At 65.9% G+C, this 57250-nt stretch carries 52 protein-coding genes (1 of these 52 cut by a window edge); 45 read left to right on the forward strand and 7 right to left on the reverse strand.

Features of this window, described 5'->3' with window-relative positions:
- The 7 genes from KVP10_RS00005 to KVP10_RS00035 all read left to right on the forward strand — a co-directional run.
- Positions 1-2600 (forward strand): Ig-like domain-containing protein (locus KVP10_RS00005; protein ID WP_217962395.1); only part of this gene is annotated, 2600 nt, incomplete at its 5' end.
- Between the two features lie 2 nt (positions 2601-2602).
- Complete coding sequence (locus KVP10_RS00010; RefSeq protein ID WP_217962396.1) at positions 2603-4237, forward strand: TolC family protein; 1635 nt, start codon at positions 2603-2605, stop codon at positions 4235-4237.
- A gap of 38 nt (positions 4238-4275) precedes the next feature.
- Positions 4276-5157: an efflux RND transporter periplasmic adaptor subunit gene (locus tag KVP10_RS00015; protein WP_217962397.1), complete on the forward strand. Its 882-nt coding sequence runs from the start codon at positions 4276-4278 to the stop codon at positions 5155-5157.
- The gene (locus KVP10_RS00020) at positions 5154-6530 is read left to right on the forward strand and encodes an efflux RND transporter periplasmic adaptor subunit (RefSeq protein ID WP_217962398.1); all 1377 of its coding nucleotides are present in this window, start codon (positions 5154-5156) and stop codon (positions 6528-6530) included. The genes KVP10_RS00015 and KVP10_RS00020 overlap by 4 nt, the downstream gene beginning before the upstream one ends.
- A complete protein-coding gene (locus KVP10_RS21475; protein WP_217962399.1) occupies positions 6527-8710 on the forward strand; it encodes an HlyD family efflux transporter periplasmic adaptor subunit in 2184 nt (727 codons plus the stop codon). The genes KVP10_RS00020 and KVP10_RS21475 overlap by 4 nt, the downstream gene beginning before the upstream one ends.
- Before the next feature lie 450 nt (positions 8711-9160).
- On the forward strand, positions 9161-9394 hold the full coding sequence (locus KVP10_RS00030; protein ID WP_217962400.1) for a hypothetical protein: 234 nt from the start codon (positions 9161-9163) through the stop codon (positions 9392-9394).
- Positions 9395-9501: 107 nt separating this feature from the next.
- Positions 9502-9795 (forward strand): hypothetical protein, encoded by a 294-nt coding sequence (locus KVP10_RS00035; RefSeq protein ID WP_246600218.1) that lies wholly within the window; start codon positions 9502-9504, stop codon positions 9793-9795.
- A 64-nt stretch (positions 9796-9859) separates the two neighbouring features.
- Here the strand turns inward: KVP10_RS00035 and KVP10_RS00040 are convergent, their stop codons facing one another.
- Entirely contained in the window at positions 9860-10774 is a 915-nt protein-coding gene (locus KVP10_RS00040) for a LysR family transcriptional regulator (protein WP_217962402.1), read from the reverse strand.
- A 141-nt stretch (positions 10775-10915) separates the two neighbouring features.
- Here KVP10_RS00040 and metE point away from each other — a divergent pair, with 141 nt between their 5' ends.
- The 16 genes from metE to KVP10_RS00115 all read left to right on the forward strand — a co-directional run bounded on the left by metE (position 10916) and on the right by KVP10_RS00115 (position 25329).
- Entirely contained in the window at positions 10916-13213 is a 2298-nt protein-coding gene (gene metE, locus KVP10_RS00045) for a 5-methyltetrahydropteroyltriglutamate--homocysteine S-methyltransferase (RefSeq protein WP_217962403.1), read from the forward strand.
- A gap of 288 nt (positions 13214-13501) precedes the next feature.
- Positions 13502-14077 carry a DUF2889 domain-containing protein gene (locus KVP10_RS00050; protein ID WP_217962404.1) on the forward strand — a complete coding sequence of 192 codons (576 nt, stop codon included), beginning with the start codon at positions 13502-13504 and terminating at the stop codon, positions 14075-14077.
- 89 nt (positions 14078-14166) lie between these two features.
- Positions 14167-15327: an ADP-forming succinate--CoA ligase subunit beta gene (sucC, locus tag KVP10_RS00055; RefSeq protein WP_217962405.1), complete on the forward strand. Its 1161-nt coding sequence runs from the start codon at positions 14167-14169 to the stop codon at positions 15325-15327.
- Between the two features lie 22 nt (positions 15328-15349).
- The gene (gene sucD / locus KVP10_RS00060) at positions 15350-16231 is read left to right on the forward strand and encodes a succinate--CoA ligase subunit alpha (RefSeq protein WP_217962406.1); all 882 of its coding nucleotides are present in this window, start codon (positions 15350-15352) and stop codon (positions 16229-16231) included.
- A gap of 629 nt (positions 16232-16860) precedes the next feature.
- Positions 16861-17559 (forward strand): TerC family protein, encoded by a 699-nt coding sequence (locus KVP10_RS00065; RefSeq protein ID WP_217962407.1) that lies wholly within the window; start codon positions 16861-16863, stop codon positions 17557-17559.
- Between the two features lie 109 nt (positions 17560-17668).
- Positions 17669-18388 (forward strand): TerC family protein, encoded by a 720-nt coding sequence (locus KVP10_RS00070; RefSeq protein WP_217962408.1) that lies wholly within the window; start codon positions 17669-17671, stop codon positions 18386-18388.
- Entirely contained in the window at positions 18375-18500 is a 126-nt protein-coding gene (locus KVP10_RS21370; RefSeq protein WP_281421941.1) for a hypothetical protein, read from the forward strand. The genes KVP10_RS00070 and KVP10_RS21370 overlap by 14 nt, the downstream gene beginning before the upstream one ends.
- Before the next feature lie 4 nt (positions 18501-18504).
- Positions 18505-19455 carry a hydroxymethylbilane synthase gene (hemC, locus tag KVP10_RS00075; protein ID WP_217962409.1) on the forward strand — a complete coding sequence of 317 codons (951 nt, stop codon included), beginning with the start codon at positions 18505-18507 and terminating at the stop codon, positions 19453-19455.
- Between the two features lie 135 nt (positions 19456-19590).
- Positions 19591-20409, forward strand: coding sequence for a uroporphyrinogen-III synthase (locus KVP10_RS00080; protein WP_217962410.1), 819 nt, complete (start codon positions 19591-19593; stop codon positions 20407-20409).
- Entirely contained in the window at positions 20406-21668 is a 1263-nt protein-coding gene (locus tag KVP10_RS00085) for a uroporphyrinogen-III C-methyltransferase (protein WP_217962411.1), read from the forward strand. Before KVP10_RS00080 ends, KVP10_RS00085 begins: the two co-directional genes overlap by 4 nt.
- Before the next feature lie 3 nt (positions 21669-21671).
- A complete protein-coding gene (locus KVP10_RS00090) occupies positions 21672-23177 on the forward strand; it encodes a heme biosynthesis HemY N-terminal domain-containing protein (protein WP_217962412.1) in 1506 nt (501 codons plus the stop codon).
- A 37-nt stretch (positions 23178-23214) separates the two neighbouring features.
- Entirely contained in the window at positions 23215-23751 is a 537-nt protein-coding gene (gene ppa, locus KVP10_RS00095) for an inorganic diphosphatase (RefSeq protein ID WP_217962413.1), read from the forward strand.
- Between the two features lie 50 nt (positions 23752-23801).
- Positions 23802-24497, forward strand: a complete 696-nt coding sequence (locus KVP10_RS00100) for a fumarylacetoacetate hydrolase family protein (protein ID WP_217962414.1) — start codon at positions 23802-23804, stop codon at positions 24495-24497.
- 43 nt (positions 24498-24540) lie between these two features.
- Positions 24541-24642: an entericidin A/B family lipoprotein gene (locus KVP10_RS00105; protein WP_376810921.1), complete on the forward strand. Its 102-nt coding sequence runs from the start codon at positions 24541-24543 to the stop codon at positions 24640-24642.
- A gap of 298 nt (positions 24643-24940) precedes the next feature.
- The gene (locus KVP10_RS00110) at positions 24941-25111 is read left to right on the forward strand and encodes a hypothetical protein (protein WP_217962416.1); all 171 of its coding nucleotides are present in this window, start codon (positions 24941-24943) and stop codon (positions 25109-25111) included.
- 8 nt (positions 25112-25119) lie between these two features.
- On the forward strand, positions 25120-25329 hold the full coding sequence (locus KVP10_RS00115) for a hypothetical protein (RefSeq protein ID WP_217962417.1): 210 nt from the start codon (positions 25120-25122) through the stop codon (positions 25327-25329).
- A 114-nt stretch (positions 25330-25443) separates the two neighbouring features.
- Here the strand turns inward: KVP10_RS00115 and KVP10_RS00120 are convergent, their stop codons facing one another.
- Both KVP10_RS00120 and kynU read right to left on the reverse strand, forming a co-directional pair.
- Positions 25444-26760 carry an MFS transporter gene (locus KVP10_RS00120; RefSeq protein ID WP_217962418.1) on the reverse strand — a complete coding sequence of 439 codons (1317 nt, stop codon included), beginning with the start codon at positions 26758-26760 and terminating at the stop codon, positions 25444-25446.
- A gap of 346 nt (positions 26761-27106) precedes the next feature.
- On the reverse strand, positions 27107-28357 hold the full coding sequence (kynU, locus tag KVP10_RS00125) for a kynureninase (RefSeq protein ID WP_217962419.1): 1251 nt from the start codon (positions 28355-28357) through the stop codon (positions 27107-27109).
- 525 nt (positions 28358-28882) lie between these two features.
- Between kynU and KVP10_RS00130 the strand changes: the two genes are divergently transcribed.
- From KVP10_RS00130 to KVP10_RS00175, 10 genes are all read left to right on the forward strand, one after another.
- The gene (locus KVP10_RS00130; RefSeq protein ID WP_217962420.1) at positions 28883-29164 is read left to right on the forward strand and encodes a hypothetical protein; all 282 of its coding nucleotides are present in this window, start codon (positions 28883-28885) and stop codon (positions 29162-29164) included.
- Positions 29161-30621, forward strand: coding sequence for a hypothetical protein (locus tag KVP10_RS00135; protein ID WP_217962421.1), 1461 nt, complete (start codon positions 29161-29163; stop codon positions 30619-30621). Before KVP10_RS00130 ends, KVP10_RS00135 begins: the two co-directional genes overlap by 4 nt.
- Positions 30618-31583, forward strand: coding sequence for a hypothetical protein (locus KVP10_RS00140; RefSeq protein ID WP_217962422.1), 966 nt, complete (start codon positions 30618-30620; stop codon positions 31581-31583). The genes KVP10_RS00135 and KVP10_RS00140 overlap by 4 nt, the downstream gene beginning before the upstream one ends.
- 7 nt (positions 31584-31590) lie before the next feature.
- A complete protein-coding gene (locus KVP10_RS00145) occupies positions 31591-32358 on the forward strand; it encodes a hypothetical protein (protein WP_217962423.1) in 768 nt (255 codons plus the stop codon).
- Positions 32359-32479: 121 nt separating this feature from the next.
- Complete coding sequence (cpaB, locus tag KVP10_RS00150) at positions 32480-33433, forward strand: Flp pilus assembly protein CpaB (protein ID WP_217962424.1); 954 nt, start codon at positions 32480-32482, stop codon at positions 33431-33433.
- A gap of 112 nt (positions 33434-33545) precedes the next feature.
- Complete coding sequence (locus KVP10_RS00155) at positions 33546-35024, forward strand: type II and III secretion system protein family protein (protein ID WP_217962425.1); 1479 nt, start codon at positions 33546-33548, stop codon at positions 35022-35024.
- Between the two features lie 97 nt (positions 35025-35121).
- Positions 35122-36969 (forward strand): TadA family conjugal transfer-associated ATPase, encoded by a 1848-nt coding sequence (locus KVP10_RS00160; RefSeq protein ID WP_425514638.1) that lies wholly within the window; start codon positions 35122-35124, stop codon positions 36967-36969.
- Complete coding sequence (locus KVP10_RS00165; RefSeq protein ID WP_217962427.1) at positions 36966-37811, forward strand: type II secretion system F family protein; 846 nt, start codon at positions 36966-36968, stop codon at positions 37809-37811. Before KVP10_RS00160 ends, KVP10_RS00165 begins: the two co-directional genes overlap by 4 nt.
- 140 nt (positions 37812-37951) lie before the next feature.
- A complete protein-coding gene (locus tag KVP10_RS00170; RefSeq protein WP_217962428.1) occupies positions 37952-38833 on the forward strand; it encodes a type II secretion system F family protein in 882 nt (293 codons plus the stop codon).
- Positions 38830-39180 (forward strand): DUF192 domain-containing protein, encoded by a 351-nt coding sequence (locus KVP10_RS00175; RefSeq protein ID WP_217962429.1) that lies wholly within the window; start codon positions 38830-38832, stop codon positions 39178-39180. Before KVP10_RS00170 ends, KVP10_RS00175 begins: the two co-directional genes overlap by 4 nt.
- Here the strand turns inward: KVP10_RS00175 and KVP10_RS00180 are convergent.
- Complete coding sequence (locus KVP10_RS00180; protein ID WP_217962430.1) at positions 39143-39916, reverse strand: BPSS1780 family membrane protein; 774 nt, start codon at positions 39914-39916, stop codon at positions 39143-39145. The genes KVP10_RS00175 and KVP10_RS00180 overlap by 38 nt on opposite strands.
- A gap of 23 nt (positions 39917-39939) precedes the next feature.
- On the reverse strand, positions 39940-40908 hold the full coding sequence (locus tag KVP10_RS00185; protein WP_217962431.1) for a homoserine kinase: 969 nt from the start codon (positions 40906-40908) through the stop codon (positions 39940-39942).
- A gap of 180 nt (positions 40909-41088) precedes the next feature.
- On the opposite strand from KVP10_RS00185, the gene dusA reads away from it, so the two are divergent.
- Positions 41089-42111, forward strand: coding sequence for a tRNA dihydrouridine(20/20a) synthase DusA (gene dusA, locus KVP10_RS00190; RefSeq protein WP_217963034.1), 1023 nt, complete (start codon positions 41089-41091; stop codon positions 42109-42111).
- 216 nt (positions 42112-42327) lie between these two features.
- On the opposite strand, the gene KVP10_RS00195 is transcribed toward dusA, so the two are convergent.
- Positions 42328-42786 carry a CBS domain-containing protein gene (locus tag KVP10_RS00195; protein ID WP_217962432.1) on the reverse strand — a complete coding sequence of 153 codons (459 nt, stop codon included), beginning with the start codon at positions 42784-42786 and terminating at the stop codon, positions 42328-42330.
- A 475-nt stretch (positions 42787-43261) separates the two neighbouring features.
- Here KVP10_RS00195 and KVP10_RS00200 point away from each other — a divergent pair, with 475 nt between their 5' ends.
- The 3 genes from KVP10_RS00200 to KVP10_RS00210 all read left to right on the forward strand — a co-directional run bounded on the left by KVP10_RS00200 (position 43262) and on the right by KVP10_RS00210 (position 47107).
- The gene (locus KVP10_RS00200; RefSeq protein ID WP_217962433.1) at positions 43262-44284 is read left to right on the forward strand and encodes a Bug family tripartite tricarboxylate transporter substrate binding protein; all 1023 of its coding nucleotides are present in this window, start codon (positions 43262-43264) and stop codon (positions 44282-44284) included.
- 24 nt (positions 44285-44308) lie between these two features.
- Positions 44309-45658, forward strand: a complete 1350-nt coding sequence (locus KVP10_RS00205) for an MmgE/PrpD family protein (protein ID WP_217962434.1) — start codon at positions 44309-44311, stop codon at positions 45656-45658.
- Positions 45659-45730: 72 nt separating this feature from the next.
- A complete protein-coding gene (locus KVP10_RS00210; protein ID WP_217962435.1) occupies positions 45731-47107 on the forward strand; it encodes an MmgE/PrpD family protein in 1377 nt (458 codons plus the stop codon).
- 148 nt (positions 47108-47255) lie between these two features.
- Here the strand turns inward: KVP10_RS00210 and KVP10_RS00215 are convergent, their stop codons facing one another.
- Positions 47256-48659 carry a YihY family inner membrane protein gene (locus KVP10_RS00215; RefSeq protein ID WP_217962436.1) on the reverse strand — a complete coding sequence of 468 codons (1404 nt, stop codon included), beginning with the start codon at positions 48657-48659 and terminating at the stop codon, positions 47256-47258.
- A gap of 150 nt (positions 48660-48809) precedes the next feature.
- On the opposite strand from KVP10_RS00215, the gene KVP10_RS00220 reads away from it, so the two are divergent.
- The 8 genes from KVP10_RS00220 to KVP10_RS00255 all read left to right on the forward strand — a co-directional run.
- Positions 48810-49202 carry a DUF2069 domain-containing protein gene (locus KVP10_RS00220; protein WP_217962437.1) on the forward strand — a complete coding sequence of 131 codons (393 nt, stop codon included), beginning with the start codon at positions 48810-48812 and terminating at the stop codon, positions 49200-49202.
- 17 nt (positions 49203-49219) lie between these two features.
- Entirely contained in the window at positions 49220-50692 is a 1473-nt protein-coding gene (locus KVP10_RS00225; RefSeq protein ID WP_217963035.1) for a protein adenylyltransferase SelO, read from the forward strand.
- Between the two features lie 262 nt (positions 50693-50954).
- Positions 50955-52013, forward strand: a complete 1059-nt coding sequence (gene aroC, locus KVP10_RS00230) for a chorismate synthase (RefSeq protein WP_217962438.1) — start codon at positions 50955-50957, stop codon at positions 52011-52013.
- Between the two features lie 391 nt (positions 52014-52404).
- Positions 52405-53808, forward strand: coding sequence for a 3-isopropylmalate dehydratase large subunit (gene leuC / locus KVP10_RS00235; RefSeq protein WP_217962439.1), 1404 nt, complete (start codon positions 52405-52407; stop codon positions 53806-53808).
- Between the two features lie 152 nt (positions 53809-53960).
- On the forward strand, positions 53961-54617 hold the full coding sequence (gene leuD, locus KVP10_RS00240; protein WP_217962440.1) for a 3-isopropylmalate dehydratase small subunit: 657 nt from the start codon (positions 53961-53963) through the stop codon (positions 54615-54617).
- A gap of 336 nt (positions 54618-54953) precedes the next feature.
- A complete protein-coding gene (gene leuB, locus KVP10_RS00245) occupies positions 54954-56030 on the forward strand; it encodes a 3-isopropylmalate dehydrogenase (RefSeq protein ID WP_217962441.1) in 1077 nt (358 codons plus the stop codon).
- A 60-nt stretch (positions 56031-56090) separates the two neighbouring features.
- Positions 56091-57221, forward strand: coding sequence for an aspartate-semialdehyde dehydrogenase (asd, locus tag KVP10_RS00250; protein ID WP_217962442.1), 1131 nt, complete (start codon positions 56091-56093; stop codon positions 57219-57221).
- A 2-nt stretch (positions 57222-57223) separates the two neighbouring features.
- Positions 57224-57250: the 5' portion of a type IV pilus assembly protein FimV gene (locus KVP10_RS00255; RefSeq protein WP_217962443.1), read on the forward strand. The gene runs 1863 nt beyond the window's last position; only the first 27 of its 1890 coding nucleotides appear in the window; the start codon lies at positions 57224-57226; its stop codon lies off the right edge, out of view.

Genomic DNA, 57250 nt, shown 5'->3' on the forward strand with positions numbered 1-57250 from the left:
ACCTGAGTTCGGACACGGACCTGTCGGCCGACTCCATCGATGGCAAGTTCCATATTGACTACGTGGCCACGACGCATACCTTCACCATCACGGCCATCCCCGCGACGGAGACCGATCCGGGCGTGGCCACGAAGGCGGACTTCGAGTCGCTGCTGCAGGGCGTGCAGTACAACAACCGCAGCGATGATCCGACAGCGGGGAACCGGACGGTGACGGTGACGGTGACCGATGCGGGTGCCGACGAGGCGGGCGGGTCGCCCGAGCAGACGAGTGTGGCCGCGGAGGCGACGATCACGGTGCAGCCGACGAACGACACGCCCAGCATCGACGGCCTGGATGGAGTCAGCGAGCATGCGACCGCGACGGACAAGTACCTGCAGGGCGGTGATCCGGTGGTGATCGACGGCAATGTGTCGCTGGCGGATCCGGAGCTGGGCGCCCGTAACGACTGGAGCGGGGCGACGCTGACGATCAGCCGCCAGGGCGGCGCGTCGAGCGATGACCTGTTCGGTGTGGACGGCTCGTCCGTGCAATTCTCGGGCGGATCGAGCGGCGACCTGATCGTGGACGGCACGACGATCGGTACGTATTCCAACGAGAACGGCACGTTGCAGTTCACCTTCAACAGTGCGGCGACCACGGCGCTGGTGAACGAGGCGGCGCGGTCGATTACGTACAGCAATGCAGTCACGCAGCCGGGTGCACTGGTTAACGATCAGAGCGACTATACAGTGACGCTGGACTGGGTATTGAACGACCAGAACAGCAATACCGATGGCGGCGGCGGCACGGCGGGCGCCGGCCAGGACCAGGGCCGGGGTGGCGAGCTGCAGACGACGCAGTCGATCGAGCTGTACATCAACCGGCGGCCGGTGGCCAGGAACGACAGCTATACGGTGGACCAGGACGCTGGCACGATGTTGTTGGGCGACGCGCGGGACAACGACAGCGACCAGGACAATGACGACCTGCATACTGTGGAAGATCCGATCAGGGGCGACCATGGCGGCTTGTTCGACATCGATACCGACGGCAAGGTGACCTTCGATCCGAATGGCGACTTTGCGGACCTGCACGCGGGCCAGACGCGCGACACGTCGTTCACCTACACGCTCAGCGATGGCCATGGCGGTTTCGATACGGCGACGGTGACGGTGACAGTGACGGGTACCAATGACGCCCCCACAGCCATAGGCAAACTCGACCATGTCGAACAGAACGACAGCACGGTTGTGGACATTCCGACCCAGTTGAAGTTCGCAGACGTGGACAATGGCAATGTCTTCACCTACACCGCCACCGGCCTGCCTCCCGGGCTGTCCATCGACAAGAGCACCGGCGAGATCACCGGCACGCTGGCGCACGATGCCAGCCAGGGCGGCGACCACGGCCTGTACACCGTCGTCGTGACGGCGACCGATGACGGCGGCCTGCCGGTATCGCAGACCTTCACCTTCCAGGTGCTGAATCCGCCTCCCGAGGCGCATCCGGATACCGGCGCGGTGGACGCCGACAGCACGCTGTCGGTGGGCGGCGCGCAAGGCACCATCCATGGCGCCCCGGGCCGCGATACCGACGTCGACGGCGACCCGCTCACGGTAATCGGCGTGCGCACCGGCGCTGCCGGCGACGTACCCTCGGTGGGCACCGCCAATGTCGGCACCGCGCTGGTGGGGCAGTACGGCACGCTGACGCTCAATGCGGACGGCAGCTACACCTATGTGGCCGACCAGCCCGGCGCCAAGGCCTTGAAGGCCCATACGACCGCGGTGGATGTCTTCAGCTACGCCATCAGCGACGGCAACGGCGGCGTGTCCTACAGCACGTTGAGCGTCTCGGTCACGGGCATTGTGCGGGCCCTGCCGCAGCCGCCGGCGCCGCCCGACTACACGCCCATCATCGAAGCCTCGGAGCGGCCCTCCAGCCATTCCGACAAGCTGATCACCGACCCGCCGCACATATGGGAAGACGCCTACCACGAGAACCGCGTCACCAATCTGAGCATGCCCATGCACCCGATCGTGTATGTGGAGGTGACGGTGCAGGCCGAGCAGGACCGGCGCGACAGCGACGATGCCAGCGCCGACGGCGTGGACCTGGACCTGGTACTGCCGATCGAGGCCGAGCTCAGTTCCTGGACGCCGGGCCTGGGCCAGGACCAGACGATATACGTCAGGCACGCGGTGGAGCGGGCCGAGCGCGAGCGCTTGATCCTGCAGGGCAGGGCATTGGGCCGAGACGGGCGCACTTCGTTGTCGGCCGACAACTTGTTGCCGAACCACGGCATTTTCGCCAGCAACAAGGCTTTGCAGTGGCTGGCGCGCTCCGGCCATGACAGGGACGCGCAGCATGGCGCGGACAGCCATGGCCATCAAGCCCAAGGCCATGCCCAAGGCCATGCCCAAGGCCAAGACCCAGGCCAAGACCCAGGCCAGGGCCGCGGCGATGCAGGCCGCACGCGCGGGGCCAGTGCATTTTCCGAGCAACTGCGGCGCATGGGCCGCAACGTTTCGGCCGATAGCGATACCGGGCATTCGGGGCAGCCGGCCCATCCTTTCGTTCGAGTCGCGAAATCCAACCCTTCCATCATTACTGAGTGATCATGCAACGATATTTCAAGATAGGCACGCTTTCCGCCTTGGCCATTGCGCTGACGGGTTGCGCCTCGCTGCAGCCGCAGCCTTTCACCCAGAAAGAAATCAAGGAACGCGTCGCGGCCGACCGGGCCGAGATGTACGCCAACCAGGAACCCGTGGCCGGCCCGATCAGCTTCGACGAAGCGGCGGCGCGGGCCTTGAAGTACAACCTGGACTATCGGCTCAAGCTGATGGAAAACGCCCTGGCCAAGGGGCTGATGGACGTCTCGCGCTGGGATCTGATGCCGCGCCTGCTGGTGGGCGCGGGATACAGCACGCGCAACAACGATTCGGGCGGCAAGTCCATCAACATCCAGACCGGCGAGGAATCGCTGGCGCCTTCCACTTCGGAACAGCGCGACCACACGATGGCCAACTTGAGCCTGTCGTGGAATCTGCTGGATTTCGGCGTCTCGTACTATCGCGCCAAGCAAAAGGCCGACCAGTACCTGATGGCCCAGGAACGCCAGCGCAAGGTCATCCAGAACGTGCTGCAGGACACCCGCAATGCTTATTGGCGCGCGCTGGGCGCGCAGAAACTGATTGCGCGGGTGGACAAGCTGATCGACCGCGTCAACGGCGCCCTGGAACGCTCGCGCAAGGCCGAGAAGCAGGGCCTGCTGCCGCAGCCGGTGGCGCTGGGCTACCAGCGCGCGCTGCTGGACGCGGTGGCGCTGCTGTCGCAGCGCCGCCAGGAACTCGAACTGGCGCGCAGCGAACTGGCCGCCCTGATGACATTGCCGCCGGGCACGCGCTTCACGCTGAAGGACGAGGCCATGCCGCCGCTGCCGCAAGTGCCGCACGACGTATCGCGGCTCGAGGACATTGCCCTGCAGCGCCGCCCCGAACTCATGGAAGAATGGTATCGCAAGCGCGTCACCACCAACGACGTGAAAGCGGCCATGATCCAGGCGCTGCCCGGCGTGCAGCTCGATTTCCTGAACCTGCAATACGACAGCAACAAGTATCTGTACAACAATTCCTGGTCGCAATCGGGCATACAGATATCGTGGAACTTGTTCAGGCTGGCCAGCCTGCCGACCCTGAAGCGCGCCCATGACGCCCAGGCCAAGACCGACGACTACCGCCGCATGGCGCTGAGCATGGCCATCCTGACCCAGGTGCGCATCGGCGTGCAGCGCTATGCGCTGGCCAAGGCCGACCTGAAGCTGGCCCAGGAATCGGCGCGCGTCGACGAGGGCCTGTATCACTATGCCAAGGCCGCCGAGACCAGCCGGGTCGATTCGGGGCTGGAGGTGATCCGCGCGGAAGCTCGCGAGCTGCTGACCGAATACCAGCAATATGCCAGCTATTCCAACGCCCAGTCGGCCTGGGGCCGCCTCTACAACTCCATAGGCCTGGACGTGCTGCCCGACCAGATCGCCAGCCTGGACGTCCATTCCCTGGCTCGCGCCATAGGCAAGACCACGTCCGAATGGGAACACAAGACCTTCTACGCCGAGGCGGAGCAGGGCGGCGCAGCGGCTTCGGTCGGGACTGCCGCGCCTGGCATGCCGGCGGCCGCCGCCGCAACGGCGCCGGCCGCGGCAGCCCGCTCGAACAAGATATCGCTGGCCGCCAAGGCCCCGAGGTTGAATTGATGAATCGCAATTGCAATATGCGCGCGAGGCATGGCCATATGCTGCCGCGCGCCTTGAGCGCGCTGGCGCTGTGCCTTGCCACGGCTTATGCGCAGGCCGCCGCGCCGCTGGGCGACGCAGGCGCCATGCCGAGCCATGCGCCCGTCCGGGCCGCGACGACTGCGGCGGCCGCCCCCGCGCCTGTCGCCATGATAGCGGCGGCCGATGCGGCCCCCGCGCATCCCTATGCGCAAGCGCATTCCATGGCGCAGATGAATCCCGACGTGGTGCGGGCGCTCATCGCCGCCGACCAGGAAACCACGCTGGCCGCTCCCATGGCGGGGCGCATCACCGAGCTGCACATGAGCCTGGGCAGCTCCTTCGCCGCGGGCGACACGCTGCTGGCCTTCGACTGCGCGGAAAGCCTGGCACGGGCCAAGATTGCGCGCGCCGAGCTCAAGGGCGCGCGCGAGAATTACCAGGCCAAGTCGCGCCTGCGCGCCCTCAAGGCAGCGGGCGACGTCGAGGTCAACCTGGCCTCGGCCAGTGTCGACAAGGGCGTGGGCCAGCTCGAGCTGAGCCAGGCCCAGGCCGAGGAATGCGCGGTCAAGGCGCCGTTCGACGGCCGGGTCGCGCGCCTGCACGTCAAGCAATACCAGGGCGTGAACCTGGGCGCGCCGCTGGCCGACATCATCAGCGACGGCCCGCTGAAGCTGCGCATCAATGCGCCTTCGCGCTGGCTCAAGACCCTCAAGCCGGGCATGGCCTTCCAGGTGACGGTGGATGAAACCGGGCGCAGCTATCCGGCCAAGGTCTCGGCCATAGGCGCGCGCGTGGACGCGGCCGCCCAGGCCGTGGAAATCGAAGGCCGTTTCGACGGCAGCTTTCCCGAATTGCTGGCAGGCATGAGCGGAACCGTGCATTTCCCGGAAATTCAATGACCGCAGCCGTAGCAAGCAACGCCGCGTCCATGGCGGCGTTGAACGCAGAAGTACGAAGCCGCTCGGCGCAGACCATCCAGTCCCTGGCCTTCACCATCGTTAACGAAACCTGGCAGGCCATGCCTTATCGCCAGGCGCTGGCTTTTCGCCAGACGGCGCGCGGGATGGACCTGATGGCGGTATCGGGGCTGGCCTCGATTGCCGAGGACACGCCGTTTACGGTCTGGTTCACGCGCCTGATGCGCGTCTTGTGGCGCGAGGCGGGCGAGTCGCTGTACCTGGTGGACCTGCGCCGCATCGAGCAGGAAGGCAGCGCGCCCGAAAGCCTGCCGGGCCTGGTGCCGGACATCATCAGCGGCTGGGACGAGTGGTGGCCGCCCTATATGCTGGTGGTGCCCTTGTTTCGCGACGGGGAGCGCCAGGGCGTGGTCGTATTCATGCTGGAAGAGGCGCCGGCGGGCGCCACGCTGCAGACGATAGGGCGGCTGCAATCGACCTGGTCATATTGCGCCTGGGCGCTGACGCATGCTCGCCGCACGCCGCTCGCGCGCCGGTTGCCGCGCGGCCGCAAGCTGTGGATCGCCGCGGCGCTGGTCGCGGCCGTGCTGGCCGTGCCCACCCGCCAGGCGGCCCTGGCGCCGGCCGAGATCGTGGCGCTGGACGGCCTGGCCGTGGCCGCGCCGCTGGACGGCGTGATCAAGACCTTCTATATCAAGCCCAACCAGCAGGTCAAGGCGGGCCAGCGCTTGTTCTCGCTGGATGACACCACGCTGCGCAACCGGCGCGAAGTTGCCGCGCGGGCGCTGGAAGTCGCCGCCGCCGAGCTGCTGTCGGCGCAGCAGCGCGCCTTCGGCGACGAAAAGGCGCGCAGCGAAGTTGCCGTCCTGCAAGGCCGCATCGCCGAGAAGCGCGCCGAGCTGCAGGCGGTGCAGGACCAGCTCAAGCGCATCGACGTGGTGGCACCGCGCGACGGCATCGCCGTCTTCGGCGACGTCAACGACTGGCAGGGCAAGCCCGTCGCCACGGGCGAACGCATCATGCAACTGGCCGACCCCAAGGATGCAGGCGTGATGTTGTACATGCCGGTGGCCGATGCCATCGCGCTGGACCGCGGCGCTCGCATCCGCATGTTCCTGCAGGTGGCGCCGCTGCATCCCATCGAGGCGCGGTTGACCCAGACCAGCTACCAGGCGGTGCTGTCGCCTGACGGCGTCGCCTCGTATCGCCTGCGCGGCACCATAGACCAGGGCGGCGAACGCCTGGCGCGCATAGGCCTGAAAGGCACCGCCAAGGTATACGGCGAGCGCGTGCCGCTGATCTATTACCTGCTGCGCCGGCCCCTGGCTTCGGCGCGCCAATGGAGCGGGCTGTGACGGCCCATACGCTGGCGCTGCTCGAGCCGCAGGGCTTGCCCTTGCCGGAAGGCCTGCCCGAAGCTCTACCGCAACACGTGGGCCAGGCAGGGCAGGCGCAGCCCCTGCCGGCGCTGCGCGAGGATCTCATGCTGTTTCCCGCGGCGGACAATCGCGACGGCTCGCCGGCGTGGATGATCCACGATCCGGTGGTGAACCGCTTCTACCGCATCGGCTGGCTGGAATTCGAGATGCTGTCGCGCTGGCAGGATTCGGGCGCGGCACTGCTGGCCCAGCTTCATGCCGAGACTCCCATGGCAGCCGACGCGCAATCGCTGGCAGCCCTGTTGCAGTTCCTGGAGCAGAATTTCCTGCTGCGCGCCGCGACGCCGCAGGCCAGCACGAGGCTGGCGTCGTTGGCCGAGAGCCGCAGCCGGCGCGACCTGCGCTGGCTGCTGCATCATTATCTTTATATCCGCATCCCGCTGGTGCGCCCCGACCGCTGGCTGGCCGCGGCGCTGCCCTATGTCAGCTTCATCTACACGCGCGCCTTTGCGGTGCTCATGCTGGTGCTGACCGTCGCCGGGCTGGTGCTGGCGTCGCGCCAGTGGGACGAATTCCTGGTCAGCTTCCAGGACAGCTTCACGCCGTCGGGGGTGCTGGCCTATATGGCGGCGCTGGCCTGCGTCAAGATCATGCACGAGCTGGGCCACGCCTTCACCGCCACCCGCTACGGGGTGCGCGTGGCCCACATGGGGCTGGCGCTGGTGGTGATGTTCCCGATGCTGTACACCGACACGTCCGAGTCCTGGAAACTGACCGATCACCGCAAGCGCCTGGCCATCGTCGCTGCCGGCATGACGACCGAAATCGGCATTGCCGCGCTGTCCACCCTGTGCTGGAGCCTGGTCGACGACGGCGTCCTGCGTTCGGCCTTTTTCTTCCTGGCCACGACTTCCTGGGTCTTGTCGCTGGCCATCAACGCCAGTCCCTTCATGCGGTTCGACGGCTATTTCGTGCTGTCAGACTTGCTGGACATCCCCAACCTGCACATGCGCTGCTTTGCCTATGGCCGGCGCTTCCTGCGCAACCATCTGCTGGGCTGGAACGAGCCCCGGCCGGAAGTGCTGCCGCAGCGCACGGAACGTTTCCTGACGGTGTTCGCCTTCGTGGTCTGGCTGTATCGCCTGACGGTGTTCGCCGGCATCGCGGTCGGCGTCTATCTGTATTTCTTCAAGGCGCTGGGAATATTCCTGTTCTGCGTCGAAATTTCCTGGTTCATACTCTTGCCCATTTATTCCGAACTCCGAATATGGTGGCGCCGGCGCGGCGAGATCGCTTTGCGCAGGCGCCTGGTTGTGCTGGGCCTGCTGCTGGCGGCAGGGGCGTTCGTGTTCGTGCCCCTGCATCACGGCGTGCATGCGCCGGGCTGGATCCGCGCCGGTTCCACCCAATCCCTGTATGCGCCGTTTCCGGCCCGCGTCAGCCACATTCATCCTGCCGGCCCGGTACATGCCGGCGAGGTGCTGCTGACGCTGGAGTCGCCCGATACCCGGGCCAAGCGCGCCCAGGCCGAGGCGGCCGGCGCCACCATCTGGTCGCAGTTGCAGCGCGCCGATGCGCTGGAGCAGGGCACCGCGCAGCGCGGCCTGCTGGGCAGCCGGCTGCGCCAGGAACAGGCCGAGGCGCAGGGCGCCGCCCAGGAGGTCGAGCGCCTGGAACTGGTGGCGCCGTTTTCCGGCACGCTGACCGACCTCGACCCGCTGGTACATGAAGGCGTCTGGGTCGACACCCGCCAGGAACTGGGCATGCTGGTGTCCGGCCACAGCTGGTACGCCGAAGCCTTCGTCGACCAGGACGGCCTGCAGCATGTGCGGATCGGCGATCCGGCCCGCGTATACGTGCCCGACAGCTTCGAGCCCTTGCCGGCGCGGGTGGTCGAGATCGATTCGGCGCGTACCGTAACCTTGCCCAATCCGATGCTGGACGCCGCCCACGGCGGCAGCATCCGCGTCAGCACCGCCGACAACAAGCACGAAGTCGAGCACGCGCTGTACCGGGTGCGCATGAGGCTGGAATCCGCGCCGGGCTCGTGGCGCGCCGAGTCGGCCAAGATCGTGATCGAGGGCGGCCGCTATTCGCTGGGCGCCCACTGGCTGCGCGCCCTGGCCGGCGCCCTGATACGCCAGAGCGGGTTCTAGCGGCCTGTCGCACAAATAAACTTCATATAAGACGCACTTCATAGCCACGGATAGGAGTATTGCCATGGGCGAAGTTGGCGCGGGGCTCGGAGCAACAGATTGGGTTGGAGCTGGTAGCGTGATCTCGGCGTACCGCGCAGGTGGTAGTGGGCGTCGATAATTTCTGTGGTGACGTGCGTGCGGTACGGGAGTGCTTGTAGCGGGTAGTCAATGGGGATTAGATCGCGAGCGGCACCTTGGGCTATATGCTGTCGTATGGCGTGACGATAAGCTTGCCCATATCGGGCCCAACGCCCTAATTGGCGGCGACGCGGCTGTCTATGCGAACTATGCCAGAACTCGTGGTCCGGCGATTCCATGGCCTTGATAGTGTGTGTTTTATATGTCCAATAACGGTACGGTGGGTGCATCGACGGGTTAGAATTGATGCAATGCTCGAGAGCGAATGCCATGCCCGCCAAAGCCATAGTAAAAACTTCCAAAACAGCCGTGCCCAAAGCGGCGAAAAAAACACCGCAACAGCGTACGGCCGTGCGCATCTTGACTATACAAGAGCGTATTGACGACATGCGTGCTTTCGGGCGGGAGCAAAGTAGTTCCAAAGCGGCCGCCTTGTCTTTCCTGCAGCGTGCTGGCATCGTCACGCCGACCGGAAAGCTGGCTAAGCCCTTCCGTGCTGCTTGATGCCTGCCGTTTGGTCTGCCTATGAGTACCAGCCCAGCTTCGTTCTCGGCTTTCATGGCTGCGACGAAAGCGTTGGCGAGAAGATTCTTCGCGGTCGGGAACCTCATTTGAAGCCTTCGGAACAAAAATACGACTGGCTCGGCCATGGCATTTACTTCTGGGAAGGCAACCCCGGCCGCGCGTTGGATTGCGCGGTAATGAATACCCTGCATGCCTATCGGGACTCACGTAAAGAACCGGCTTACGATTCGGTTCGCGGCCCCTTTCTTGAGGGTAATCCGATCTATCCTGTTGCGGGTTTCCGTAGCGAAAACCACATCCAGCTATGCGTGCTTAATACAGAGTGCATCAAGGGCTACTTCCGGCCATTGCGTGCCGAGGTTGGAACTCTCGCTGCATAGTGCCGCACGCCTGTGGCGTCTTTGGAATATGGCGTGGCTCGCGGATATGGTCTGCGTCCCGACCCTAGGCCGCCTTGATGCCGTCGAGCGTCTTGAAGCAGGTTTCGCGCGCCTGGTCCAGGAAGGCGTGGATATAGCTCGCTTGCGCGTCTTCGACGCGCATGGCGGCATGCAGGGTGCGCCAGACGCCGGTCTCGCCCAGGTGGCAGGTGCGCAGCCAGCCCTGGTTCAGGTATTCGGTCAGGGCCCAGTTGGGCAGGGCGGCCACGCCCCGCTGGCTGGCCACCAGTTGCACGATCATCGGAGTGAGTTCGGCCTTGCGGATCGCCGCCGGCTCGACGCCGGCCGGATCCAGGAAAGCCGTATAGACGTCCAGGCGCTGCTTGTCGACGGGGTAGGTGATCAGCACCTGGTCGGCGAGCTGGCGAGGCTCTATATAGGCATACTGCGACAGCGGATTGGCCGACGACACGGCCAGCACCAGTTCATAGCTGAACAAGGGCAGGTACTGCACCGCCTCCATGGGCACGGGGTCGGACGTTATCACCAGGTCCAGATCACCGCGCAGCAGCGCCGGCAGGGGCGCAAACGAGAATGCTGCCGAGAGGTCCAGCGCCACGTCCGGCCAGTTCTGGCGAAAGGCGTCCAGGGCTGGCATCAGCCACTGGAAGCAGGAATGGCAGTCTATGGCCAGGTGCAGCCGCCCGGTGCGTCCCGCCGCCAGGCGCTGCAGCTCGCGTTCCGTAGCCTTGACGCGCGGCAATACCTCGTCGGCCAGGGCGACGATGCGCAGGCCCGCCGTGCTCAGCCGGGCCGGCCGGGTGCGCCGGTTCAGCAGGGGGGTCTTCAGGCGTACTTCCAGGTCGCGCAACTGGTGCGAAAGAGCCGACTGCGTGACGTGCAAGTGCTCGGCGGCCTCTTGCAGGCTGCCGGTATCGCGTATGGCGCTGAGAGTTTCGAGATGGCGGATTTCCAGCATGGCGGGTACGGAAAGAGATGTTATTTGCTTATTTTATATGAATAATTCTCAAGTTATACATGCGTGATTTGATTTTGCTGCGTTGCTTCATAGTGGGACAATAATTAATGTGAATCAGACTAATTGAAGCAGAGATTTAAAATGAGTATTTTTCATAATTTAGGCTTTCCGCGCATCGGCGTCCAGCGCGAACTGAAATGGGCGCAGGAAGCATACTGGGCCGGCCGGCAGGACGCCGCCGCCCTGGCCGAAACCGGCAAAACCTTGCGCGCGCGCCACTGGGCGCTGCAGGCGCAGGCCGGCACGGCCTTCGTGCCCGTGGGCGATTTCGCCTGGTACGACCACATCCTGGAATGGACTACGCTGCTGGGCGCCGTGCCGGCGCGCTTCGGCCAGCCGGACGACCAGTCGGTCAGTCTGGACACGCTATTCAGGATGGCGCGCGGTCGCGCGCCCACCGGCAGGCCGGCCGCCGCTTGCGAAATGACCAAGTGGTTCGACACCAACTACCACTACATCGTGCCCGAGCTGGTGCCCGGGCAGCAATACCGTGTTGCCCGCGAAGACCTGTTCGACCAGACGCGCGAGGCCCTGGAACTGGGCTATCGCCCCAAGGTGGTGATCCCCGGCCCCCTGACCTGGCTGTGGCTGGGCAAGGGCGATGCGTATAACGGCGGCGCGTCCGACGAGGGCAAGCTGCAATTGCTGGAAAACCTCCTGCCCGTTTATGAGCAAGTGCTGCAGCGCCTGCAGGGCCTGGGTGTGGAATGGGTGCAGATCGACGAGCCTGTACTGGTGCTGGACCTGCCCGAGGCATGGCGCCGCGCCTACGCCGGCGTGTACGGCCGGCTGGCCGCGGCCGGCCCCAAGGTGTTGCTGGCTACTTATTTCGGCGCGCTGGGCGACAACCTGGCGGTGCTGCGCGAACTGCCCGTGCACGGCGTGCATATCGATTTGGTGCGTGCCCCGCAACAACTCGAGCCGGTGCTGCGTGTGTTGCGCGCCGACCAAGTGCTGTCCGCGGGCATCGTTAACGGCCGCAACATCTGGCGCACCGACCTGGACGCCGCGCGCGAACTGCTGGCGCCGGTCCAGGCGCAACTGGGCGATCGCCTCTGGCTGGCCCCCTCGTGCTCGCTGCTGCACGTGCCGGTCGATCTCGCCGGCGAAACCGAACTGGACGCCGAACTGAAGAGCTGGCTGTCGTTTGCGACCCAGAAGCTGGACGAACTGCGCTGGCTGGCGGGGTCGCTGGGCGGCGAGCCCAATGCCGACACGCAGGCCGCGCTGGAAAATCAGCGCCGGGCCTTGCAGGAACGCCGCGCTTCGCCGCGCATCCACAATGCCGCGGTACAACAGCGGCTGAAGGGTTCCGACGGCCTGAGCCGCGAGCGCACGCCCTTTGCCCAGCGCATCGTGCGCCAGCAGGATGTGCTGAAGCTGCCGCCGTACCCCACCACCACCATCGGCTCCTTTCCGCAAACCGCCGAGATCCGCGCCCTGCGCCGCGAGTGGAAGGCCGGGACGCTGAGCGACGCGGCCTATGAAAAGGCCATACGCGCCGAGATCGAGCAAGTCGTCCGCTTCCAGGAACGCATAGGCCTGGACGTGCTGGTGCACGGCGAGCCCGAGCGCAACGATATGGTCGAGTACTTCGGCGAGTTGCTGGCTGGCTTCGCCTTCACCCGCAACGGCTGGGTGCAAAGCTACGGCTCGCGCTGCGTCAAGCCGCCGGTCATCTTCGGCGACGTGGCCCGCCCGATCCCCATGACCGTGGCCTGGGCCGCATACGCCCAGTCGCTGACCGGCAAGCCCGTCAAGGGCATGCTGACCGGCCCGGTCACTATCCTGCAGTGGTCTTTCGTGCGCGACGACCAGCCGCGCAGCACGACCTGCCGCCAGCTCGCACTGGCCCTGCGCGACGAAGTGGTCGACCTGGAAACTGCCGGCATCGGCGTCATCCAGATCGACGAACCGGCGTTCCGCGAGGGGCTGCCGCTGCGCCGCGCGGACTGGGCCGAGTACCTGGACTGGGCGGTCGACAGTTTCCGCCTGTCCACGGCCGGCGTGCGCGACGAAACGCAGATTCACACCCATATGTGCTATTCCGAGTTCAACGACATCATCGACTCGATCGCCGCGATGGATGCGGATGTGATCACCATCGAGACCTCGCGCTCGAACATGGAACTGCTGGGCGCTTTCGAGGATTTCCGCTATCCCAACGACATCGGCCCGGGCGTCTATGACATCCACTCGCCGAACGTGCCCAGCGTGGACTGGATGGTGGACCTGATGCACAAGGCTGCGTCGCGGCTGCCCGCCGAGCGCCTCTGGGTGAACCCCGACTGCGGGCTCAAGACCCGGGCCTGGCCGGAAACCGAGGCGGCGCTCGTCGCCATGGTGGACGCCGCGCAGGCGCTGCGCAAGGCCGCCTGAGCAAGCGTGCCGCAGCCGGCCGCCGTGTCGGCCGGCTGCGATCCTCATCGGCATGCGGCCCCGTGGGGCGCGGCATGCCGTTGCGGCTGACGGCATATACGTTATATATGGGCGCGGCATATGCATCTGGTGATATATGCGCTGGATGATATATGCCGCGCCCATTCTGCATTGTGGCCGTCTTCTTGACGTCGCGCCAGCGCCCGGCGCCGCGGCCCTGGCCCCGCAAGGGCGCGAGAGGCTGCGTTATACTTGCAAGGTTTATCGTCCAGCTGTTTAACTTCATACATGCCCCTGCCGCCTTCCAATGTCTCGCGCGAGCCGTTGCATACGCGTTCCATACGTGTAGACTCATACGCCCGGGAAGACGGCCAATGGGATCTCGAAGCCGAACTCATCGACACCAAGGGCTACGATTTCCCGCGGCACAGCGGCGCGATCCACAAGGCCGGTACACCTGTGCACCATATGCATCTGCGCGTCACCATCGACGACCAGTTCACCATCACGGCGGCGGCCGCCGCCTACGATGCGGCACCCTACGATTCCAACTGCAGCGCCATCGCTCCCGACTATGAGGCGCTGGTGGGCATGAATCTGCTGCGCAGTTTCCGGCAAACCGTCAAAGATCGCTTCGCGCGCACTGCGGGCTGCACGCACATGACCGAGCTTTCCTATGTGCTGCCGACGGTGGCGGTGCAGACCATGTCCAATCGCCGGCGCCTGGAAAGGCTGGCCTCGGCCACGCCCAAGAAACCCTTCCAGCTCGACGGCTGTCATGCGCTGCGCACGGACGGCTCGGTCGCCCAAGAGTTCTATCCCCAGTGGTATGTAGCCCCTGGGGCCAGGGAGAAGCACGAATAACCCCGCTCCGGCCCGGCGCGTCATGGTGCCGGCGGCCTTAGGCTAGGCACGGGCATTTTTTTTCATCTTTACGTACTGACAGGTCATAAATGAAAATTCACGAGTATCAAGGCAAGGAACTGCTGAAGAAATTTGGCGTCACCGTGCCGCGCGGTTTTCCTGCATTTTCCGTGGAAGAGGCCGTTGCCGCGGCCGAGAAGCTGGGCGGCCCGGTCTGGGTGGTCAAGGCGCAGATCCACGCCGGTGGCCGGGGCAAGGGCGGCGGCGTGAAGCTGGCGCGCTCCATCGATGAAGTGCGCAAACTGGCTTCCGAGATCCTGGGCATGCAGCTCGTCACGCATCAGACCGGCCCCGAAGGCCAGAAGGTGCGCCGCCTGCTGGTCGAAGAGGGCGCCGACATCAAGAAGGAATACTACGTCGGCATCGTCACCGACCGCGCCTCGCAGCGCGTGTGCGTGATGGCCTCCAGCGAAGGCGGCATGGAAATCGAAGAAGTCGCCGACAAGACGCCCGAGAAGATCCTCAAGGTGTTTGTCGACCCTCTCGTCGGGCTGACCGATGCCGACGCCACCAAGCTGGCCCAGGGCATAGGCGTTCCGGCCGCTTCGGTGGGCAAGGCCGCGGCCGAGTTCCAGAAGCTCTACAAGGCCTATTGGGAAACCGATGCGTCCCTGGCCGAGATCAACCCGCTGATCCTGACCGGCTCGGGCGACATCATTGCGCTGGACGCCAAGTTCAACTTCGATTCGAACGCGCTGTTCCGCCACCCCGAGATCGTGGCTTATCGCGACCTCGACGAAGAAGACCCCGCCGAGATCGAAGCCAGCAAGTACGACCTGGCCTATATCCAGCTCGACGGCAATATCGGCTGCCTGGTCAACGGCGCCGGCCTGGCCATGGCCACCATGGACACCATCAAGCTGTTCGGCGGCGAGCCGGCCAACTTCCTGGACGTGGGCGGCGGCGCGACGGCCGAGAAGGTCACCGAGGCTTTCAAGATCATGCTGGCCAATGACAGCGTCAAGGCGATCCTGGTCAATATCTTCGGCGGCATCATGCGCTGCGACGTGATCGCCGAGGGCGTGATCGCGGCCTGCAAGGCCGTCAACCTGAATGTGCCGCTGGTCGTGCGCATGAAGGGCACCAATGAAGAGCTTGGCAAGAAGATGCTGGCCGATTCGGGCCTGCCCATCATCAGCGCCGACACCATGGCCGAAGCCGCGACCCGCGTCGTGGCCGCCGTGAAGTAAGAATATTGCCGAGGATTTGTAAATGTCGATTCTGATCAACAAAGATACCAAAGTCATCACGCAGGGCATCACCGGCAAGACCGGCCAGTTCCACACTCGCATGTGCCGCGAGTATGCCAACGGCCGCGCGGCTTTCGTGGCCGGCGTGCACCCCAAGAAGGCAGGCGAGAACTTCGAGGGCATTCCTATCTACGCCTCGGTCAAGGACGCCAAGGCCGAGACCGGCGCGACGGTTTCCGTGATCTACGTGCCGCCCGCGGGCGCGGCCGATGCGATCTGGGAAGCGGTCGAGGCCGATCTGGACCTGGTCATCTGCATCACGGAAGGTATTCCCGTGCGCGACATGCTGGTGGTGCGCAATCGCATGCGCGACGAAAATCGCAAGACGCTGCTGCTGGGGCCGAACTGCCCGGGGCTGATTACTCCCGACGAAATCAAGATCGGCATCATGCCGGGGCATATTCACCGCAAGGGCCGCATCGGTGTGGTGAGCCGCTCGGGCACGCTGACCTATGAGGCGGTGGCGCAGGTCACCGAACTCGGGCTGGGCCAGTCCAGCGCGGTGGGCATCGGCGGCGACCCGATCAATGGCTTGAAGCACATCGATATTCTGCAGATGTTCAACGACGATCCGGACACCGACGCGGTGATCATGATCGGCGAGATCGGCGGGCCGGACGAGGTGAATGCGGCGCGCTGGGCCAAGGACAATATGAAGAAGCCGGTGGTGGGCTTTATCGCGGGCGTCACGGCGCCTCCGGGCAAGCGCATGGGCCACGCGGGCGCGCTGATTTCGGGCGGCGCCGATACGGCGGATGCCAAGCTGGAAATCATGGAAGCCTGCGGGATCAAGACTACGCGCAATCCGTCGGAGATGGGGAAGTTGTTGAAGTCGGTGCTGTAGTTGGTGGTATGTGCCGGCCCTGCGGGCCGGCGCTTGCCGGAACGGTCCGTCCTGGTGGCGGGCCGTTTGTTTTTGGGGCGTTCTTTTGAGGGCCTTTGTGCGTCGCAGGTTGCGGTTCTTTAGGCGCGGCCTAGAACGGGGTACCTCCCTCCGGTGCGGTACCCCACGCACCTCCGGGAGGCATCCCGTTCTCTCCGCTGGTTTTGTAGACGGGTGGGGGGTGTGGGGCCTTGGTGCGTCGGAGGCTTGGTTCTTTCGGCCGCGGCCTAGAACGGGGTACCTCCCTCCGGCGCGGTACCCCACGCACCTCCGGGAGGTACCCCGTTCTCTCCGCTGGTTTTGTAGACGGATGGGGGATGCGCGGGGCGGGTTGGTGTTTGTCCGGGATATCGGGGGAAACCCGGTGTTTTGTGGAAAATGAAAGATTGCTTACGTACAACTGACTATAATGCCGGGTGTGCCGCAGTTTGGCCGCCGGCAGGAATGGCTTCGAATCATGCGCCCGAGTCCGATGCGCCCGCAGGGGGACGCAGCGGCCGGGCGGCTTTGTTGGGGGTGTGCCGGGGACGTCGGGGCTTGTCGCCGCTTAGCGTATCTAGGGTGGCACTTATGCATAAAGGGAATGGGGAATGAACGTTGGTTCGATGGAATTCTGGCTCGCACTGCTGGAGATTATTTGGGTAAACATATTGCTGTCGGGGGATAACGCGGTGGTGATTGCGCTGGCGGCGCGTTCTTTGCCGCCGCAGCAGCAACGCACGGCGATCGTTGCCGGTTCGGCCGGGGCTATTGTGTTGCGGATCGTCCTGACGCTGGTGGCGGCCGAGCTGTTGCTGCTGCCGTGGCTGAAGACGGTCGGGGCCTTGCTGCTGGTGTACATAGGGGTCAGCCTGTTGTTGCCCGAGAAGGACGGCGACGGGACGGAAAAACAGTACAACAGCCTCTGGGCGGCGATACGCACCATCCTGGTGGCCGACCTGGTCATGAGCCTGGACAATGTGGTGGCGGTGGCCGCCGCGGCCCATGGCAATGTGCCGCTGCTGATCATCGGCCTGGCCATCAGTATTCCGCTGGTCATTTTCGGCAGCACGCTGCTGCTCAAGGTCATCGAGCGTCTTCCCGTTATTGTGTGGCTGGGTGCTGCGCTGCTGGGTTTCATTGCGGGCGAGATGCTGGTCAGCGATCCGGCCCTGGGCGGCGTGTTCGACGGGTTCGCGGCGTCGCTGCATGCGTCCAGCCACCAGTTGGCCCTGGCTATCGGCCTGGTGGGCGCCTTGCTGGTGCTGGCTATAGGGTGGATTTTTACACATAGAAACAAAACTGAATAGAAACTGAATTAAAATCTGGGGCAGTCGTCACGCCTCGGCGCATGCGGTGCGCCGGGGCGTTTTCGTGTACGGCGCCGATAAAAGGCGCAGATATTTACGGGCATTCCAGATGATCGAGTTTTTCCAGAATTTGCATTGGGCGGCAATTTTCCAGATCGTCATGATCGACATCCTGCTGGGCGGCGACAATGCCGTGGTCATTGCGCTGGCTTGCCGCAAGCTGCAGCCCCGTCAGCGTATGCAGGGCATTTTGTGGGGTACGGCCGGGGCCATCGGCTTGCGCGTGGTGCTGATCGCGTTCGCCCTGGTGCTGCTGGATATTCCCATGCTCAAGGTGGTGGGCGGCCTGCTGCTGGTCTGGATCGGCGTCAAGCTGCTGATCCCCGAGCAGGGCGAGCACGGCAATGTGCAGGCCGGCTCTTCGGTATGGTCGGCGGTGCGCACCATCCTGGTGGCCGACCTGGTCATGAGCCTGGACAACGTTATTGCGATCGCCGGCGCGGCGGAAAATTCCGGCCCGGGGCATCAGCTCGGCTATGTGATATTTGGCCTGCTGGTCAGCGTGCCCATCATCATCTGGGGCAGCACCCTGGTGCTCAAGCTCATAGACCGCTATCCGCTGGTGGTCGCTTTCGGCGCGGCCCTGCTGGGCTGGATTGCCGGCGGCATGGTCGTGTCCGATGTTCTTGTCATAGATCATATCGGCCAGGTTTCGGCTCCGGTTAAAATTGCGGCAGAGGCGGCTGGCGCCATCCTGGTGTTGTTGCTGGGCAAGTGGTGCGCCGGCCGCAAAGTCGCCGCAAAGGAAACCGCCCATGGGTCTGTTTAAATCCTCCGACCGCAAGAAGCACGAGTCGGGTCTGTCGCTGCTGCAAGGCCTGTTGATCCTTGCCATCCTGGGCATAATCGCCACGGTGATCGTGACCAAGCTGGCGGGATGACGCCATGCAGGACAGCGCTCCCGAAAAGCTCATCATTGCCACACGCGCCAGCCGGCTTGCCCTCTGGCAAGCCGAGCACGTGCGCGAGCGCCTGCGGGCGCTGTATCCGTCCTGCCGCGTCGAACTGCTGGAACTGACCACGCGCGGCGACCAGATTCTCGACCGCACGCTGTCCAAGGTGGGCGGCAAGGGCCTGTTCGTCAAAGAACTGGAAACGGCGCTGCTCGACGGGCGGGCCGATCTGGCCGTGCATTCGCTCAAGGACGTGCCGGTCGATCTGCACGAGCCCTTCGAGCTCTCCGTCATCCTCGAGCGCGACGATCCGCGCGATGCCTTCGTGTCGGGCCGCCACGCGGCTCTGGACGATCTGCCTCCGGGGGCCGTGGTCGGCACCTCCAGCTTGCGCCGCGAGGCGCAGTTGCGCCTCGCTTATCCGCAATTGCAGGTACGGCCGCTGCGCGGCAATCTCGATACCCGCTTGGCCAAGCTCGATCGCGGCGACTATGACGCGATCATCCTGGCTGCGGCCGGTCTGAAGCGGCTGGGGCTGGAATCGCGCATCCGCGCGCGCCTGTCGCCGGAACAAAGCCTGCCCGCGGCAGGGCAAGGGGCGCTGGGCATCGAAACGCTGGCCGCGCGCGCCGATCTGCGCGCCTGGCTCTCCCCGCTGGCAAGCGCCGACACCACCGCCTGCGCGCTGGCCGAACGCGCGGTCTCGCGTATGCTGGGCGGCTCGTGCCAGGTGCCGCTGGCGGCCTACGCCGGTATCGAAGACGGCCAGATGCATGTGCGCGCCCTGGTGGCGCATCCCGATGGTTCGGGCGTGATCCGCGCCGAAGCCCGCGGGCCTATGGCATCGGCCGTGCAATTGGGTGAAACAGCGGCCCGCGGGCTGCTCGACAAGGGCGCGGCAGCCATTCTGGCCGCGCTGCAGGACCCGGCGCCGACCGTCTGATGCGGGCGGGTGCATTAGGCGCGGCCAGCGCGTTGTGGCGACCGGGCGCGTGGCCGCGGACGCTACAATCGCTGCGGCGAGGCGCGGCAGCGCGCCTGTCGCTACGCATCTGAGCCGGGGCGGGGCGGCCATCCCATGAATGCTTATGTCGTACTGACGCGCCCGGCCGGCCGCAACGATGCGCTGGCCGGCCTTTGCGCCCGGGCCGGGCTTGACGCCCTGGTGCTGCCGGCGCTCGAAGTCGGGCCCTTGCCTGCGCCTGCGGCGGGCTGGCCGGCGCCCGAAGACCACGATCTGGCGGTATTCGTCAGCGGCGCTGCCGCGCGCTATTACATGGATGCCCTGCGTGCGCTGCGCGGCGAGTTTCGCTGGCCGGCAGGCTGCCGCGCCGCCGCCGTGGGAGCCGCGACTGCGCGGGCGCTGGCCGCCACCGGGGTTCTCGATCTGGCCGATGTCGTGCACCCTGATGCCTCGGGCCCCCAGGATTCCGAAGCCCTGTGGGGGCTATTGCAAGGGCATGCGTGGCGGCGTGCCTTGATATTACGCGGACAGTCCGGGCGGGAATGGCTGGGTGACAGGCTGGAGCAGGCCGGCGCCGAGGTGTTTCGTTGCGCCTTGTACCGGCGTGTCGCGGCTTCCTGGACCGCGGCGCAGGCCGAGGCGCTGCGCGGGCGCCTGGCGGCCGGCGCCGCGCCGATTTGCGTCTTTACCAGCGCCGAAGGCGTGCAGGCCTTCGCCTCGAATATCGCGCGTGCGGGGCTGTCGCGGTTTTGGGAGCGGGCCCGTTATGTGGCCATCCACGAGCGGGTCGCGCAGCAATTGCGCGCCAGCCTGGCACAGGCGAGTGGCACCGCGCCCGATCCAATGGTAAAAATATGCCCACCGGACGACGATGCCGTTTTCGAGGCCGTTTTATCGATCGCCACGCCGCAAGGAATACAATCCTCTCCATGACCGAAAATAGAACCGAGATCAATCCGTCCGGCACTCCGGCCCCCAGCGACAACAAGCCCACCCCCGACAAGAAGCCGGCCGCCGCGCGGCCGGCGGGGTCCGTGCGCAGCGCGGCCCGCACCGGCCTGCGCGTGGCGCTGGCCATCGTGATCATCGTGGCGATCGGGCTGGGCGCCGGCCTCTGGTACCAGCAGCGCGTATTCAAGCGCGTCGGCGCGCAGCTCGAAAGCCGCGTGGCCGATGCTTCCAGCATCGCCAGCCAGGCGCGCGAACAGGCGCAGCAGGCCGTGTCCCTGGCCCAGACGCAGACCCGGCAGCTCGAGGCCTTGCAAGCGTCGCTCGACCAGACGCAGGCCCGCTACCAGAGCCTGGAACAGGCCTTCCAGACGCTGACCGACAGCGGCTCGGAACTGACCCTCATCAACGATGTCGACCATCTGGTCAATATCGCGCACCAGCAGCTCGCGCTGGGCGGCAACGTGGCCAATGCCATCGTCGCGCTGGAAACCGCACAGGCCCAGTTGGCGCGCGCCAACCGGCCGAACCTGGCTTCGCTGCAGCAAACGATCAATGGCGATCTCGACCGCCTGCGCACGGTAGCCACGACAGACGTGCCCATGCTGTCGCACCAGCTCGATACGCTCGAGAGTCTGATCGCCACTGCGCCCTTGCTGGTTCCCGATGCCGCAGCGCCCGGCTTGCCGGCGGCCGACGCGCAGCCGCAGGGCGGGTCTTCCGCGGGCGCCGCGGACACAACATCCGGCGAGCCTGCCGCCGACGTCTGGTGGCGCCGCGCGGCCGACAGCGTCTACACCTGGTCGTCCAGGGCCTGGGCGTCGCTGCGCCACGATTTGGGGCAGTTCATCAGCGTCAGGCGCGCCGCCGATCCGGCTGCGCTGCTGATGTCGCCGGACCAGGCCACCCAGTTGCGCCAGAACCTGCGGCTGCGGGCCATGACCGCGCAGCTTGCCTTGCTTATGCGCCAGCCCGGGGTCTGGAAGACCGAAACCCGTGCGCTGGAACAGGCGCTGGCCACCCGCTACGACGGGCAGGCCGACCAGACCCGGCAGGCGCTCAAGATCGCGCGCGGCCTGGCCGATACCGCCATCGACGTGAAGCTGCCGACGGTGGACAACAGCCTGCAGGCCCTGCAGACCTTGCGCGATGCCCAGGCCAAGCAGGCCGCGAAGCAGTCGCAGCGGGCCGCGGCGCCCGATGGCGCCGCCGCGCAGCCGCAGCCCGGCCATCCGCAGGAATAAGCCATGCGGACCTGGTTCTGGACTTTCCTGGTATTGGCCCTGGCGGTTGGCCTGGCCCTGGCGCTGCACGATCATGGCGGCAATGTACTCATCATCGCCCAGCCCTGGCGCATCGAACTGTCGCTGACGCTGGCGGTATTGCTGGTGCTGGCGGGTTTCTGCGTCGTCTACGTCGCGTTGCGGCTGCTGGCATGGCTGACTTCCGGCCCCGAACGCCTGCGCACCTGGCGCGGCGCGCGCGCGCAGAAGCGCGATCACGACCTGCTCGAGACCGGCTGGGTCAGCCTGCTGGAAGGGCGCTATTCGCAGGCCGAGAAAGACTTCGCCAAGATACTGTCGCAGTCGCGCTCATCCGGGCGCAAGGTGCTGGCGGCGCTGGCGGCGGCGCGCGCGGCGCATCGCATGGGCGAGTTCGGCCGGCGCGACCAGGCGCTGGAACTTGCACGCGAAAACGCCGGCTCCGAACCGCGCCTGAAAGAGGCGGCGGCGACCGTGGCGGCCGAAATGTACCTGGACCAGCGTCGGCCCAAAGAAGCGCTGGCGTTGCTGCAGCCCTTGCAGGACGCCAGCTCGCGCTACTTCCATGCCACTTATCTGCTGCTGCGCGCGCACGCGCAGTTGCACAATTACGATCGCGTCTTCGCGCTGACGCGCCTGCTGCAGCGGCGCGGCGCCATCAACAAGACGGAAGCCCTGGGCTACATCGAAACCTCCGTCGCGGCGCGCCTGCACCAGGAAGGCATGCCGGCCTACAAGGCCATATGGGGCGAACTGAAGTCCGATGAGCGCGTGCTGCCCGAAATCGCGCTGGCCGCCGCCTCCATCCAAGAGGCCGACGGCCATGCCGACGAGGCCTCGCGCATACTCGAAGCGGCCATAGGCGCGAGTTTCGACCCGCGCCTCTTGAGCGCCTATTCGCAGTGCCCGCCTGAACAGGTGGCGCACCGCCTGAGCAAGGCCGAGGTATGGCTCAAGAGCCGGCCCGACGATTCGGCCCTGCTGGCCGCCCTCGGCAATCTGTGCCTGACCGGCCAGCTATGGGGGCAGGGCGAACGCTATCTGCTGCGCAGCATGAAGATCCGCAGCGACGTGCGCATCCACGCGCTGCTGGGCAATTTGTACGACCGCCTCGGCCGCAGCGCAGATGCCATGAAGCACTGGCGCCTGGCCTCGGGCGTGGCCGGCGTGCTGCCGGTATTGCCCGCCAATCGGGCGCTGCCCGCGGCCGACATGCGCGGCGACCCGACCCTGATCGATTTTGCTGCCGTGCCCGACAGCGAGCCGTCGCCCGCGCCGGACGAGATCCCGCAGGCAGCCAGCGCCGCCGGCTATGTGCATCTCGATATCGAGGCCTGGGAAACCCCCAGGATGGAAGAGCCGGCCGCGCCGGCCGAGCCCCCGGCCGCCGGCGAACCGGGCCTGGACGAATATTTCGACAGCGCGCCGATACCGGGCGTGGATTTGTCCCAGACCTCGGATCGGCCTTCCAGAGGCCCGGAACGGCGCTGATTCGTTTTCCTTTTCACACCTAGGTTAAATCACCATCATGAGTCTAGACCGCGTACCCGCCGGCGCCAAGCTGCCGGACGAATTCAACGTCATCATCGAGATCCCCATGAATGCGGCTCCCATCAAATACGAGGTCGACAAGGCTTCGGGGACCCTGTTCGTGGACCGCTTCATGGTGACGGCCATGCACTATCCCTGCAACTACGGCTACATACCCGAAACGATTTCCGACGACGGCGATCCGGTGGATGTGCTGGTGCTGGCGCCGCTGCCCGTGCACAATGGCTCGGTGATACGTTGCCGCCCGGTGGGCATGCTGCAAATGGACGACGAAGCCGGCGGCGACGCCAAGCTGCTGGCCGTGCCGGTCGACAAGCTCTGGCCCGGTTACCGCGACGTTCAGAAACCTGAAGACTTGCCCGAAGTAGAATTGGCTCGCATCCAACACTTTTTCGAACACTATAAAGAGCTGGAAAAAGGCAAATGGGTGAAGGTCAAGGGCTGGGAAGGCCCCGAAGCTGCCCGCAAGGAAATCCTGGCCAGCGCCGCGCGCTACACCCAGGGCGTCAAGTAAGCAAAGCTTATTCATAGACAAGATACTCTACAAAGGAAATCGAGGAAAAAATGGATTACATCGTTCCCGCCCAGCCCCTGGCCGCCATTCCCGTGGTCGGCTCGGCCGCCGTATTTCCCGTGCGCCGCATCTACTGCGTGGGCCGCAACTACGTCGAGCATGCCAAGGAAATGGGTTTCACCGGCCGCGAAGACCCGTTCTTCTTCAACAAGCCCGCCGATGCGCTGATCAATGTGGCCGACGGCCAGACGGGCACCATGCCCTATCCGGCCAAGACCTCCAACCTGCACTACGAGATCGAGCTCGTGGTGGCGCTGGACAAGGGCGGCCGCGACCTGACTCTGGAACAAGCCGCCGAATGCGTCTGGGGCTATGCCATCGGCCTGGACATGACGCGCCGCGACCTGCAATCCGAGGCCAAGAAGCTGGGCCGGCCCTGGGAAGTGGGCAAGGCCTTCGACCAATCGGCTCCTATCGGCCCGCTGCATCCGCGCAGCAAGGTCGGCACGCTGGACAAGGGCGAGATTTCCCTGACCGTCAATGGCGCCACCAAGCAGTCCAGCGACCTGTCCCGCATGATCTGGAACATCGCCGAATCGATCGCTTACTTGTCGGGCTTGTTCGAGCTGAAGGCCGGCGATATCATTTTCACGGGCACGCCTGAAGGGGTGGGTCCGGTCGTCGCGGGCGACACCATGGTCGGCGCCATCGCCGGCCTGGGCGAGCTCAAGGTGGCTGTCAAATAAAACCAAGGAGACGCTGATGCGCAAGGTTCTTCTGTCACTGCTCATGCTCGCCTGCATGGGCCTGGCTGCCTGCTCCAACACGGTAGCCGGCGCCGGCCAGGACATTACCAATGCCGGCCATGCCATCTCCAAGTCGGCCCAGTAGGCCTGCTCGGCGCGAGGCCCGCGTGCCGGGCGCCGCGTTTGCGGCACTGGTGCCTGGGTGAAAGAACCCCTGCCGCAATACGCGGCAGGGGTTCTTTTTTACCGCCGGGCCGCCCCAAGGCAAAAAGCACCCCCTTGGGGGATGAGCCCGGACACAGCACAGCCCCTGCGGGCTGTGCTGTGCCTGGCGAATCCGAGCGGCCTGCAAGGCGCGAGGTGGACAGCAAGCCGAAGGCGCAGCGCGGGGGCCCCTTCTTGCCGCTGTCCGCCGCAAGGCAGGCTTCGGGGCCGGTTTCGGCATGCTGCCCATCGGCACCTTGCGCGTGCGTATCGCCTCGCAGGTTCGGGCGGCGGCTACGGTGCGAGCCCAGGTCGGGTTTTATTTCGTGTTTTTTATTTTCTGTTTTTATTATTTTGTCGCCACGGCCGCCGGCTTGGCAGGCACAATAAAGGCTGTAACCTCAACCTGAAGGAGACGATGATGCGATTCAAAATCCTGCTGCCGCTGTTGGCGGTGATGTGCCTGGGCATGGCCGGTTGCTCCAATACCTTCCGCGGCGCCGGCGAAGACGCGTCCAATGTCGGCCACGTCGTCAAGAAGGGCGCGGCCAGCGCCGACCGCAAGATCCAGGACACTGTCGGCGACGGGCAGCCCGCGCCGGCGCAGACTCCCGCCCACTCGAACTGATACGAAAAAACAAAGGCCGCAAGAGCCGGGGGCTTTCCCGGTTCTTGCGGCCTTTGGCTTGCCTGGCCGGCGGGCCATCCGCCTGCGCGGACGGCCTGCTTCTAGTGTTGCCGTCTACTTGTTGACCAGCTTCGAGGGCATGGCCAGGGTGACGAGCGCGCCCAGCACCATGAAGGCCGCCAGCACGTCGATGCCGCTATTGGTGGACTGGGTCACGTCCTTCAGGTAGCCGATCAGGGATGGCCCGAAGAAGCCCGCCAGGTTGCCCAGCGAATTGATCATGGCGATGCCAGCCGCGGCCGCCGTGCCGCTGAGGATGGCGGTGGGCAGGCTCCAGAACAAGGGCAGCACGATCATGATGCCCATGGTGGCGAAGGTGAGGGCCACCATCGCCAGAGTCGTATTGCCGCTCCATATAGTGCTGAGATACAGGCCCGCCGCCCCGATCAGGGCGGGGACTGCGATGTGCCAGCGGCGCTCGCGCTTGATGTCGGAACGCCAGCCCACCAGCACCATGGCGATCACTGCAAAGCCGTACGGAATGGCGGTAAGCAGGCCTATGGTCAGCGAATCCTTGATGCCCGTGGTCTTGATGATGGTCGGCAGCCAGAAGCTCACGCCGTACAGGCCGATCACGAACGAGAAGTAGATCAGGCTCATGGCCCACATGCGGCCGTTGCTGAACACTTTGCGCAGCGGCAGGTCGTGCTTCTCGGCGGTGTCGGCGGCGATATTGCGTTCGAGCAGTTGTTTTTCCTCGGCGCTCAGCCACTTGGCATTGTGGATGCGGTCGTCCAGGTAGAACAGCACGATGATCCCGATGACGATGGAAGGTATGGCTTCCAGCAGGAACAGCCACTGCCAGCCGGCAAGGCCATGCGCGCCGCTGAGGTCTTCGAGGATCCAGCCCGACACGGGGCCGCCGATGAAGCCCGACAAGGCCACCGCCGTCATGAACCAGGCCGTCATGCTGCCGCGGCGTTCCGACGGGTACCAGTAGGTCAGGTACAGGATGATGCCGGGGAAGAAGCCGGCCTCGGCCACGCCCAGCAGGAAGCGCATCACGTAGAACATGGTCGGCGTGGTGACGAACATCGTCAGGCCCGAGATAATGCCCCAGGTGATCATGATGCGGGCGATCCAGATGCGCGCCCCGACTTTATGCAGGATGACGTTGCTGGGCACTTCGAACAGGAAATAGCCGAAGAAGAAAATGCCTGCGCCCAGGCCATAGACGGTGTCGCTGAGCTTCAGGTCGTTGAGCATCTGCAGCTTGGCGAAGCCGACGTTGACGCGATCGAGATAGGCGACGATATAGCAGATCAGCAGGAACGGTATCAGCCGCCAGCCCACTTTGCGATAAGCGGCCTGTTCAAGCGACGAGGACGAGCCGCTCGTGGCGGCGCCCGGCTGTAGGGTAGAGGGTTGCATCTGGTCTCCTGAGTGTTTGTAAGAGGGCTACTCGTTAAGGCGCCGTTGTTGTTATATAGCGAGCCGATCTTGCCGCCCTGGGCCTTGGGCTGGCGATAGGTGAACGGGCCCAATTATTTCAGACATCGGGCCCGTCGTCGACACGAGTGTATCCCTTGGTATCCCGGGCCGCCAGCGTTTGGGGCCGGGGCATGCGAGGGGTGTGGCTGGATACAGACAGCCGCGGCCTTGCGTAGCCCGGCCGCGCCGCCGGCTTGCGCCGTAGCGGCGGCGGGACGGCGGCGGGGCGGCCGGCCTGCGGCCTCGCATATACGTCGCATATACGGCTTGCGGCTGTGCCCGGGTTTCAGGTCACCGCGGAGCGCCTGGCGCCGGCATCGTAGGCCTTGCGCAGCAGGATGTCGGCGAGCGTGTCCACCGCGTCCCAGACGTCGGCGTAGCTCAGGTACAGCGGGGTGAAGCCGAAGCGCATGATGCCGGGTTCGCGATAGTCGCCGATGACGCCGCGCGCGATCAGCGCCTGCATCACCGCGTAGCCCTGCGGATGCGTGAAGCTGACATGGCTGCCCCGCAAGGCGTGCTCTCTCGGCGTATCCAGCGTCAGGCCCTGGCCGGCGCAGCGGTCTTCGACCAGGCGGATGAAGAGGTCGGTCATGGCCAGGGATTTGCGGCGCAGCGCTGCCATGTCGGTGCGGGCGTACATGTCCAGGCCCGGCTCGACCATCGCCAGCGAGGTAATCGGCTGCGTGCCGCACAGGGCGCGGGCGATGCCGGGGTGGGGCGCGAATTCCGGGCTCATGGCGAAGGGATTGGCATGGCCCCACCAGCCCGAGAGCGGATGGCCGAAGCGGGCCTGGTGGCGCTTGGGCACCCAGATGAAGGCCGGCGCGCCGGGCCCGCCGTTCAAATACTTGTAGGTGCAGCCGACGGCGAAGTCGGCGTTCGAGCGTTCCAGCTCCACGGGCAGGGCGCCGGCCGAATGCGCCAGGTCCCAGACGATCAGCGCGCCCTGATCGTGGGCATGCGCGGTCAGGCCGGGCATGTCCAGCAGGCGGCCGCTGCGGTAATTGACGTGGGTCAGCATGACGACGGCGACGCCGGCATTTATTGCCTGCGGCAGGTCTTCGGGCGAGTCCACCAGCCGCAGCTCGTAGCCGCGATCCAGCCATTGCGCCAGGCCCTGCGCGATGTAGACATCGGTGGGGAAGTTGCTGCGTTCGCTGACGATCACGCGGCGCGCGGCCGTGGCGGGGTTTTCCGCCTGCATGTGCAGGGCCGCGGCGAGCGCCTTGAAGAGATTGATGGAAGTGGTGTCGGTGACCACGACTTCGCCGGCTTGTGCGCCAATCAGCGGCGCCAGCTTGTCGCCGAGCCGGCCCGGCAGTTCGAACCATCCCGCGGTGTTCCAGCTGCGTATCAGGTCTTCCCCCCATTCCTGCTCGACCACCTGGCGCGCGCGCTGCAGTGCGGCCTTGGGGCGCGCGCCCAGCGAATTGCCGTCCAGGTAGACGACCCCCGCGGGCAGCGCGAATTCGTTCTTGAACTGGGCCAGCTCGTCGGCTTGGTCCATGGCGAGGCAGTCGTCGCGAGTGGTCATGAGGGCTCCGTAGAATTGAAGGGGAACATGCCCGGCCGGTCTTTGCGGGCCGGCCATGCCGGCCGGATATGCCTGCATGGCAGAGTATCCGCGAAGCCCGCTGCAGGGCGGGCGAGGCCTCGCGCAGGGCTCCGGCAGGCAAAAGATAAAAAATTATAGGCTGCGGGCCCTCGTTTTTTATTGCGTATCGAGGCGGCGGATTTCCATTTCCTGATGCCTTGCGGGGGAGCGCCGCAAGAATCCTGCGTGTGGTGTTTTGCATGCCGGCTTTTTGTGCGCTGTCGCTATGCATGCTGCCGTTTTGCAGGCCGTCGTTGCGCAAGCGGTCGATCCGTTGGCGGCGGCCGTCGATTCTCGGCCATTCCGCGCGGGACTATCTTGCGGATATTCCACAGCATGCCACGCCCCGCGTCGCTGGTCGCGGCGGCCGGCATCGCGGAATTGGCCAGCTCGGCTTCTGCGAATTGTGGGCGGCGCCATGCCGGCCCAAACTGGAGCCCATCCATCCACTACAGCGAGACGGTCATGCGGCGATCGACACGGCGCTCATTTTCAAGGCAATGCGGCCAGGGCATGACCGAATACATCATCGTCGTGGCGCTGGTGGCCGTGGCCGCAATCGCCGTCTACCAGTTGTTCGGCCAAGTGATCCGCTCGCAGACCGCGGCCATGGCCAAGGAACTGGCCGGCGAAGACGGCACCGAACTGTCCCGCATGGCGCAGTCCGCCGCTGAATCGGCCGCAGCGCAAGCCGCGGCCAAGTCGCTGAAATCTTTCACCGGCAATGCCGCGGGGGCGACCCAATGAAGCCGGAATTCCGCACACGTGCACAGCATCCGCAGTCGGGCCAGGCCCTGGTGCTGGGCATGCTGCTGGCGGCCCTGGCCTCGCTGGCGCTGCTGCGCTACTTCGCCGCGGGCCAGGTCGCCGGCGCCAAGGCGCGCCAGACCCACGCACTGGATGCCGCCGCGTACAGCGGGGCCCTGGTGCAGGCCAGGGCGATGAACATGCTGGCCTATCTGAATCGCGCCCAGATCGGGCACCAGATTGCCATGGCGCATCTCGTCACGCTCGGCTCCTGGGCCCTGTTTGCCGATGCCCAGGCGCGGCAAGCCGGCAGGGGCAATCCGCCGGCCTATCTTATTGCCATGCTCTTCGGCGCGGCACATGGCGCGAGCTATCAGTCCGCCAGGGCAGCCGCGGGGCAGGCGGCCGCCCTGGCTAATGTCGATGGGGAACTGGCCGCCGCCTATGCCGCGCATGACGACGTCGTGCAGCGTGTTTTCGATGCCGTGCAGCACGAGGTCGTGGCCGGGCTGCCGGGTGCGCGCCTGGCAGCCATGCAGCAAGTGCTGGCGCGCAATTATCCGGAATGGGGCGATCGGTCACATTCTGCCGATGCTTCTGGCATCGCGGAAGCCGTCGGTGTTTCGGGTACATCGGGTGCATCAGGTACATCGAGCATGTCCGGCGCGTCCGGCGCGCCGGGCGGCTCGGAGCAGGCCGAGGCTGGCGGCCGGTTCGACATTTCTGTGCGTGATGACACCTGGCCGGGCTACTTGCAGCTATATGCCGGGCACCGCGGGCTGCACGGTTTCGTGCAGGATGTGGCGCGGCTATACAGTTTCCTGGATCCGCGCGACCACACTTTGCAAAGCCCCTGGATCGTCGATGAACGTTGTCCCTGGCTGCGCCATGAACTGCGGCGTCGCGGCGTCACCGAAATCGATGCCGTCGGGCGCTGGCAGTCCATAGACACCGAGTCCTTTCATGCCTTGCGTTCCAATCGCTGGATAGGCTGCTACTATCGCGAATATCCGATGGGCTGGGGCTGGGTGCCCAGCGCGCCGGGCCAGGCTCCAAGCTCGATCTATGTAGAAGACCCGCCCGATGATTTTTCGGCCCAGGACTTCTGGCGCTGGGTCAGTGAGGCCACCAATTGGGACATCCATGCGGGCGACGCCAATCCGCTGGCCAATTCGCGTGCCGTGGCGGGCCGCCAGCGCTGGCGCGGAGGCGGCCTGCCTACCTATTTCGATGTGGCGCAGCCCGGCGGTTCGGGTGTATTCGGCTTCACCGTCGAATTCCGCCACCCCGGTCCCGAAGGCGTACGGCTTACCAGCCGCAGCGCCGCCCAGACTTTTTTCGCCCGTCCGCAGCCTCGCACTGACGGCTACGACGAAAGCCCCAATCTGTTCCATCCTTATTGGCAGGCCAGGCTGGCGTGGCCCGACGCCTCCGCTTCCGCACAGGTGCGCCCATGACCGTCCCTTGCCTCATGCCAGCGCTGCGTCCTTTCCCGGCTGGTGCCGGGCATATCCCCGAGCGTATCCCCGAGCATATCCCCGAGCATATCCATTACGCACGCATGTGCGCTGCGTATCCGCCTATGTTTACGGTGCATGCCGATGGCCCGCGCATCTGCATGCCGCACGGCAACGACACAGGTTTCCACGATGAGCATCCCCAGCGCGGCCAGGCCGCGGCGGAAGCGCTGCTGGTGCTGCTGTTGCTGGGGGCTCTCTGGGTGGGTACGGCGTGGCTGCTGCGTTGGCAGGACGTTGCCCTGCAGGCCCAGCATGCCAGCCGTTATGCCGCCTTCGCGGCAACCCGCGATTCCGCCGCCCGGCCGCTGGAAGAAATCCGCGGCGGGCATTTTTCCGGCCCGGCTCATTTATGGCGCGACCGGCGTGGCGCCAGCCTCCTGAGCGCCGGGCTGTCCGAGATATCGCTGCAAGTCGAGCGCGGGCAAGCGCTGGGCCCGCAGGCCCAACCAGGCGGGCTGCATGTCGATGCCCGCGACTTGCGGCAGGGCTGGGGCGTCGGGGACACCGGCATGGTTACGGCACACCTCGCCGTCGACGCTTTCGCCGGCGAGCAGGCATTGCCAGCCAGCGGATTGGCGCAGTTCGACGTATGGCGGCCCGGGATACGCCGCCACACCGCGATTCTCGCGGGGGCCGGGCATGCTGCGTCCGATGCGCAGGCGCAGCAGCGCGTTGCGGGTTCGGGCCTGGGCTGGGCCGATGCCGCCGATCGCTCCTACGCACTGGGACGCCGCGTGCAATCATGGGCCGGCGGCCTGGATCGCCCTTGGGGGCGCGCCGAGCCTGTTTTCGATTGGCTCGGCCCCTGGGCCGGCCGCGTGCCCGGCCAGCATGTGTCGGATACGCTGGGGCCGCAACGCATTCAGGATATTGGCGGAGCTAGCCATGCGGGCGACTGAACCGTGTATGGCTGCGGCCCATGCTTGCGTCCGCCGGCCCACGCGCGGCGGGGCGCTGTGGCTCTTGCATCCAGTTCATTTGCCGGCCAAGGCCTGCGCCGCGCTCCTGGCATGGCTGGCGTATTGCGGCGTGCCGGCGGCGAGCACGCTTGCCCCGGATCTCGCCCTGTCGCGCATCCCGCGCATAAGCTGGCAGCCGCCGCAGACGATACACGGCTTTGGCTTGCCGATGACGTGGCGCGGCATGCGTTCCAGCCTGGATTTGCCGCAGGCTGCGCGGGCGCTGGCCGAGCATGCCGGCGTATTCCAGCAGATGCTGGTCTTTCCGCAACGGGTAGTGCTGTCGGGAACCTACAAAACCACGCATTGGGTGGCCGAACTGGTGGCCGAAGGGCGGGGCAGCGCCGGGGTGGTCTCCAGCCTGCCGGTGGATGTCTCCGGCCTGCGGCGTGCCCTGGATACGCGCGATGCGCTGCGCATGGACTGGATGCCGCCCCAGGCCCATCTGCGCGCCAGCCATGAGTCCGGCGAGCCCGGCAAGCGCGTACGGCAGCAGATCTATGCCGCCCCCTGGCCGCCGGCCGAACTGCGCGCGCGAGTGGAAGAACGGCTGCGGACGCGCGGGTGGCTGCGCGCCCCTGTCGGCGATATCCCCAAGCCCACGCGCCGGGAAACCGTGCGCGCCTGGCACAAGAATGGCCACGGCCTGCTGCTGACCTTCGTGCCTCTGGCCGGAGGCAGCGCGGTGTATGTGCGCCTCGATGCGGATCCCTAGCCTGTATGCGTAGCCCTGTATGCATAACCATTACGGCGGCCCGGTTCCGGCAGATTCCGAGCCCGGCGCCGGTTTGTACCAGTGGTTCATTGTCCGCGTGCCCTGATCCGGAGGACTCTTCATGCGCCTGCCCATACCCAATCGCAGCGTTGCCCTGCTGGCGATAGCCGTGCTGGCCGGCTTGTTCGCGGCCTGGACGGCCCGCAAGTATCTGCAGGACCGCGCGCGCCAGCTCGAGGCCGATGCCCGCGTGCCCATGGTAGAGCGTGTGGTGGCTGCGGACGACTTGCCTCTAGGCACGAAACTGAGCGCCGAGCATTTCGCCGTGCGCAAGGTGCCGGCCGCCACGGCGTCCAGCGACAGCATGCCGCCATCGCGATTCCAGGAACTGGTGGGCGGCGTGCTGCTTTCCTCGTTGAAGGCCGGAGACCCGATCCTGCCGGTGCATACCGCCAGGACACGCAGGGCTCCGTTCTCGGGCCAGATCGGCGCCGGGCGCCGCGCCATGACCATTCCCGTGGACATCATCAACTCGGTGTCGGGCCTGCTCGAACCCGGCGACTTGATCGATCTGTACGTATCGTTCGAATACCAGCGCCGCCGCATTACGGCGCCGCTGCTGCAAGGCGTGCTGGTGCTGGCCACGGGCCACTCCACCCGCGCCTCGGGCGAAGCCGGGGCCGAGCGGGCCGGCGGGTACACCACGGTCACGCTCGATACCTCGCCGGAAGACGCCATCAAGCTCGTGGCTGCGCGCCAGGGTGGCACCATAACCGCCCTGTTGCGCCACCCGGACGACGGGCGGCCCGACCAGCGCGCCGTGCGCGGCGATCTTGCAACCCTGCTGGGCGTGGCCGAGTCCAAGCCCGAGCGCGCCAAGGGCAAGGTACAAGTCATCTACGGCAATCGTACGCTGCGCGGCATACCCGGCCTGGCCGCTATTGCCGCGCAGGCGGCCGGGCAGGGCGCTGCCCGCGGGGTTTTCGATCTGCCATATACGCCCGAGCTTGCCAGCGCCTGGATGCGCGAAGCCGGCCTGTCGGAGCCCCGCCATGCGGCGCCTGCGCGGCCTTGAGGCCCCGGCGTACGCCGCGGGCGTGGGCCGCGTCAGGCGGGCGAGCCGCCATGCGTGCGCATATCCGGCGACGCATGGATATACGCCGCGTGCGCGTGGCTGGTGGCGCCGCATGGCCGCGCTGCTGGGCGGCCTGTCGGTGTGCTTCGCCGTGCCGCGCGCATTTGCGGCACCCGTAGAAACTCCGCTCGAAATGCAGGTGGGCGAGGTAAAGGTTCTGGCCCAGCCGCAGGTGGCGCGCGTCGCCGTCGGCGATGGGCAGGTGCTCAATGCACAGGCTGTCGACGACAAGGAAGTGATCGTGTTCGCCCGCCACGCCGGCTCGACCTCGCTGCAAGTCTGGGATGCGCAAGGGCAGCGCCGCCGCTATCGGGTCGAGGTCGCGCCCGAAGGGACGCGCCGTGTCCTGGCCGAATTGCGCAAGATGCTCGAACGCATGCCCGCCGTGCGCGTCTCGACGATCGGCGACAAGCTGGTGGCCGAGGGCGACGATCTTTCCGATGGCGACCGCGAGCGCGTGGCGGCCCTGGCCAAGCGCTATCCGCAATTGCTGGATTTCACCGGCCAGGTGGGCTGGGACCGCATGGTGCTGCTCGACGTGCAAGTGGTGGAAGTGCCGCGTTCGCGCCTGCAGGAACTCGGCGTGCGCTGGAACGCCGCCAGCGATGGCGGCGTGAATGCCGGCATGGCCTGGGACGGCGGCTCGTCGCGATTCGGGGCGCGCCCCGGCGAATCCGTGTTCGACGCCGCCTTCCCGGCGCGCGTGGCGGCCGGCTATTTCGGCATCAACGCGGTGCTGTCCGCGCAGATCCGCGCCATGGCGCAAGACGGCACGGCCGTCGTCCTTGCCCAGCCGCAGTTGCTGGCGCGTAGCGGCGCCACGGCCGAATTCCTGGCGGGCGGCGAGGTTCCGTATTCCACGGTCGAAGCCAATGGCGGCACCAATACGGCGTTCAAGCCCTATGGGGTGTCCCTGCGCATCACTCCGAAAATAGAGCGCAGCGGCGCGGTGCGCTCGCGCATCGAAGTCGAAGTAAGCTCGGTCGACCAGTCTTTGTCCGTGTCCAACGGGCCTGCGCTCAAGACCCGCCGTGCCGTCACCGAGTTCAATGTGCGTTCCGGCCAGACCCTGGTGCTGGCCGGCTTCCTGTCGCGCGAAGCCTCGCGCAATATCGACAAGCTGCCTTTGCTGGGCGATGTGCCGGTACTGGGCGAGCTGTTCAAGTCGACGCGCCGGCAGCGCACCGATACCGAACTGGCCATTTTCGTCACTCCGGTCGTGGTCGCGCCCGACGATCCCGCCCTGATGCGCCGGGTCGAGCGGGGCCGCGCCTTGCTCGATCGCAGCTTTCCGCAAGCGCCTTTGATGAATACGCCGCTGCGCACGGTAAGTGCGCATCCCGGCGCGCCGCGCTTGCCGCCGCCCTTGCCCGCGCCGGCAGGCGGTTGGGACCCCCGCCACGGCAAGGGTTCGCAATGGTCGCAGTCCTTGCCGGGCGCCTCGGCGACGGCATATGCCGCGTCCGTCGAGCCTGCGCCGCCCTGGGGGCCGGGCCGCCTCGGCGCCAATCTGCACGACTTCAAGGAATAGGGCCCGCCCGCCTTTAAAAGGGGCCCGCTTTTTAGGGTGTACGAACCCTGGGGAACCAAGCATGCTCGATGTACTGCTGCGCTTCGAAGACGGAACCATGCGCGATGCGTCCTGGCCCTTGCCCCTGGAGATAGGGCGCGATCCCGACGCGGGGCTGCGGCTCAAGTCGTGGCGGGTGGCCCGGCGCCATGCAAGACTGGAACATCGCGAGGCCGGCGTGTTCCTCGAAGACCATGGCTCGCTTTGGGGCACCTTCGTCAATAGCCATCGCGTGTCCCAATATGGGCCTTTGCGCGTGGGCGACGAAATCGTCGTGGGGCCGTGCCTGATATGTCTGCGCCGCGTACTGGAGCCCGCACCGTCGGTGGAGGCGAGCGCTGCGGCTCTGGACGTTTGTGTAGACGACTCCGGCCGCGATCGAAACCTTGCGGGCAGCAGCGGCCCCGGCCCGGCATCTTCCGGTCCGGCCGATACCCGCAGGCGCGACACCACTGCCGGCGCGCTCGACCACAAACGCGAGGCATTGCCGCCTGGTATGGAAGCACATGCAGGTCCTGCGGCCAGCGCCGGCGAGGCCGAGCTTCCGGCCGAGGTTTGCCCTCGCGCCCTCGTGCCGGCCGCTGCGGATGCCGGCGATCTATTGCTGTTGCGCCGGCGCCTGCACCAGAATTTGCTCGATGCCCTGGACTTGCGCCGCCGCGACGTCTCCAGCATGAGCGACGCCGCCTTGCGCAGCGAGGCCATGGCCGCCATGGGCGATATTCTTTCCAAGGATACGCAGTTGCCGGCAGGGCTGGACAGCGAGGCGCTGGCGCTCGCGGTGGTCGACGAAGCAGTGGGCCTGGGCGTGCTCGAGCCCTTGCTGGCCGACGCTTCCATCACGGAAATCATGGTCAATCGGCACGACGAGATCTATGTCGAGGCGCGCGGCCGCCTGCGCCGCCTGGAGGGCGGGTTCAGCAGCGAGCAGGCGGTGTTGGGCGTCATCGAGCGCATCGTCTCGCCGCTGGGGCGGCGCATCGACGAGAGTTCGCCCATGGTCGATGCGCGTTTACGCGACGGCTCGCGGGTCAATGCCGTCATTCCACCACTGGCCTTGCGCGGCGCATGCCTGACCATACGCAAGTTCCCGCAGCGGCGTTTGGCCATGGACGACTTGCTGCGCGCCGGCGCGCTGGATGCCTGCATGGCCGAGTTCCTGCGGTTCTGCGTACACCAGCGCAAGAACATCATCGTGTCCGGCGGCACGGGCTCCGGCAAGACCACGCTGCTCAACGTCTTGTCGAATTGTATTCCCGAAGGCGAACGCATCGTCACCATCGAGGATGCGGCCGAGCTGCGGCTCGACCATGCCCACCTGGTGGCCCTCGAGGCGCGGCCGCCCAACCTGGAGGGCAGGGGCAGGGTGGACATCCGCGACCTGGTGCGCAATGCGCTGCGCATGCGGCCCGACCGCATTGTGGTCGGCGAGTGCCGCGCCGGCGAAGCATTCGACATGCTGGCGGCCATGAACACTGGCCACGAGGGCTCGCTTACCACGCTGCACGCCAACAGCCCGCGCGATGCCCTGGCGCGCCTCGAAACCATGATACTGATGGCGGGCATGGATTTGCCGCTGCCGGCCATACGCGACCACGTGGCCTCCAGCATCGACATCATCGTGCAGCAGGCCAGGCTGGCCGACGGGCGCCGCCTCATTGCCTCTATTGCCGAGGTGACCGGCGTCGAAAGCGGCCGCATCCAGACCCAGGAACTGTTTCGCTACCAGGATCACCCCGAACGCGCATTTCTGGGCTGCGGGGTCTTGCCCGAGTTCGCCTCTGCCCGCCCGCAAGGCGCCCAGGGCCTGGATCCCGCCTTGTTCAATCAGTGCAACCCGCCGGCGACGGGCGAATTCGATGCCGCTGCCGGCGGGCGGCCGGCCACGGCGACGGGGGCGGCATGATATTTCTGTTCATCGCCTGCGTCACGATACTTGCCGGCCTGGCGTGCTGGCTGTTGCAAGGCTGGATCGGCGCCGCCTACCGGCGTTATCGCAACGCATTCAGCCGGCAGGTGACGGCGGGCATGAGCGAGTTCTTCCTGTTTGTCGATCCGGCCCAGTTGTGGCTGGCCAATCTGTGCGGCTGCGCGGCCCTGGCCTTATTCTGCTACCTGGCTTCGGGGATGGCCTGGCTGGCCATGGCCCTCGGGGCAATGGCGCTGCTGGTGCCGCAATACCTGGTTGCGGCGATGCGCCGGCGCCGCCTGCGGCGCTTCGACGAACAATTGCCCGACATGCTGCGCACCCTGGCTTCGGCCCTGCGCGCCGGATCGGGCCTGCAGCCCGCATTGCGCCACATCGTCGAAAGGGCGGCGCCTCCGCTGTCCCAGGAATTCGGCCTGATGCTGCGCCAGCAGCGCATGGGCGTGCCGCTGGAACAAGCCCTGCTGGCGCTCTACCGGCGCATGCCCACTGAAGCGGCCGGGCTGGCGGTGTCGGCACTGAATATTTCCTTGCATACGGGCGGAAACCTGGCCGAGACCCTGGAGCGCATCGCGGACACCTTGCGCGCGCGCCTGCACCTGCTCGGCCGCATCCACGCGCTGACCGCCCAGGGCAGGCTGCAGGCATGGGTCATGGCCGGCATGCCGGGCGCCTTGGCACTGGCCCTGCAGTATGTGGATCCGGCCTCCATGCATTACTTGTGGCACACCCCCGCGGGCTGGGCGGCACTGGGATTGATCGTCGTGCTCGAAGCGGCCGGGGTCATGTTCATACGGCGCATCGTGGCCATCGATGTCTGATCATTGCTAAGTCGGCCGAGCGCCTGGTCTGCTTTGCTTGCCGCGCTGAGTATGCCGTCCGCGCTGCGCTTGCTCGTTCATGGCCGATTTAAAAAGGGAATGGCAGCAGGGAATAAGCCATCCAAGGTTCGGAGGATCGCATGTGGTTCTGGCTGGCCTGCCTCGCGGCGGGGATTTCGTTGTGCAGCCTGTGCTGGCTGGTCGTAATGCCCTGGGCCGCCCGGGGCGGTTCCGCGGCAGCGGCTGTGGATTTCCGGGTGCCCGCGGCATTGCGCTGGGCCTGGCCGTGGGTAGCGGCGTGCGCGGCCGCCAGCCGGCCCTTCATACCCTGGAACTTGCGTGCCTCGCTGGCCACGCGCCTGCTGCGCGCCGGGCTGCCTGCGTCCTGGCAGGCCGAGCATTTCATCGCCTTGCAAATTCTGGCCGCCATTGTGCTGGCGGCGGCGCCGATACTGGCGATGTTTCTCGGCGCCATGTCCGTCGGCACGGCCGCTGCGTTCGTCCCGGCAGCGGCGGCGGGCGGGCTGTGTTGGCCAGCCTATTGGCTGCGCGGCCGCGCCGCGGCGCGACGCCGCATCATGCTCAAGGAATTCCCGTTTCTGCTGGACATCGGCACCTTGTGCGTAGAGGCAGGGCTGAATCTGCACGGCGCCCTGCAGCAGGCAGCGGCCCATGGGCCGCCGGGCCCCTTGCGCGACGAATTGCGCCATGCGCTGGCCGACATGCGCGCCGGCAAGGCCCGGTCCGAGGCGCTGCAGGGGCTGGCTTCGCGCTGCGGCCTGGACGCAGTCTTCGGCCTGGTCGCAGCCATTGCACAAGCCGATCAGCTCGGCATGAGCCTGGCGCCGATATTGCGGGCCCAGGCCGACCAGCGCCGCGGCGAACGCTTCCTGCGGGCGGAGAAACTGGCGCTGGAGGCCCCGGTAAAAATGCTGTTCCCCATGGTGTTCTGCATTTTCCCCTGTACCTTCCTGATCATAGGGCTGCCGATAGCGGCCAGGCTGCTGGGCCTGGCGTCATGACGGCCCCGCGGTCGGCCTTCAGGCTGTATGTGGCGCGCAGCCCCTGGCAGCGTCTGCTCGGGATGCATGCCTACGCATTTCCCGCCGACGGCTGGGCATTGTGGCTGGACCCCTGCAGGGCCGTCCACACCTTTGGGCTGGCGCGCCCCATAGACCTGTTGTTCCTGGACAGCCGCCTGCGGGTGTCGAGGCGTATCGACAGCCTGGCGCCGGGCCGTGTCGCATGGTGCCGCGCGGCGCGCTCGGTGCTGGAGCTGCCGGCGGGCTATTGCGCGGCGTGGCCCGGCCACGCGCAGTTGGCGCGCGAGGCTATGTCGCGCTGGGATAGTTCTTGCCGAACACGCTGACGTATGCGGGGTAGAAACTGCAATACAGCAATGCCGCGACGATAAGATTGAGCGGGGTCAGCAGGATTTGCGCCAAGCTCGTGTCCATGCCCATGTCGGTCATCAAATTGCCCAGCAGTTGCACCGCCAGGAACACGGCTCCCCAGCTCAGGCCATACACCAGGAACGGCCATTTGTTGCGCCAGCAGGCCACCATCGAGAAGAACAGCGCCTGGGAAAGCTTGATGCGATGCCAGCCGACCAGGGCCGGCGCATGCCAGAACAGGGCCGAGATCAGCACGTACAGCAGCCCGAAGGTAATGAAAGGCCCGCGCACGGCCTGCATCAGCGCGAGTTCGTCGATGGGGCCGCTGGAGCCGACCGCGTTCATGATGCTGCTCATGAAAGGCAGGGTGGAAACGAAGCCGCCCGCCAGGCAGCAGGCCAGGTAGGCAAAGCCCAGGCGGACCAGGCGCTTGCGCACGTCGGGTTTGCGCAGGGGCTCCAGCCACATATGTATCAGCATCGGGTCGCCGTCGCTGATGTGGCGGCAGGCGCACAGCGACATGAAGGTCAGCAGCGGCATGGCGGTGATCAGCGCCATCTGGCCCAACAGCGGGATCATGTAGGCCAAGGTGATGAGGAACCCGGTCATCAGGCTCCAGAAGAACATGGGCATGGGCTGGCGCTTGAAGATCCCGGCCCCGTCCTGTATCCATTGCCATCCGGCTCTGACGGGGAGTATGGCTGCTTGCATGGTGTGTTCGGTTTCCGGTGATGTCAGGGTAGGGCGAGGGCCACCGCCTTGCGGCGTTCCCGCAGCACGCGCTCGAAATGGCGCGGGTCGTGCGGCTTCAGGGTCTGGGCCGGGCGCGGCAGGTAGAAGTCGTATAGGCGCGATAGCCAGAAGCGCAGGGCGGCCGCCTGCAGCACAGTCATCCAGGCGCGACGCTCGGCCTCGGTGAAGGGTCGTACCTGCGCGTAGGCGCCCAGCCATGCGCGCAGTTTTTCGAGATCGAAAACGCCGGTGGCCTGCTCGATGCACCAGTCGTTCACGCTGACTGCCACATCGAACAGCCAGGTGTCCCAGCCGGCGAAATAAAAATCGATGATACCGCCCATGCGCGGCATTTCGAAGGTGCCGTCGAACAGCACATTGTCGCGAAACAGGTCGCAGTGCGCCGGGCCCGAGGGCAATTCGGGATAGATGTCGCCGGCCGCGAAGGAAATTTGTTCATCCAGGGTCTGGCGCAGCAGGCTGGCCTGCTCCGGGTTCAGGAACGGCAGCACTTGCGGCGTAGTGTCGCGCCACCACGGCAGCCCGCGCAGGTTCGGCTGCCGGATCGTGAACGATTTTCCCGCCAGGTGCGCCTGCGCCAGGGTCTGCCCGGCCAGCGCGCAGTGGGCCGGGCCGGGGGCTGGCTCGTAGCCGCCGCTCAGGCGGGTGACGATGATGGCGGGCTTGTCGTGCAGCGAGGTCAGGCGCGAGCCGTCGCGCAGCGTTTGCGGCTGCGGCACGGGAATATCGTGCTCGGCCAGGTGATGCATCAGTTCGATATAGAACGGCAGTTGCTGCGCGGTCAGCACCTCGAAGATCGTCAGCACGTATTCGCCGTGCGTCGTGGTGAGGAAGAAGTTCGTGTTCTCGATGCCGGCGGTGATGCCGCGCAGGCTGACCAGGTCGCCCAGCGTGTATCGCTCGAGCAATTTGCGCGCGTCGTCATCGCTGACAGAGGTGAATACGGCCATGGGACGGGTTCCGGGAACTATGAAAAAATGCCCCGACAAAGGGGGGCGTTTGATTTTAGACTAGTCTGGTGCCGGGCGTGGCGGCGCCTGCCGCAATGCCGCGAGGGGCTTTTGCGTAAAATACTGGCGCCCGGAATTTTCCGTTTGAACGAGGGGTGCATGCAGCACCAAGGATTTTCAATGCACGATGTGGCGCAGGACCCGGCCCGCGAGGCGGGCGCCGGGGCGTCGGCTTCACCCTGGCGCCTGTGCGTGGCGCCCATGATCGATGTCACTGACCGCCACTGCCGCTACTTCCATCGCCTGCTGGCGCCGGGAGCGCGCCTGTATACCGAGATGATCACCACCGGCGCGCTGCTGCACGGCGACGTGGCGCGCCATCTGGATTTCGACCCGGCCGAGCAGCCGCTAGCCCTGCAGTTGGGCGGCAGCGAGCCCGAACTGCTGGCGCATTGCGCGCGCCTGGGCGAGCAGTGGGGCTATGACGAAATCAATCTGAATTGCGGCTGTCCGTCGGAACGCGTGCAGCGCGGCGCCTTCGGCGCCTGCCTGATGGCCGAGCCGCGCCTGGTCGCCGATTGCGTCAAGGCCATGCAGGACGCGGTTTCTGTGCCGGTCACGGTCAAGCACCGGCTGGGCCTGGACTACGATGATTCCTACGGTTTCGTGCGCGACTTCGTCGGGACGCTGCATGCTGCGGGCTGCCGCGTGTTCATCGTGCACGCGCGCAATGCCGTGCTCAAGGGCCTGTCGCCCAAGGACAACCGCGAAAAGCCGCCGCTGCGCTATGACGACGCCTTGCAACTGAAGCGCGACTTCCCCGACTGCGACATCGTGCTCAACGGCGGCATCGTCGAGGCGCCGCAGGCGCTGGCATTGCTGCGCGATTTCGACGGCGTGATGCTGGGGCGTGCCGCCTGGCACAATCCGGGCATCCTGACGCAGCTCACACGTCTCATCGAGCCCCAGGCGCCGCTGCTGGAGCCGGCCCAGGTGGTGCATGCGATCAGCGCCTATGCGGCGCGCGAAGTGGCCAAGGGCGTGCCCCTGCGCATCGTGGTGCGGCCCTTGCTGGGCTGGGTCAATGGGCGCAAAGGCGCGCGCCACTGGCGCCGCAGCTTGTCGGATCCGAACTTGCTGGAAAGCAACGACGCGCAATTGATTGAGCGGGCCTGGTCGGACTTGCTGTTGCACAGCGCCTGAACCCGAGGCCCGCCGCGTATGCCGGTCGCTGCGGGGCGATCATGCACTTGTGCCGAGCCGGCGTGCGCAGCGCGGTTTGGCGGCGCTGCGGAATCCCTCATCCGGCCGGCCAGGCTCGCCTGGCCTTCGAGGTGGACGGCCCTAGCGGGCCGCCCGGGGCGGCGATAACGACGATAAACAACAATAAGCCGCAATAAATCGCGATAAGCGGCGGTCTCAGGCCTGCGCGGACTCGGAATCGCCCGGCCAGTCGCGGATGTAGGCCTTGAGCATATTGTTTTCGAACTGCTGGGCCGCGACGATGGCCTGCGCCATGTCGTAGAAGGAGATCACGCCCAGCAGCATGGGGCCGTCCATGACGGGGATATAGCGCGCATGCTTTTCGAGCATCAGGCGCTGCACCTCGTCGGCATCGGTATTGGGCGAGACGCTCAGCGGCGCGTCGTCCATGATGCTGCGTATGGTGTTAGAACCTGTATTGCCGCCATTGCCGTGCAAGTGGCGGATGATTTCCCGGAACGTGAGCATGCCCACGAGCTGGCCGTGTTCCATGATGACCAGCGAGCCGATGTCCTGCTCGCTCATGGTTTCCAGGGCCTGGATGATGGGTATGTCGGGCGTGGCGGTGTAAAGCGCGTTGCCCTTGACGCGCAGAATTTCACTGACTTTCAACATGGCTGCCTCCCGCTCGGCGATTGCCGTACGTCTATTTTGCATCATAAACCATACCGAAAGGTAGCGACGCCGGCTTTTCCGTACATTGTGTTTCCGCGAGATCTCGCTGCGAGGGGGCGCCATGGTCAAGCGCAAACGAGCGGAGGAGGAGGCGGACAACGCAGAGGTCGGGTGACGCAGAGGCCAGGCAATGCAGAAGGGCCGGGAAACGTAGCAGCCAGGAAACGTAGGGGTCGGGCAACGCAGGGGCTACCAACACCCTGGCCGGGCAGCGCAAAAACCAATCGACGCGAAGGCCAGCAACACTGCAGCCGCCCGGCCCATCCGTCACGAATCCTGAAGACGTGTTGACAGTTCGCGTCCTAGTGATCGCCAGAATTGTTAACTACTATTGCAAGGCTGAATCGCCTGACAAAAGAGCGAATAGGGCGGCCGATGATGCATGGGCCGCGCACTAGATCACAAGGAGACTTCGATGTATGACTGTATTCCGGCGCGTCGCCTGCCGGCGAGCAAAACCCGCCCCTTCGGGGCGATGTTGCGGGCGGCTGTGTTGTTGTGCGCCGCAACAATCGTCGCGCCGGCTCCCGCCTCCGCAGCCGATTATCCCAGCAATCCCGTGCACCTGATCGTTCCCTTCGCGCCGGGAGGCGCAGTCGATGGCATAGGCCGCCTGACCGCCCAGGCCTTGGCCAAGGAACTGGGCCAGCAGGTAGTGGTAGAAAACAAGCCCGGCGCGGGCGGCGTCATCGGCATCACCGCTGCGGCGCATGCGGCGCCCGATGGCTACACCGTGCTGATGGGCAATATCGCCCTGGCCTCGGCTCCGGCGCTCTACGACAAGCTGACTTTCAATCCTGCCAAGGACTTCGCCGGCATAGCAACCATAGGAAAAGGGCCTTATGTGCTGGTCGTGCCCGCGAAGTTTCCGGCGCACACGCTCAAGCAGCTCATCCAGTTGGCCAAGGAACACCCGGGCAAATACAACTTTGCTTCGGCGGGAACGGGATCCGCCATCCATCTGGCCGGCGAGCTGTTCAAGAGCATGGCCCAGATAAATATTGTGCACGTGCCTTTCAAAGGGGCGGGGCCCGCCGCTACGGCGCTGCTGGGCGGCCAGGTGCAAATGATGTTCGGCTCGCTTATGGAAATGATGCCCTTGATCCAGTCCGGAAAAGTGCGCGCGCTTGGCGTCAGTTCCTTGCAACGCACCAAGTACGCGCCCAAGATCCCCACTATTGCGGAGTCCGGCCTGCCCGGCTTCGAAGTCACCGGCTGGTACGGCTTGTTCGTGCCCGCGGCTACGCCGCCGGCGATCGTCGCCAAGCTCAGCAGCGCGGCCAATCGCGCACTGAAGGCCTCTTTCCTCCAGGAGCAGCTTCCCCATTACAAATTGGACCCGGTAGGCGGCACCCCCGCGCAGACCGACAAGTTTTTGGGTTCGGAAATCGCTAAATGGACCAAGGTCGTCCACGATGCGCATATCAAGGCGAATTGAGGCATGACGCAGGACACACGAAAAATGGCGGCAGCAGCGGAAACAGACAAAGTCACGGTCGCATTGGCACAGCACCTGGCGGGCTTCCGATACGAGGACCTTCCTGCCGAGGTGGTCAGCGCGGCGCGCAGGGGCGTGCTCGACTGGCTGGGTTGCGCCTTGGCGGGCAGCCGCCATTCCACGCTGGACATCCTGGTGTCCACCATGCACGAGCTGGACACGCAATCGGGGTTCAACCTGATAGGCCGCAATGACCAGAGCGGCCTGCTCAGCGCGGCCCTGATCAACGGCCAGATGGGCCATGTGCTCGATTACGACGACACGCACATGGCCGGCGTGGTGCTGCATGCCAGTTCGCCCGTGCTTGCCGCGCTCCTGGCGCTGGCCCAGATGTCGGGGGCCAGCGGGACAGACCTCATCGCCGCATATGTCGCAGGCTTCGAGGCCGGAGTGCGGATCGGGCAGGCCAGCCCGGGACATCACAAAGGCGGCTGGCATCTCACCGGAACCCTGGGAACCCTCGCAGCCGGCGCCGCTTGCGCAAAGCTGCTGCGCCTCGATCCGCAGCAATTCGTGCATGCCCTCGGAATCGCCGGGACGCAGGCCGCCGGCATGCAGCAGAACCGCGGGACGATGAGCAAGTCGTTCCATGCGGGCAAGGCCGCCTCCAACGGGATTCTGGCCGCCAAGCTGGCGCAGCGCAACTTCGACAGTTCCGACGAAATCATCGAAGGCTCGCGCGGTTTTTGCCGGATATATAGCGAAACCGCCGTGCCGCAGGCCGTGCTCGACGAGCTGGGCCAGCGTTGGGAAATCGTGCGCAACGGCCACAAGCCCTATGCCTGCGGCGTGGTCCTGCATCCCGCCATCGATGCGCTGATAGGCTTGCGCAAACAGGCCGGGCTCGATCCCGCGCAGGTGAGCGAGGTCGAATTGCGCGTCCATCCGCTGGTGTTGTCGATCACCGGCGTCGTCGAGCCCCAGACCGGGCTGAAGTCCAAGTTCAGCATCTATCATTGCGCCGCCGTGGCGCTGCGCGACGGCGCCGCCGGAGTGGCGCAGTACACCGACCAGCGTGCGCGCGACCCCGAAATCATAGCCTTGCGCCAGAAGGTGAAGGTGCACGCAGACGACACCCTCGACAACGACGAGGCATATGCCCGAGTCGTGGCGGGCGGCCGCGAGCACACGATTCACATCGACCATGCCGCGGGCACGGTGGCCAATCCGATGTCCGACGATGCGATTCGCGAGAAATTCATGGCCAATGCCGTGCCGGTCGTCGGTGCGGACCGCGCCGAGCGCATTTGCGCCTGGGTGGCGGAACTGGAAAAGCAAACGGATGTGCGGGCGTTGATGGACCTGTGCGCGTAAATCGGAGAACCAGAGAGCAGGCATGAACAAGTTCTTATTCGATCTCATTGCACTATCTGCCGGAGCCGCGCCATGATGACGTCCGAAAATGCGGCCAGGCCGTCGCCCATGCCCGAACTGGCGGCATATATTGCCGGTGCCTTGCACCGGCCGCTGCCTGCGGAGGTGCAGGAAAAAGCGCGCTTTCAACTGCTCGATACCCTGGCCGCCATGGTGTCCGGGTCGCGCCTGCCGCCCGGGCGCAAGGCCATCGAATACCTGAAGGTCCTGGGCAAGAGCGACCAGGCCTGCGTGGCGGGCACCAGTTTCTTGGCCACGGCCATCGACGCCGCCCTGGTCAATGGCATGTTGGCGCATGCCGATGAAACGGACGATTCCCATGCCGAGTCGCTGACGCATCCGGGCTGCGGCATAGTGCCGGCGGCGCTTGCCGCTGCCGACCTGTATGAACGCAGCGGCGCAGAACTGCTGCGCGCTATCGTCCTGGGCTATGACGTGTGCTGCCGCATGTCTCTGGCCCTGGGGGCTTATGAATTCCGCGCTGCCGGGCATTCGTCGCATACCTTCGGGCCGAATTTCGGCGCCGCGGCCGCTGCCGGCGCATTGGCGGGCGTGAACGAGACGCAGGCCAGGTATGTGTTGTCCTACGCCGCCCAGCAGGCCTCGGGGGTGTCCTGCTGGATGCGCGACAAGGACCATATCGAGAAGGCATTCGATTTCGGCGGCATGGCGGCGCGTAACGGCGTGACGGCCGCGCTGATGGTGTCCAGCGGATTCACCGGCGTGGACGATGTGTTTTCCGGAGAACGCTGTTTCTTCGATGCGTACGGCAATGATGCCGATCGCGATATCCTGATCCGCGGCCTGGGCAGCCGCTACGAGATCCTGGAGACCAGCATCAAGCGATGGACTGTGGGCTCGCCCATACAGGCGCCCCTGGATGCGCTGCACGCCTTGCTGGCCGCGCATGAATTTTCCCCCGCGGACGTGGCCGGCATCACCGTGCGCATCCCGCACGAATCCCTGACCATCGTCAACGACAGGGACATGCCCGAAATCTGCCTGCAGCACCTGATAGCGGTGATGCTGCTCGACGGTACGCTGGGCTTCGCCACGGCGCACGACCGCGGCCGCATGGCGGACCCTGCAGTGCGGGCGCTGCGCAGTCGTGTGCGTCTGTTCGGCGACGATGAGCTGTCGCGCGCCATGCCGGTGCGGCAGGGCATCGTCGAATTGAAGCTGAACGATGGCCGGGCCGTGACGCATCACACGCAGGCCGTGCGCGGCACTCCGCCCAATCCCATGAGTCCCGAAGAGGTCCGGCAAAAGGCCTCGGACCTGATGGCGCCGGTGCTGGGTGCCGAGGGCGCCCTGGCCTTGTGCGACGCGGTGTGGCGTTTGGCGGAACTGGACAACGTCAGAAAGCTGCGGCCCCTGATGCAGGCGTGATTCCGCAGTCGCAGGCGCGTGGCGTTTGCGGCGCTTTCCTTAGGGCGTTACCGATCAGAGGCCCGGAAGGCGCGCGTGCGCGGGCGTCGGCCTGTCCGGGTTCGTGCCAGCGGGTTCGTATCGGCGCATTCGTGCCGGCGAATTCGTGTCAGGCAGCGGCTTCGGGGTTCGGCGCGCCGGCAGCCGGTGCGAAGATATCTTCCAGGCAGGGATCAGCCGACTCGGCCACGCTGCCGGCCAGGGCCTGCTGCAGCCGTGGATGCAAGTCCAGGCCGCTATGCGCGCGGTCGATCAGCAGCGCGTCGACTACCGGGCCGACCAGCGCCTGCCTGGGGTCGCAGGCCAGCATCCAGCGGCTGCTCTTGTCGCGTGTCTGCGCCACGTAGCCCAACTGCGTCAGTGCGTCCAGCACCGGCAGCAATTCTTCTTGCGTGACGTGCAGGTGATTGCCGAGGAACTGCGCGCTGCGTCCGGGTTCGGTGGCGTCGCGGGCGGCATGCAGCAAGGCCAGGACCCCCATGGCGTTCATGAAGGGCGAGCCGGGGGCGGGGTGTTCGGCCCAGCGCCGCAGGCGCAGCAGCGGCAGGGTCGCGGCGAAGGCGGCGCCGAACAGCACCGCCAGCCATGACAGGTAGATCCAGAGCAGGAAGATCGGCACCGTGGCGAAGGCGCCGTAGATCACGGTATAAGAGGGGAAGCGCGTCAGGTAGTAGGCGAAGCCGGCCTTCATGATTTCCAGCGCGATGGCGGTGCCGAAGCCGCCGGCCATGGCGTCCTTCCAGCGCACCTCGCGGTTCGGGACCATGCAGAACAGCACCGTGAAGCCCAGGCCGGTGGCGATCACCGGTACGAAGGACAGGGCCACGCTCACCACCGCCGGCACTTCGGCCACCCGCCCGAGCGACTCGCGCGTCAGGAACGATGTGGCCCAGAGGCTTGCGCCCACCAGCACCGGCCCCAGGGAAATAATGGCCCAGTACATCAGGATGCGCTGCCCCAGCGGACGCTGGTTCTTGACGTTCCAGATATTGTTCAGCGCCCGGTCTATGGTCATGATCAGCGAGATCGAGGTCACGATCAGGAACACGCCGCCGATCGCCGTCAGGCGCGAAGCCTGGGCGGCGAACATGTTCAGGTATTTCATGATCGTGTCCGACACGGTGGCGGGCATCAGGTTATTGGCCAGGAAGTCTTCCAGGGCCTGGCGGAAATCGGAGAACAGCGGGAATGCGGTAAACAGCGACAGCACCACCGCCAGCATGGGCACGATGGCCAGCACAGTGGTGAAGGTGAGGCTGGACGCAGTCTGGGTGAGGTTCTGGTCGTCGGCGCGGCGCGCGGCGTAGCGCAGCACCTTGGCGACCCGGTGGCGCCAGGGCAAGTCGCGCAAGCCCAGCCTGGGCCTGTCGTCGTGGACCGGGATCCAGGGCGCGGCGGTATCGAGCGCGGCGGCGTCGGGCGCGGGGCCGGCCCCGCGCGCCGCCTTGTCCGAGCCGGCCGCAACTGCGGGCGATGCTTCGGTATGGGCTTGCGGTGTCGGGGCATTCGTCATGTACCGGTCTCCTGTTTGCCGTCGCCATGCGGCCGATCATGGCGGCGGCGCAGGTGCGCCGCCAGCGTCGCGGGGCATCGCGGCTCGCGGGCCAGGCGCGCCCGCGCATGCATCGAGATTCTGTGCCCGCATTCGAGGGATAATACCAGCATGAATCCACAACCAAGTTCCAAATTGTGGCTGGGCGCGGTGCTCAGCCTGGTCGCCCTGATCGTCCTGTGCCTGGCGTGGGAATTGCGCGTGGCGCCGCTGCGCCCGGGCGGCTCGCTGCTGGCGCTCAAGGCGCTGCCGCTGCTGCTGCCGCTGCGCGGCGTGCTCAAGGGGCGCATCTACACCACGCAGTGGGCCAGCATGCTGATCTTGCTGTACTTGATGGAAGGCGCGGTGCGGGCCTATTCCGATCCGGCCCCGCTGTCGGCCGCCATGGCCTGGATCGAAATCGTGCTGTCGGCAATCTTCTATCTGTGCGCCATTTTCTACGTGCGCCCGGCCAAGCAGGCGGCCAAGGCCCGCGGCGCCGCCCAGGGCGGGCACACGTCATGATCCCCGGGGGTTTGTCTATGGGCTTCGATTCGATAGACCGGCTCGAGGTCGATAATTCCTACGCCGATCTGCCGCCGGTTTTCTACACGCGGCTCGCGCCGCAGCCGTTGACGCAGCCGCGGCTGCTGCATGCCAATGCCGACGTTGCGGCCCTGCTGGATCTGGCGCCGGAGGCGCTGCGGCGTCCGGAATTTCTCGAGGTCTGCGCGGGCCAGCGCCCGCTGCAGGGCGGCAAGACCCTGGCCGCCGTGTACAGCGGCCATCAGTTCGGCGTATGGGCCGGCCAGCTCGGCGACGGCCGCGCCCATCTGCTGGGCGAGGTGCGCACCGCCCACGGGCCTATGGAATTGCAGCTCAAGGGTTCGGGCCGCACGCCGTATTCCCGCATGGGCGACGGCCGCGCGGTGCTGCGCTCGTCGGTGCGCGAATACCTGGCGGGCGAGGCCATGGCGGGGCTGGGCATACCCACCACTCGCGCGCTGGCGCTGGTGGTGTCCGACGATCCGGTCTATCGCGAAACCGTGGAGACCGCGGCCGTCATCACCCGCGTCGCGCCCAGCTTCGTGCGTTTCGGTTCGTTCGAGCATTGGCACGATGCTCCCCAGAACCTGCGGGCGTTGCTGGACTACGTCATCGCCCATTTCTATCCGGAATGCCTGGGCGCGGAAGGCGAGGGCGGCCCGCATGCCCCGGCGCTGCGCATGCTCGGGACCGTCGTGCGTCGCACCGCCGAACTGGTCGCCGCGTGGCAGACCGTGGGCTTCTGCCACGGGGTCATGAACACCGACAATATGTCCATCCTGGGGCTGACCCTGGACTACGGCCCCTACGGGTTCATGGACGCCTTCCAGGTCCGCCATGTCTGCAATCATTCCGATACCCAGGGGCGCTACGCCTGGAATGCCCAGCCGGCGGTGGCGCACTGGAACCTGTACCGCCTGGCCAACAGCCTGCTGGCCCTGGGCATCGAGCCCGAGGCGCTCAAGCAGGAATTGCAGCAGTTCGAGGACGCCTTCCTGCAGGCCTACCGTCGGCGCATGCTCGACAAGTTCGGCCTGCGCCAGTGGCAGGACGGCGACGCGGAGCTGATCGACGGCTGGTGGCGGTTGCTGCACGAGAATCGCGCCGACTTCACCCTGAGCTTTCGCAAACTGGCCGGCGCGCAGCGCGATGCCGTGCCGTTCCTGGATTTGTTCATCGACCGCGAGGCCGCCCAGGCCTGGCTGTCGCGCTATCTCGACCGCGCCGGGGGCGAGGGCGGCACGGCGGCGGAGCGCGAGATGGCCATGGACCGGGTCAATCCCTTGTACGTGTTGCGCAACCACCTGGCGGAACAGGCCATACGCGCCGCCAAGCAGGGCGACGCCGGCGAGATCGAGACCTTGCTGATGCTGCTGCGCGACCCCTGCACACCGCGTGCCGGCTACGAACAGTACGCCGCGCTGCCGCCCGATTGGGCGAACGGGCTGGAGCTGAGCTGTTCTTCCTGACCGCGCCACCGGTCGCCCCAACGGCGTGGCGCCGGGTAATATGGGCCGCGCGTTGGTGGATTCAGCCACGCGCCGCCCTGCGCTGCTGCGGGCGCCAGGCGCCGGGCGCCCGCAGCAGCGCAGGGCGCACAAATAGCTCGAGGCTCGCCGGGTGATGCCGGCCCCGAGTGATGCCATAATGCGGCTTGCGGCGTCGTCATGTCGTCGCCGCTATCGTTATCCTGTCGCCGCTCGTCCATCCCATTCTTCGATCCCGCGCACCATGTCCGGCAATACCCTAGGCAAGATCTTCTGTGTCACCAATTTCGGCGAGTCGCACGGCCCGGCCATCGGCGCGGTCGTCGACGGCTGCCCGCCGGGGCTGGAGTTATCCGAAGCCGACATCCAGGCCGAGCTCGACCGGCGCCGTCCGGGCACCTCGCGCCACGTGACCCAGCGCCAGGAAACCGACCAGGTCGAGATCCTGTCCGGCGTCTACCAGGGGCGAACCACCGGCACGCCGATAGCCTTGCTCATCCGCAACGTCGATGCGCGCAGCAAGGACTACAGCAAGATCGCCGAGACCTTCCGGCCCGGGCATGCCGACTACACCTACACCCGCAAATACGGCGATCGCGATCCTCGCGGCGGCGGACGTTCCTCGGCGCGGCTGACCGCGCCCAGCGTGGCCGCCGGCGCAATCGCCAAGAAATGGCTGGCGCGCGAGCACGGCATCCGGATACGCGGCTACATGAGCCAGCTCGGCCCCATTTCCATTCCCTTCGAGTCCTGGGACGAAGTCGCGCGCAATCCCTTTTATGCGCCCAGCGCCGCCGTAGTGCCCGAACTCGAGGCCTATATGGACCAGTTGCGCCGCGATGGCGATTCCATAGGCGCGCGCATCGAGGTCGTGGCGGAAAATCCGCCGGTGGGCTGGGGCGAGCCCTTGTACGACCGGCTCGACGCCGACATCGCTCACGTCATGATGGGCCTGAACGCCGTCAAGGGCGTGTCGATAGGGGCGGGTTTCGGCTGCGTCACCCAGCGCGGCTCCGAGCACGGCGACGAACTGACGCCCCAAGGCTTCGTCGGCAACAATGCCGGCGGGGTGCTGGGCGGCATATCCACGGGCCAGCCGATCACGGTGTCGCTGGCCATCAAGCCTACGTCCAGCATCCGCGTCGAGCGCCGTTCTATCGACCGGGAGGGCAATCCTGTGCAGGTGCAGACTCTGGGGCGCCACGACCCGTGCGTGGGCATACGGGCCACGCCCATCGTCGAGGCCTTGCTGGCCATCGTGCTGATGGATCACGCGCTGCGCCATCGCGCGCAGTGCGGCTGAGGCAGGGCAAGGGATCACTGGGTGCCCAATAAAGCCTTGCTTTTCTATTGATCCCTGCGGGTCTTCCGGCTTGCCACCGAGCAGGCCAATAGACAGGTTTTCAAACCCGCCGCATGCCGCGGCGTGAGCCGGGGACCCCGTAGGAGTCCGAAGCGCAGGCGAGTCTGCCGAGCATCGGAACTCCGCAGGGCAGCCCCGGCGGCTTTAAAACTCGAACTTTTCCGTGACGCTTTCGCCAAAAGCATCCTTACCCACAGCGTAAGAGTAAGATAGCATTATTTATACCAGTATAAGATCTATGCTTGTACTAGGTTGTGGCGATGGCATAATAAGTTCATAAATAAATCAGTTACGAACTTCTTCAATCACGTCATCTAGCTGCGAGCTCGCTATGGCCCAAACTCTTTACGACAAACTCTGGGACGCCCACGTGGTGCACCAAGAGCCGGACGGCACCTGTCTGCTGTACATCGACCGCCACCTGGTGCACGAAGTCACCAGCCCGCAGGCCTTCGAGGGCCTGGCGCTGGCCGGGCGCAAGCCCTGGCGCATCTCGGCCAACCTGGCCGTGGCCGACCATAACGTGCCGACCACGGCGCGCGACGAAGGCATCCAGGATCCGGTATCGCGGCTGCAGGTCGATACGCTCGACCAGAACTGCGACAAGTACGGCATCACCGAATTCCGCATGAACGACCTGCGCCAGGGCATCGTGCACATCATCGGGCCGGAGCAGGGCGCTACCCTGCCGGGCATGACCGTGGTCTGCGGCGATTCCCACACCAGCACGCACGGCGCGCTGGGCACCCTGGCCTTCGGCATAGGCACTTCCGAAGTCGAGCACGTGCTGGCCACCCAGACCCTGCTCATGAAGAAGAACAAGAGCATGCTGATCCGCGTCGAGGGCGAGCTGCCCGTGGGCTGCACCGCCAAGGACGTGGTGCTGCACATCATCGGCAAGATCGGCACGGCCGGCGGCACCGGCCACGCCATCGAGTTCGCCGGCAGCACCATCCGCGCGCTGTCGGTCGAAGGCCGCATGACGATATGCAATATGGCCATCGAGGCCGGCGCGCGCTCGGGCATGGTGGCTGTGGATGCCAAGACCATGGAATATTTCCGCGGCCGTCCCTACGCGCCCACCGGCGTGCTGTGGGACCAGGCCGTCAAGTACTGGAGCACGCTGCATTCCGACGAAGGCGCCAAGTTCGATCGCGTGGTCGAGATCGATGCGCGCCAGATCGTGCCGCAAGTCACCTGGGGCACTTCGCCGGAGATGGTGTTGCCGGTGGATGCGCGCGTGCCCGATCCCGACAAGGAAAAAGACGATGTGCGCCGCAACGGCATGGAACGCGCGCTGCAGTACATGGGCCTGAAGCCCAACACGCCGCTGGTCGACATCCGCGTCGACAAGGTCTTCATCGGGTCCTGTACCAATGCGCGCATCGAAGACCTGCGCGCCGCGGCGCAGGTGGCGCGCGGCAAGCACGTGGCCTCCAACGTCAAGCTGGCCATGGTGGTGCCGGGCTCGGGCCTGGTGAAGAAGCAGGCTGAACAAGAAGGGCTGGACAAGATTTTCGTGGCCGCCGGCTTCGAATGGCGCGAGCCGGGCTGCTCGATGTGCCTGGCCATGAATGCCGACCGCCTGGAACCCGGCGAACGCTGCGCGTCCACCTCGAACCGCAATTTCGAGGGCCGCCAGGGGCAGGGCGGGCGTACCCATCTGGTCAGTCCCGCCATGGCCGCCGCGGCGGCGCTGGCCGGCCATTTCGTCGATGTCAGGAATTTTCGCTAAGGGCGTTTCGGTGTGACGGGTTTGCGATCAACGATACGGAAAAGCGCCGGACCGCGGGCAGCACTAGCGGTACGGCGCGGCGCAGCAAGGCCGGCGTCTTTTTGATCCCGAACCCATCCGCATAAACAGGCCCCAGCTTCAAGGAAACCATCATGCAGGCATTTACCACGCACAAGGGCATCGTCGCTCCGCTCGATCGCGAGAACGTCGATACCGATCTGATCATCCCCAAGCAGTTCCTGAAGTCCATCAAGCGCTCGGGCTTCGGCCCGAACCTGTTCGACGAACTGCGCTATCTCGACCATGGCGAACCCGGCATGGACAACAGCAAGCGGCCGCTCAACCCGGACTTCGTGCTGAACCAGCCGCGCTACAAGGGCGCCTCGATACTGCTGGCGCGCAAGAATTTCGGCTGCGGCTCGAGCCGCGAGCACGCGCCCTGGGCGCTGGAACAATACGGCTTTCGCGCCATCATTGCTCCGTCGTATGCCGATATTTTCTTCAATAACAGCTTCAAGAACGGCCTGCTGCCCATCATCCTGTCCGAGCTCGAAGTCGCGCGCCTGTTCGACGAGGTCAAGGCCTTCGTCGGCTACCAGTTGCGCGTCGATCTCGAACGCCAGGTCGTGATCGCTCAGGACGGGCGCGAGATCGGCTTCGATATCGATCCGTTCCGCAAGCACTGCCTGGTCAACGGGCTGGACGATATCGGCCTGACGCTGCAGAAAGCCGACCAGATCCGCGCCTTTGAAGCCGCGCACCTGGCTCGCTATCCCTGGCTGGAAGCGCGTCCGCTGGCCGGGCGCTGATCGGCGCGGCAAGCCGCGGGCCGGGCTGCAAGACTTGCGGCCAGGTTCGTGGCCACAGCCTGTCGCAGCCCGGGTGGCGGCTGGCGCTATCGGCACGCCGTGGTTTGCAGATTGCCGGCCGCAAGTCGGCCGCATCAGCGTGATCGAAGGCGGCGCCCTCGGCCGCGCCGCGCTTGTCGCCGTGCCTGCGCCAGTTGCGGGAATCGCACAGCTTGCAGGTTTTTCGCTGCACGACGGCCGGCCGGGCTTGGCTAGCCGCCGTGTTTCCCTTTATAAAGTAATGTTACGGCGCCCTGCGTCGCGGCGCGGGCGCAGCCGTGTTTTTCAGGATGGATCATGACTCACAGAATCGCTGTATTGCCGGGTGACGGCATCGGACCGGAAATCGTCGAGCAGGCGCTGCGCGTGCTCGGCGCCCTGGGCATGGATCTCGAAACGCGTACCGCCGCCGTGGGCGGGGCCGCTTTTGATGAATTCGAGCACCCGCTGCCGCCGGCCACCCTGGAACTGGCCAAGAATTCCGCCGCCGTGCTGTTCGGCGCCGTGGGCGACTGGAAATACGACAGCCTGCCGCGCGAATTCCGCCCCGAGCAGGCCATCCTGGGCCTGCGCAAGGCGCTGGGCCTGTTCGCCAATCTGCGGCCGGCCATACTTTATCCGCAACTGGCCAATGCCTCGTCGCTCAAGCCTGAAGTCGTGTCGGGCCTGGACATCCTGATCGTGCGCGAACTGACCGGCGACATTTATTTCGGCCAGCCGCGCGGCGTGCGCGAAGTGGAAGCCGGCCCCTTCAAGGGCGAGCGCCAGGGCTTCGACACCATGCACTATGCCGAGACCGAAGTGCGCCGCATCGCGCGGGTGGGCTTCGAGGCCGCCCGCAAGCGCGGCCGCAAGCTGTGCAGCGTCGACAAGTCCAATGTGCTCGAGACCTCCCAGTTCTGGCGCGACCTCGTGGTCGAGGTGGCGCGCGACTACCCCGACGTGCAGCTCTCGCATATGTATGTCGACAATGCCGCCATGCAACTGGTGCGCGCGCCCAAGGAATTCGACGTCATCGTCACCGGCAACCTGTTCGGCGACATCCTGTCCGACGAAGCCGCCATGCTGACCGGTTCCATCGGCATGCTGCCCTCGGCCTCGCTGAATGCCTCGAACCAGGGCCTGTACGAACCCAGCCACGGGTCGGCGCCGGACATCGCCGGCAAGAACATCGCCAATCCGCTGGCCACCATCCTGTCGGCGGCCATGATGCTGCGTTATTCGCTCGACGCCGGCGCACAGGCCGATCGCATCGAGGCCGCCGTGCAGTCGGTACTCGAGCAAGGCCTGCGCACGGCCGACATCTACGAGGACGGCGCGCGCAAGGTGTCGACCTCCGAGATGGGCGATGCGGTGCTGAAAGCATTAAAATGATGCGGTAATGCCTGATTTTCAAAGATTTTTCCAGAAAGTTCCTTTTTCAAGCGATTCAAGATGAAGCAAGCGGTTGGTTTGGTCGGCTGGCGCGGCATGGTGGGCTCGGTGCTCATGCAGCGCATGCGCGACGAGAATGATTTTTCCCTGTTCGAGCCGGTGTTCTTTTCCACCAGCAATGCCGGCGGCCCGGCCCCGAAATGGGCCGAGGGCGCGCCTGCGCTGCAGGACGCCCACGACATCGAGGCGCTCAAGAAGCTGCCCATCATCGTGACCGCGCAAGGCGGCGACTACACCACCGCGATCTACCCCAAGCTGCGCGCCGCCGGCTGGAACGGCATCTGGATCGATGCCGCCAGCACCCTGCGCATGAAAGACGATGCCATCATCGTGCTCGATCCCGTGAATCGTCCCGTGATCGACGCCGCCATGGGCCGCGGCATCAAGAACTTCATCGGCGGCAACTGCACGGTCAGCTGCATGCTGATGGGCCTGGCGGGCCTGTTCAATAACGACCTGGTGCAGTGGATGACCTGCATGACCTACCAGGCTGCCTCGGGCGGCGGCGCGCAGCATATGCGCGAACTGCTGACCCAGTTCGGGCTGCTCAACGGCGCGGTCAAGACGCTGCTGGACGACCCCGCCTCGGCCATCCTGGAAATCGACCGCGGCGTGCTGCGGGCGCAGCAGGACGACGCGCTGCCCCACGAGCATTTCGGCGTGCCGCTGGGCGGCAGCCTGATCCCCTGGATCGACAAAGACCTGGGCAACGGCATGTCGCGCGAAGAATGGAAGGGCGAGGTCGAAACCAACAAGATCCTCGGCCGCGGGCAGGCTTTCGGTACGCCGGCCACCCCCATCGACAGCCTGTGCGTGCGTATCGGCGCGATGCGCTGCCACAGCCAGGCCTTGACCATCAAGCTCACGCGCGACGTTCCCATCGACGAGATCGAAGGCATGGTGCGCGAGGGTTCCAAGTGGGCCAAGGTCATCCCCAACGAGCGCGAAGCTACCATGAAGGATCTCACCCCGGTTGCCGTTACCGGCACCCTCGACATTCCGGTGGGGCGCATGCGCAAGATGTCCGTGGGGCCTGAATACCTCAGCGCCTTCACGGTCGGCGATCAACTATTGTGGGGCGCGGCCGAGCCGCTGCGCCGCATGTTGCGTATCGTGCTGGGCGAGCTCTGAACATGCCGGCGACCCGCGTGGCCGTATCG

This window comes from Candidimonas humi, assembly GCF_019166065.1.
GTDB lineage: Bacteria > Pseudomonadota > Gammaproteobacteria > Burkholderiales > Burkholderiaceae_B > Candidimonas > Candidimonas humi.

Bases quoted from the DNA above. Each gene is read 5' to 3' on its own strand.
- KVP10_RS00010 (WP_217962396.1), top strand. From the start codon at position 2,603: ATGCAACGATATTTCAAGATAGGCACGCTTTCCGCCTTGGCCATTGCG.
- KVP10_RS00015 (WP_217962397.1), top strand. From the start codon at position 4,276: ATGCTGCCGCGCGCCTTGAGCGCGCTGGCGCTGTGCCTTGCCACGGCT.
- KVP10_RS00020 (WP_217962398.1), top strand. From the start codon at position 5,154: ATGACCGCAGCCGTAGCAAGCAACGCCGCGTCCATGGCGGCGTTGAAC.
- KVP10_RS00030 (WP_217962400.1), top strand. From the start codon at position 9,161: ATGCCCGCCAAAGCCATAGTAAAAACTTCCAAAACAGCCGTGCCCAAA.
- KVP10_RS00040 (WP_217962402.1), bottom strand. From the start codon at position 10,774: ATGCTGGAAATCCGCCATCTCGAAACTCTCAGCGCCATACGCGATACC.
- metE (WP_217962403.1), top strand. From the start codon at position 10,916: ATGAGTATTTTTCATAATTTAGGCTTTCCGCGCATCGGCGTCCAGCGC.
- KVP10_RS00050 (WP_217962404.1), top strand. From the start codon at position 13,502: ATGCCCCTGCCGCCTTCCAATGTCTCGCGCGAGCCGTTGCATACGCGT.
- sucC (WP_217962405.1), top strand. From the start codon at position 14,167: ATGAAAATTCACGAGTATCAAGGCAAGGAACTGCTGAAGAAATTTGGC.
- sucD (WP_217962406.1), top strand. From the start codon at position 15,350: ATGTCGATTCTGATCAACAAAGATACCAAAGTCATCACGCAGGGCATC.
- KVP10_RS00065 (WP_217962407.1), top strand. From the start codon at position 16,861: ATGAACGTTGGTTCGATGGAATTCTGGCTCGCACTGCTGGAGATTATT.
- KVP10_RS00070 (WP_217962408.1), top strand. From the start codon at position 17,669: ATGATCGAGTTTTTCCAGAATTTGCATTGGGCGGCAATTTTCCAGATC.
- KVP10_RS21370 (WP_281421941.1), top strand. From the start codon at position 18,375: ATGGGTCTGTTTAAATCCTCCGACCGCAAGAAGCACGAGTCGGGTCTG.
- hemC (WP_217962409.1), top strand. From the start codon at position 18,505: ATGCAGGACAGCGCTCCCGAAAAGCTCATCATTGCCACACGCGCCAGC.
- KVP10_RS00080 (WP_217962410.1), top strand. From the start codon at position 19,591: ATGAATGCTTATGTCGTACTGACGCGCCCGGCCGGCCGCAACGATGCG.
- KVP10_RS00085 (WP_217962411.1), top strand. From the start codon at position 20,406: ATGACCGAAAATAGAACCGAGATCAATCCGTCCGGCACTCCGGCCCCC.
- KVP10_RS00090 (WP_217962412.1), top strand. From the start codon at position 21,672: ATGCGGACCTGGTTCTGGACTTTCCTGGTATTGGCCCTGGCGGTTGGC.
- ppa (WP_217962413.1), top strand. From the start codon at position 23,215: ATGAGTCTAGACCGCGTACCCGCCGGCGCCAAGCTGCCGGACGAATTC.
- KVP10_RS00100 (WP_217962414.1), top strand. From the start codon at position 23,802: ATGGATTACATCGTTCCCGCCCAGCCCCTGGCCGCCATTCCCGTGGTC.
- KVP10_RS00105 (WP_376810921.1), top strand. From the start codon at position 24,541: ATGCTCGCCTGCATGGGCCTGGCTGCCTGCTCCAACACGGTAGCCGGC.
- KVP10_RS00110 (WP_217962416.1), top strand. From the start codon at position 24,941: ATGCTGCCCATCGGCACCTTGCGCGTGCGTATCGCCTCGCAGGTTCGG.
- KVP10_RS00115 (WP_217962417.1), top strand. From the start codon at position 25,120: ATGATGCGATTCAAAATCCTGCTGCCGCTGTTGGCGGTGATGTGCCTG.
- KVP10_RS00120 (WP_217962418.1), bottom strand. From the start codon at position 26,760: ATGCAACCCTCTACCCTACAGCCGGGCGCCGCCACGAGCGGCTCGTCC.
- kynU (WP_217962419.1), bottom strand. From the start codon at position 28,357: ATGACCACTCGCGACGACTGCCTCGCCATGGACCAAGCCGACGAGCTG.
- KVP10_RS00130 (WP_217962420.1), top strand. From the start codon at position 28,883: ATGCGGCGATCGACACGGCGCTCATTTTCAAGGCAATGCGGCCAGGGC.
- KVP10_RS00135 (WP_217962421.1), top strand. From the start codon at position 29,161: ATGAAGCCGGAATTCCGCACACGTGCACAGCATCCGCAGTCGGGCCAG.
- KVP10_RS00140 (WP_217962422.1), top strand. From the start codon at position 30,618: ATGACCGTCCCTTGCCTCATGCCAGCGCTGCGTCCTTTCCCGGCTGGT.
- KVP10_RS00145 (WP_217962423.1), top strand. From the start codon at position 31,591: ATGGCTGCGGCCCATGCTTGCGTCCGCCGGCCCACGCGCGGCGGGGCG.
- cpaB (WP_217962424.1), top strand. From the start codon at position 32,480: ATGCGCCTGCCCATACCCAATCGCAGCGTTGCCCTGCTGGCGATAGCC.
- KVP10_RS00155 (WP_217962425.1), top strand. From the start codon at position 33,546: ATGGCCGCGCTGCTGGGCGGCCTGTCGGTGTGCTTCGCCGTGCCGCGC.
- KVP10_RS00160 (WP_425514638.1), top strand. From the start codon at position 35,122: ATGCGCGATGCGTCCTGGCCCTTGCCCCTGGAGATAGGGCGCGATCCC.
- KVP10_RS00165 (WP_217962427.1), top strand. From the start codon at position 36,966: ATGATATTTCTGTTCATCGCCTGCGTCACGATACTTGCCGGCCTGGCG.
- KVP10_RS00170 (WP_217962428.1), top strand. From the start codon at position 37,952: ATGTGGTTCTGGCTGGCCTGCCTCGCGGCGGGGATTTCGTTGTGCAGC.
- KVP10_RS00175 (WP_217962429.1), top strand. From the start codon at position 38,830: ATGACGGCCCCGCGGTCGGCCTTCAGGCTGTATGTGGCGCGCAGCCCC.
- KVP10_RS00180 (WP_217962430.1), bottom strand. From the start codon at position 39,916: ATGCAAGCAGCCATACTCCCCGTCAGAGCCGGATGGCAATGGATACAG.
- KVP10_RS00185 (WP_217962431.1), bottom strand. From the start codon at position 40,908: ATGGCCGTATTCACCTCTGTCAGCGATGACGACGCGCGCAAATTGCTC.
- dusA (WP_217963034.1), top strand. From the start codon at position 41,089: ATGCACGATGTGGCGCAGGACCCGGCCCGCGAGGCGGGCGCCGGGGCG.
- KVP10_RS00195 (WP_217962432.1), bottom strand. From the start codon at position 42,786: ATGTTGAAAGTCAGTGAAATTCTGCGCGTCAAGGGCAACGCGCTTTAC.
- KVP10_RS00200 (WP_217962433.1), top strand. From the start codon at position 43,262: ATGTATGACTGTATTCCGGCGCGTCGCCTGCCGGCGAGCAAAACCCGC.
- KVP10_RS00205 (WP_217962434.1), top strand. From the start codon at position 44,309: ATGGCGGCAGCAGCGGAAACAGACAAAGTCACGGTCGCATTGGCACAG.
- KVP10_RS00210 (WP_217962435.1), top strand. From the start codon at position 45,731: ATGATGACGTCCGAAAATGCGGCCAGGCCGTCGCCCATGCCCGAACTG.
- KVP10_RS00215 (WP_217962436.1), bottom strand. From the start codon at position 48,659: ATGACGAATGCCCCGACACCGCAAGCCCATACCGAAGCATCGCCCGCA.
- KVP10_RS00220 (WP_217962437.1), top strand. From the start codon at position 48,810: ATGAATCCACAACCAAGTTCCAAATTGTGGCTGGGCGCGGTGCTCAGC.
- KVP10_RS00225 (WP_217963035.1), top strand. From the start codon at position 49,220: ATGGGCTTCGATTCGATAGACCGGCTCGAGGTCGATAATTCCTACGCC.
- aroC (WP_217962438.1), top strand. From the start codon at position 50,955: ATGTCCGGCAATACCCTAGGCAAGATCTTCTGTGTCACCAATTTCGGC.
- leuC (WP_217962439.1), top strand. From the start codon at position 52,405: ATGGCCCAAACTCTTTACGACAAACTCTGGGACGCCCACGTGGTGCAC.
- leuD (WP_217962440.1), top strand. From the start codon at position 53,961: ATGCAGGCATTTACCACGCACAAGGGCATCGTCGCTCCGCTCGATCGC.
- leuB (WP_217962441.1), top strand. From the start codon at position 54,954: ATGACTCACAGAATCGCTGTATTGCCGGGTGACGGCATCGGACCGGAA.
- asd (WP_217962442.1), top strand. From the start codon at position 56,091: ATGAAGCAAGCGGTTGGTTTGGTCGGCTGGCGCGGCATGGTGGGCTCG.